Origin of the sequence: Corallococcus interemptor (assembly GCF_003668875.1) — a bacterium.
GTDB lineage: Bacteria > Myxococcota > Myxococcia > Myxococcales > Myxococcaceae > Corallococcus > Corallococcus interemptor.
Map to the genome: position 1 here is coordinate 1 of NZ_RAWM01000069.1, position 44,965 is coordinate 44,965.

General features: G+C 71.4%; 41 protein-coding genes and 1 pseudogene. 15 read left to right on the forward strand and 27 right to left on the reverse strand.

The genetic code is table 11. The annotated features are described in order from the left end of the window. Positions 1-294 (reverse strand): annotated as a pseudogene (locus tag D7X96_RS41070) (EamA family transporter); the annotation flags it as partial. A gap of 208 nt (positions 295-502) precedes the next feature. On the opposite strand from D7X96_RS41070, the gene hrcA reads away from it, so the two are divergent. Next, positions 503-1,534, forward strand: coding sequence for a heat-inducible transcriptional repressor HrcA (hrcA, locus tag D7X96_RS23255; protein WP_120551652.1), 1,032 nt, complete (start codon positions 503-505; stop codon positions 1,532-1,534). A gap of 10 nt (positions 1,535-1,544) precedes the next feature. Here hrcA and D7X96_RS23260 read toward each other — a convergent pair whose 3' ends face one another. Beyond that, positions 1,545-2,600, reverse strand: coding sequence for a lipid kinase (locus D7X96_RS23260; protein ID WP_306449836.1), 1,056 nt, complete (start codon positions 2,598-2,600; stop codon positions 1,545-1,547). A 158-nt stretch (positions 2,601-2,758) separates the two neighbouring features. Between D7X96_RS23260 and D7X96_RS23265 the strand changes: the two genes are divergently transcribed. Then, positions 2,759-3,214: a transcriptional regulator gene (locus D7X96_RS23265; protein WP_233610202.1), complete on the forward strand. Its 456-nt coding sequence runs from the start codon at positions 2,759-2,761 to the stop codon at positions 3,212-3,214. A gap of 54 nt (positions 3,215-3,268) precedes the next feature. Here the strand turns inward: D7X96_RS23265 and D7X96_RS23270 are convergent, their stop codons facing one another. The 3 genes from D7X96_RS23270 to D7X96_RS23280 all read right to left on the reverse strand — a co-directional run bounded on the left by D7X96_RS23270 (position 3,269) and on the right by D7X96_RS23280 (position 5,286). After that, a complete protein-coding gene (locus D7X96_RS23270; RefSeq protein WP_120551651.1) occupies positions 3,269-3,982 on the reverse strand; it encodes an HAD family hydrolase in 714 nt (237 codons plus the stop codon). A 47-nt stretch (positions 3,983-4,029) separates the two neighbouring features. Further along, on the reverse strand, positions 4,030-4,851 hold the full coding sequence (locus tag D7X96_RS23275; protein WP_121770740.1) for a hypothetical protein: 822 nt from the start codon (positions 4,849-4,851) through the stop codon (positions 4,030-4,032). Positions 4,852-4,938: 87 nt separating this feature from the next. After that, positions 4,939-5,286 carry a hypothetical protein gene (locus D7X96_RS23280; protein WP_120551649.1) on the reverse strand — a complete coding sequence of 116 codons (348 nt, stop codon included), beginning with the start codon at positions 5,284-5,286 and terminating at the stop codon, positions 4,939-4,941. Between the two features lie 215 nt (positions 5,287-5,501). Between D7X96_RS23280 and D7X96_RS23285 the strand changes: the two genes are divergently transcribed. The 3 genes from D7X96_RS23285 (at position 5,502) to yoaA (ending at position 9,358) form a co-directional block, all read left to right on the forward strand. Next, positions 5,502-6,503: a site-2 protease family protein gene (locus D7X96_RS23285; protein WP_121770741.1), complete on the forward strand. Its 1,002-nt coding sequence runs from the start codon at positions 5,502-5,504 to the stop codon at positions 6,501-6,503. Further along, entirely contained in the window at positions 6,500-7,210 is a 711-nt protein-coding gene (locus D7X96_RS23290; RefSeq protein ID WP_121770742.1) for a hypothetical protein, read from the forward strand. Before D7X96_RS23285 ends, D7X96_RS23290 begins: the two co-directional genes overlap by 4 nt. A gap of 150 nt (positions 7,211-7,360) precedes the next feature. Next, on the forward strand, positions 7,361-9,358 hold the full coding sequence (gene yoaA / locus D7X96_RS23295) for a DNA repair helicase YoaA (RefSeq protein ID WP_121770743.1): 1,998 nt from the start codon (positions 7,361-7,363) through the stop codon (positions 9,356-9,358). Here yoaA and D7X96_RS23300 read toward each other — a convergent pair. The 15 genes from D7X96_RS23300 to D7X96_RS23370 form a co-directional block, all read right to left on the reverse strand. Next, on the reverse strand, positions 9,312-11,465 hold the full coding sequence (locus D7X96_RS23300; protein ID WP_121770744.1) for a TonB-dependent receptor: 2,154 nt from the start codon (positions 11,463-11,465) through the stop codon (positions 9,312-9,314). The genes yoaA and D7X96_RS23300 overlap by 47 nt on opposite strands. A 61-nt stretch (positions 11,466-11,526) precedes the next feature. Beyond that, on the reverse strand, positions 11,527-11,901 hold the full coding sequence (locus D7X96_RS23305; RefSeq protein ID WP_199747224.1) for a c-type cytochrome: 375 nt from the start codon (positions 11,899-11,901) through the stop codon (positions 11,527-11,529). Next, a complete protein-coding gene (locus D7X96_RS23310) occupies positions 11,898-12,794 on the reverse strand; it encodes a cytochrome c oxidase assembly protein (protein WP_208647356.1) in 897 nt (298 codons plus the stop codon). Before D7X96_RS23310 ends, D7X96_RS23305 begins: the two co-directional genes overlap by 4 nt. A gap of 43 nt (positions 12,795-12,837) precedes the next feature. Beyond that, complete coding sequence (locus D7X96_RS23315; protein ID WP_120551644.1) at positions 12,838-13,212, reverse strand: hypothetical protein; 375 nt, start codon at positions 13,210-13,212, stop codon at positions 12,838-12,840. Positions 13,213-13,214: 2 nt separating this feature from the next. Beyond that, entirely contained in the window at positions 13,215-13,829 is a 615-nt protein-coding gene (locus D7X96_RS23320) for a cytochrome c oxidase subunit 3 (RefSeq protein WP_120551643.1), read from the reverse strand. Beyond that, the gene (gene ctaD / locus D7X96_RS23325) at positions 13,826-15,760 is read right to left on the reverse strand and encodes a cytochrome c oxidase subunit I (protein WP_120551642.1); all 1,935 of its coding nucleotides are present in this window, start codon (positions 15,758-15,760) and stop codon (positions 13,826-13,828) included. The genes D7X96_RS23320 and ctaD overlap by 4 nt, the downstream gene beginning before the upstream one ends. Beyond that, positions 15,757-16,800 carry a cytochrome c oxidase subunit II gene (gene coxB / locus D7X96_RS23330; protein ID WP_120551641.1) on the reverse strand — a complete coding sequence of 348 codons (1,044 nt, stop codon included), beginning with the start codon at positions 16,798-16,800 and terminating at the stop codon, positions 15,757-15,759. The genes ctaD and coxB overlap by 4 nt, the downstream gene beginning before the upstream one ends. Further along, positions 16,797-17,345, reverse strand: a complete 549-nt coding sequence (locus D7X96_RS23335) for a c-type cytochrome (RefSeq protein WP_120551640.1) — start codon at positions 17,343-17,345, stop codon at positions 16,797-16,799. Before D7X96_RS23335 ends, coxB begins: the two co-directional genes overlap by 4 nt. Then, entirely contained in the window at positions 17,342-18,151 is an 810-nt protein-coding gene (locus D7X96_RS23340; RefSeq protein WP_120551639.1) for a substrate-binding domain-containing protein, read from the reverse strand. The genes D7X96_RS23335 and D7X96_RS23340 overlap by 4 nt, the downstream gene beginning before the upstream one ends. A gap of 7 nt (positions 18,152-18,158) precedes the next feature. Further along, positions 18,159-19,988: a methanol/ethanol family PQQ-dependent dehydrogenase gene (locus D7X96_RS23345; protein ID WP_208647357.1), complete on the reverse strand. Its 1,830-nt coding sequence runs from the start codon at positions 19,986-19,988 to the stop codon at positions 18,159-18,161. A gap of 152 nt (positions 19,989-20,140) precedes the next feature. Then, entirely contained in the window at positions 20,141-21,181 is a 1,041-nt protein-coding gene (locus D7X96_RS23350) for a beta-propeller fold lactonase family protein (RefSeq protein WP_121770746.1), read from the reverse strand. 105 nt (positions 21,182-21,286) lie between these two features. Further along, positions 21,287-21,724, reverse strand: coding sequence for a DUF5684 domain-containing protein (locus D7X96_RS23355; protein WP_208647358.1), 438 nt, complete (start codon positions 21,722-21,724; stop codon positions 21,287-21,289). A 119-nt stretch (positions 21,725-21,843) separates the two neighbouring features. After that, positions 21,844-22,950: a type IV pilus twitching motility protein PilT gene (locus D7X96_RS23360; protein ID WP_120551636.1), complete on the reverse strand. Its 1,107-nt coding sequence runs from the start codon at positions 22,948-22,950 to the stop codon at positions 21,844-21,846. A 1-nt stretch (position 22,951) separates the two neighbouring features. Next, a complete protein-coding gene (locus D7X96_RS23365) occupies positions 22,952-24,667 on the reverse strand; it encodes a type IV pilus twitching motility protein PilT (RefSeq protein WP_121770747.1) in 1,716 nt (571 codons plus the stop codon). Positions 24,668-24,847: 180 nt separating this feature from the next. Further along, positions 24,848-25,387 (reverse strand): GNAT family N-acetyltransferase, encoded by a 540-nt coding sequence (locus D7X96_RS23370; RefSeq protein ID WP_121770748.1) that lies wholly within the window; start codon positions 25,385-25,387, stop codon positions 24,848-24,850. Positions 25,388-25,657: 270 nt separating this feature from the next. Between D7X96_RS23370 and D7X96_RS23375 the strand changes: the two genes are divergently transcribed. Then, the gene (locus D7X96_RS23375) at positions 25,658-26,383 is read left to right on the forward strand and encodes a GTP-binding protein (protein WP_120551723.1); all 726 of its coding nucleotides are present in this window, start codon (positions 25,658-25,660) and stop codon (positions 26,381-26,383) included. After that, on the forward strand, positions 26,380-27,876 hold the full coding sequence (locus D7X96_RS23380; RefSeq protein ID WP_120551722.1) for an ATP-binding protein: 1,497 nt from the start codon (positions 26,380-26,382) through the stop codon (positions 27,874-27,876). The genes D7X96_RS23375 and D7X96_RS23380 overlap by 4 nt, the downstream gene beginning before the upstream one ends. Positions 27,877-27,879: 3 nt before the next feature. Here the strand turns inward: D7X96_RS23380 and D7X96_RS23385 are convergent, their stop codons facing one another. Further along, on the reverse strand, positions 27,880-29,205 hold the full coding sequence (locus tag D7X96_RS23385; protein WP_121724575.1) for an MgtC/SapB family protein: 1,326 nt from the start codon (positions 29,203-29,205) through the stop codon (positions 27,880-27,882). Between the two features lie 69 nt (positions 29,206-29,274). Further along, positions 29,275-30,408 carry an aquaporin gene (locus tag D7X96_RS23390; RefSeq protein WP_306437751.1) on the reverse strand — a complete coding sequence of 378 codons (1,134 nt, stop codon included), beginning with the start codon at positions 30,406-30,408 and terminating at the stop codon, positions 29,275-29,277. 115 nt (positions 30,409-30,523) lie between these two features. Between D7X96_RS23390 and thiL the strand changes: the two genes are divergently transcribed. The 8 genes from thiL (at position 30,524) to larC (ending at position 38,836) form a co-directional block, all read left to right on the forward strand. Then, entirely contained in the window at positions 30,524-31,486 is a 963-nt protein-coding gene (gene thiL, locus D7X96_RS23395; protein ID WP_121724577.1) for a thiamine-phosphate kinase, read from the forward strand. Positions 31,487-31,551: 65 nt separating this feature from the next. Further along, the gene (locus D7X96_RS23400; RefSeq protein ID WP_120551718.1) at positions 31,552-32,925 is read left to right on the forward strand and encodes a methyl-accepting chemotaxis protein; all 1,374 of its coding nucleotides are present in this window, start codon (positions 31,552-31,554) and stop codon (positions 32,923-32,925) included. Between the two features lie 33 nt (positions 32,926-32,958). After that, entirely contained in the window at positions 32,959-33,381 is a 423-nt protein-coding gene (locus D7X96_RS23405; protein ID WP_014400068.1) for a chemotaxis protein CheW, read from the forward strand. Between the two features lie 71 nt (positions 33,382-33,452). Next, positions 33,453-33,821: a response regulator gene (locus D7X96_RS23410; protein ID WP_014400067.1), complete on the forward strand. Its 369-nt coding sequence runs from the start codon at positions 33,453-33,455 to the stop codon at positions 33,819-33,821. 71 nt (positions 33,822-33,892) lie between these two features. Further along, positions 33,893-36,253 carry a chemotaxis protein CheA gene (locus D7X96_RS23415; RefSeq protein ID WP_120551717.1) on the forward strand — a complete coding sequence of 787 codons (2,361 nt, stop codon included), beginning with the start codon at positions 33,893-33,895 and terminating at the stop codon, positions 36,251-36,253. Then, positions 36,250-36,840 carry a chemotaxis protein CheC gene (locus D7X96_RS23420; protein ID WP_120551716.1) on the forward strand — a complete coding sequence of 197 codons (591 nt, stop codon included), beginning with the start codon at positions 36,250-36,252 and terminating at the stop codon, positions 36,838-36,840. The genes D7X96_RS23415 and D7X96_RS23420 overlap by 4 nt, the downstream gene beginning before the upstream one ends. A 56-nt stretch (positions 36,841-36,896) precedes the next feature. Further along, positions 36,897-37,649, forward strand: coding sequence for a nickel pincer cofactor biosynthesis protein LarB (larB, locus tag D7X96_RS23425; protein ID WP_120551715.1), 753 nt, complete (start codon positions 36,897-36,899; stop codon positions 37,647-37,649). An 8-nt stretch (positions 37,650-37,657) separates the two neighbouring features. Next, the gene (gene larC / locus D7X96_RS23430) at positions 37,658-38,836 is read left to right on the forward strand and encodes a nickel pincer cofactor biosynthesis protein LarC (protein WP_120551714.1); all 1,179 of its coding nucleotides are present in this window, start codon (positions 37,658-37,660) and stop codon (positions 38,834-38,836) included. Here larC and D7X96_RS23435 read toward each other — a convergent pair. The 5 genes from D7X96_RS23435 to D7X96_RS23455 form a co-directional block, all read right to left on the reverse strand. Beyond that, entirely contained in the window at positions 38,814-39,581 is a 768-nt protein-coding gene (locus D7X96_RS23435; RefSeq protein WP_158626618.1) for a VOC family protein, read from the reverse strand. The two genes, larC and D7X96_RS23435, sit on opposite strands and share 23 nt — an antisense overlap. A 113-nt stretch (positions 39,582-39,694) precedes the next feature. Next, positions 39,695-41,395 (reverse strand): DUF6311 domain-containing protein, encoded by a 1,701-nt coding sequence (locus D7X96_RS23440; protein ID WP_244219696.1) that lies wholly within the window; start codon positions 41,393-41,395, stop codon positions 39,695-39,697. Between the two features lie 49 nt (positions 41,396-41,444). After that, entirely contained in the window at positions 41,445-42,704 is a 1,260-nt protein-coding gene (locus D7X96_RS23445) for a hypothetical protein (protein ID WP_121724697.1), read from the reverse strand. 4 nt (positions 42,705-42,708) lie between these two features. Then, on the reverse strand, positions 42,709-44,442 hold the full coding sequence (locus D7X96_RS23450; RefSeq protein ID WP_121724696.1) for a caspase family protein: 1,734 nt from the start codon (positions 44,440-44,442) through the stop codon (positions 42,709-42,711). Further along, positions 44,439-44,965 (reverse strand): hypothetical protein (locus D7X96_RS23455; RefSeq protein ID WP_121770751.1); only part of this gene is annotated, 527 nt, incomplete at its 5' end. The genes D7X96_RS23450 and D7X96_RS23455, both read right to left, overlap by 4 nt.

A 44,965-nucleotide genomic window follows, 5' to 3' on the forward strand; every position in this document is an offset into this window, starting at 1 on the left:
GACGTGCTGGGCGCCGAACTGGGCGTTCGGGACGACGTGGTACGCCTGAAGCGCGGGAGTGGGCGAGGTCCCCCGGCCCGCGCCCGTCCAGCAGTCACGCGCACCCGACAGGGCCCGTGCCGCCAGGAGGAAGCGCATCCCCGCCATCCGGAACGGCGGAAAGCCCGCCAGCGCGAAGCGCATCGCCAGGTAGGTGGACCCCCAGATGACGTAGAGCGCGAAGAGGCTGAACAGCAGGCGGCCCCGGTGGGGCGCGGACTCGGCTATGTCGGAGGTCGCGGTCGCGGTCGTCACGGCGGCGGCTTCTAACCCCCACCACCCTCCAGGGCGATGTGCGCTTTGCCGTACCCGCCGCCCCACGCAGGCCGGAGAACCAGCGCCCCGCCTGCCTGCCCTCCTGCACACCCCTCCCAATTGAATGCCCGGGGCGTCCCTTTTAGAATTCTACAGGAGGCATGGAGACCCGGAGGGCGGGCCGACGGCTTCCGGAGCGTGAGCGGGAATGCCCGACGAATTGGGTGAGCGCGAAAAGGAAGTCCTCCGAGCCGTGGTGCAGGAGTACATCACCACCGGCGGCCCGGTCGGCAGTCAGCAGCTGACGCGTCGCGGAGAGTTCGACGTGTCCTCCGCGACCATGCGCAACGTGCTCGCCGACCTGGAGGCCCTGGGCTTCCTGGAGAAGCCCCACACCTCCGCCGGCCGCGTGCCCACCGACCGCGGCTACCGCTTCTACGTGGACACCCTGGTCAAGCTGCGCGACCCCGCCCCCCGCGACCGCGAGCTCATCCACGCCGGCCTCGTCCACGAGTCCAACCTGGACGACATCCTGTCGGAGGCCAGCCGCGTGCTGCACTCGCTCACGCGCCATGCGGGCGTCGTCCTCACGCCCCGCGCCGACGCCGCCGTGTTCCAGCGCATCGAGTTCCTGCGCCTGCGCGAGAACCGCGTGCTCGCCGTGCTCGTGGGCCAGAACGGCCAGGTGCACAACAAGGCCCTCACCGTGGACTTCCCGGTGACGTCCGACGAGCTCATGAAGGCCAGCAACTACCTCTCCGAGCTCCTGCACCAGGTGCCCCTGGAAGAGGCCCGCGAGCGCATCCGCGCGGAGATGGACCAGGAGCAGGCCCTCTACAACGCGCTCACCGCCAAGGCCCTCAAGCTGGGCGCCGCCGCCACCGACCTGCAGACGCCCGAGCGCGTGCTGATTGAAGGCACCGGCTCCTTCCTGGAGCAGCCGGAGTTCGCGGACGTGGAGCGCATCCGCGCGCTCTTCCGCGCCCTGGATGAGAAGCACAAGCTGCTGCACCTGCTGGACCGCGTGCAGCGCACGAAGGAGATGCACGTCTTCATCGGCGCGGAGAGCGAGTTCTCCGCCGCCGGTGACGTCACCGTCATCGCCAGCCCCTACGGCACGGCGGAGGCGGTGCTGGGCACCGTGGGCGTCATCGGGCCCACGCGCATGGACTACCGGCGCGTGATTCCCCTGGTGAACTTCACCGCCCAGGTGCTCTCCAGCGTGCTGGAGAAGGTCTGACGAACGCCCCCTACTGCGGCGCGGGCGCGTAGACGCGCAGCGCCGCGGGGGCCACCTCGAAGCGCATGGGCGTCGTGCCCACGTTCTCCCCGTCCGCGTTCACCTCCATGGGCGGATCCGTCTCCACGACGAGCCGCGACGTGTGCAGGTGCACGACGGACTCGTGCTCCAGGTGCGCGCCGCTCCTCATGCCCAGCGCCACGCGCGCCAGCGTGGCCACGTCCTGCAGGTGGCCCAGCCCCGTGCGCTCGCCGCCCTCCTCCATGGAGGGCGCGGTGATGGCGTAGACGTGGAAGCGGCGGTCGTCCAGCGTCGCGTCCGGCGCCACCATGTTCCCCGCGCCGTGGTAGCGGCCGTTGCCCACCACCAGCTGGAGCGCGTCCACCTCCAGCGTCTGGCCGTCCGCCTGGAGCCGGACGTGGAAGGGCTGCAGCGTGCGCATCTCCGCGGCGGCGGCCATGGGGTAGGCCAGCTTGCCGGCGCGCTGCTTCAATTCCTGCGTCAGCCGCTTCGCGATGGCGGTGGTGAGCCCCAGGCTGGCGGCGTTGAGGAAGGGCCGCCCGTTGACGAGCCCCACGTCCACGCGCGCCGTGTAGCCGCCGGCGATGACGTCACACGCGGCTTCCAGCGTGTCCGGGATGCCCATCGAGCGCGCGAAGTCGTTGCCGGTGCCCAGCGGCACCACGCCCAGCGTCACGTCGCGGCCCATCAGCGCCTGCGCCGCGCAGCTGATGGTGCCGTCGCCTCCTCCCACGAGGACGCGGCGGGCGCCCTGGGCGATGGCGTCCTCCACCACCTTTCGCAGCCGCTTGGGCCGCGTCAGTGCGTGCGCGGCCATGAGCGGGATGCCGTGGGCGGCCAGCAGCTCGCGGGCGTCTTCGAAGGCGTCGCGCCCCGAGCGGGAGCGCGTGTTCACCACCAGGACCGCGGGCCCTTCATCCAGGTGACGAAGGCGCGGAGGCGCGTTGAGTGCGGGTTCCAGAGGAAACCTCGGCTTTCTGTACGGCGTCTCCAAGCTGCGCACGACGGGGCGCGCGCACCAGCGGCACCCGAGCGGAAAGGGCAGGGCCTCTGTCCATTCCCCAGCGTCGTCCCACCGCATGCTTCCGCGAATGGACAGGGGTAGGGGGCCAACGGGTTCCCTCCCTGGGGAGGCGTGTTCACCTTCCAGGCGACGCGGACTCCATGCCAGGACCCGCGCCGGGACCGTTCTCCAGGAGGGTGATGATGGCGCGTGGAAGCAAGGACAAGTACTCGGCGAAGCAGAAGCGCATGGCCGAGCACATCGAGAAGGGTTACGAGAAGAAGGGCACCAGTGAGAAGACCGCGGAGGCCCGCGCGTGGGCCACGGTGAACAAGCTCACCGGTGGCGGTACGAAGGGTGGCTCCGGCAGCAAGGCGAAGGCGGCCCGCCGGCGCCCCGCGGCCCGCAAGAACGCGCGCAAGGCCGGAAGCGTGGGGGGCAAGCGCCGCGCCGCCACCGCGAAGAAGACGACCTCCAGCCGCAAGAGGGCCGCGCCCGCCCGGGCGAAGCGCACCACCACCGGCCGCAAGGCCACCTCGCGCACCGGCACCGCCGGCAAGCGCTCCACGGCCCGCAAGAGCACCGCGCGCCGTAACACGACGCGCAAGTCCACCGCGTCCCGTTCCCGCGCGAAGCGCGGCGGTTCGCGCAAGTAGCGTTTCAGCAGGGCTCCACCGGTGGCCACGAGGTCGTGGCCACCTTGGGGGCCTTCAGCGCGACTCCTCGTCCTTGGAGGTGTCGCGCGACGCCGCGTCCCAGGGCCAGGCCTCCGGGTCCTCCTCCAGCCGGCGCAGGAGCTCCGCGGGGTCCTTCACCAGCGTGCGGCAGCCGGCGGTGCGCAGGTCCTCCGCGCGGAAGCCCCCGCACAGCACGCCCACGGACGCCAGGTGCAGCTTGCCCGCGGCGAGCGCGTCGTAGGGCGTGTCGCCCACCACCACCACCGTGGCGGGGTCCGGCTTGCCCAGCTTCGTCATCGCCGCCTCGAAGATGTCCGGGTGCGGCTTGCTCTTGTCGACCTCGTCCTTGTTCGTCTTCGTCTCGAACAGGCCGTCGATGCCGCACAGCTCCACGTAGCGCTTGAGCTCGTCGTCCTTGGCGCTGGACGCAAGGGCAATCTTGCGGCCGCGCTTGCGCAGCTGCTGGAACAGCTCCTTCACGCGCGGGAAGGCGCGCACCTTGGGCAGGAACTCGCGCTTGAAGAGCGCGGAGCGGTACTCGTCCAGGTCCTTGCCGAAGCGCTCCAGCTCCTCGTCGTTGAAGAAGACGGGCAGGAGCTGGTCCGAGCCCTTGCCAATCTGGCTTCGCACGTGGGCGAACGGGATGTCCCGCCCGAACTCGATGAACGACCGGCGCCAGGCCTCGGCGTGCTCGTCCACCGAGTCGATCAGCGTTCCATCCACGTCGAAGATGACGTTTTCGACCATGCGCGGCAAACCTCCGCCGCCCAAGGTGGGGCTGGGGGGCGGGCCGGTCAACCGTCCGTGGGCGACTTCGGTCCACTCTCCTGCGCTTCGCTGTCCACGAGTGTCCGGGTCTGCACGCTGTATCCGTCCGGAGCCGTGGGGGTGAAGGCGTCGTTGGGCAGGGACGTCTTGAGGTCCACCTTGGACAGCACCGTCTCCCCCTGCTTCTCATTCCCCAGCCAGCGCGTGAGCTTCTTCGGCACGCACAGCCCCAGGGACGCGTCGCAGTGCTCCTCCTCCATCCGCACCTCGCCCTGGGTGCCGTCCGGCGCGCGCGTCCGCTTGGCCAGGAAGTCCAGCGAGGGCCAGCGCAGCACGTACGTCACCTCCAGCCCGCCGGCCGCGTCGCCCTCCAGCGCCATGGACAGCTCCACGGCCTCCTTCGCCTGGGGCAGGCCGGTAACGCGCTTCGCCTTCGCGCTGCGCAACAGCAGCGGCGCGCGGAAGCCCTCCGGGACGAAGGGGGTGAAGATTTCGGTGAGGAACGCGGACAGCTTCTCCGCGGAGACCTGGGACGTGAAGGTGGTGAACTGCTTCGCCGCCTCCACCTGCTCGTACAGGTGCTTGCCGTCCCACCACACCTGCCGGGCCTGGGGCGCGGACACGGTGCCGCGCATCTTCTGGGGCGCGCGGTACGCGAAGCTGAAGCCCGCGGACACGGAAGCCCCTTCCGTCTGGGTGCCCTCCAGCTGGTAGGCCAGGAGCTTCGCGTCGCGCGCGGCCAGCTTCTCGCGCACCTGGGCCATCAGCTCCGCGTCGTTCGCGCCTCCGGACGAGGACGAACGGCAGGCGAGGACGCACACGAGGGGCACGAGGAGGAGGGCGCGCATGGGGGGAAATCCAGGGGCTGGAAATGGAAAAGGCCCCGCTGTTCCCAGGGGGCCTTCGGACTGCCTCGGTGAGGAGGCAGCTTGGGACTACTTCACCGCCACGCCGGTCGCGGAGGAGCTGGTGATGCCGATGATGGTGCCGAACAGGGCGAAGATGCCGTGACGGGGCGTGGTGGAGGCCGACTTCAGGTCGACCTTGGAGGCGCCCATGGCCTTCGCCTCGGTGATGAGGAGCTTGTTCACCACGGTGTCCAGGTCGCTCTGGACGATGTCGATGATGTGGAAGATCGCGGTCAGGCCCAGCGAGCTGCCCTGGATGACGGCCACGGCCTCGCCGTTGGCGGCGATCTCGGAGCCGGAGACGACGGCGGACTCGACGCTGGTGCAGCCCACGAGGGAGGCGGCGGCGACGGCGGACAGGATGAACTTCTTCATGTTTATCTCCCCAACTGGCGGTGGCTTGGACGGTGGCGGGACGGCCCGGACGGGCGCCCTGCCGTTCGGTAAAACCTCAAGCGGCGCGGTTCGTAGCAGAAGGCTTTTTCAAGTCAAGGACCCGGGGCGGAGTAATCCGAGTTGTGTTTGACACTTCATCCGCCGGGCGGCGCGGAACCGGTCGCCCCGCTCGCGGACGTGAGGCATCTTCGCGCATGCATCCGGCTTCCCTCCCACGTCCCGCCCCGGCCCGCGTCTGGCTGCACCTGCTGTTGTTCGTGGTGACGCTGGGGACGACGTTCCTCGCCTACCTGCTGCTCTTCGGGCGCTCATTTCCCTTCAGCGGGGCGGGCCTCTTGGCGGAGGACCGGACGCAGGCGCTGTTCTTCAGCGGGTCGCTGCTGGCCATCCTGGGCTCGCACGAGATGGGCCACTACGTGCTGGCGCGGTGGCACCGGGTGGACACGTCCCTGCCGTACTTCATCCCGCTGCCGGTGCCGGGGAGCCTGGGCACGCTGGGCGCGGTCATCCGGCTGCGCGGGCGCATCCCCACGCGCAACGCGCTGGTGGACATTGGCGCCGCGGGGCCGCTGGCGGGCCTGGTGGTGGCGCTGCCGCTGCTCTACTGGGGGCTCTTGCACTCCACGGTGGTGGACTCGCCGCCGGTGCCGTCCGCGTTCCCCGGTGAGTCGTCGCTGTGGGTGCTGGGGCAGGAGCTCCTGCACTGGGTGATGGAGAAGGTGACGCAGGCGCCGCCAGCCATGGCGCCCGTGTACACGAGCCACCAGACGCTCTTCGGGGACAACCTCATCATGAAGGCGCTGACGTGGCTGGCGCTGGGGCCCCTGCCGGAGGGCAAGGACGTGGTGGTGCACCCGGTGGTGATGGCCGCGTGGTTCGGCCTGCTGGTGACGCTGCTCAACCTGCTGCCGGTGGGACAGCTGGACGGCGGGCACCTGACGTTCGCGGTGCTGGGGCCCAGGGCCCGCTGGGTGGGGCAGGGCGTGGCGGTGGTGCTGCTCTTCCTCACCGTGTTCGTCACCGCGTCGTGGGGCCTGTGGCTGGTGGTGGCGAGCAAGGTGGTGGGCTTCGGCCACCCGGAGGTCCTGCGGCCGGAGGAGCCCCTGAGCCGCTCGCGCAAGGTCATCTGCGCGCTGTGCCTGCTGGCGCTGGTAGGGTGCGCGATGCCCATCCCCCTGCGCGAGGTGTGGTCATGAAGTACCAGTGCGAGAGCTGCGACCGGCTGGTCAAGGTGGAGACCTACTCCCTCGAGGGCGGAGTGCTGGCCGTGGTGTGCCCGGCCTGCGCGGCGGTGACGCGGGCGGCGCCTTCGGTCTCCGCGGCGGTGGCGGTGCCATCGATGGAGCCGGTCTCGGTGCCCGTGCCGCCCGCGCGGCCCAGCCTCACCGCGCTGCGCGTGATTCGCACGGACGCGCCCGTCGTGGCCCCGTCCGCGCTGGACGGTGACCCCTTCCAGTCGCCGCCGGGCCACTGTCCCAAGTGCGTGGCGCCCATGCGCGAGGACGCCACGTCCTGCGCGGGGTGCGGGCTGGTCTTCGCCAACTTCATCCCGGACGAGCACCAGCCCTCCGGCATCCTGGCCCGGGAGTGGCACGCGCTCCTGGAGACGTGGCACGACTGGGACGCGCACGACCGGCTGCTGTCCCAGGCGATGGGGCGGGGAGAGCTGGCCATGGTGGGCCGGCTGTACCGCATGCGGCTGGCCCGGGCGCCGGACGACGCCCAGGCGCTGCGCGGCCGGGACGAGGTGGTCCGCCGGGTGACGACCGCGGTGCCGCTCACCTCGGACGGACCGTCACCGGCGCTGGGGCGCAAGGTGAAGAGCATGGTGATGGGCGCCGTGCTGGTGGTGTGCCTGGCGCTGATGCTGGTGCTCTTCCAGGTGATGCGCGGGGCGTTCTAGGCGGGAAGGGCACCGGGGGCGCTGGCCGGCCCGCTTGCCCGGCGGGCGGGAGACAGGGCCTCGGGGCCGCATCAGGGAACGCGCGGGGGGCGTCGCGCGCTGTTATCCTGCGGGGCCGCCTTTCCCGTCCTCCTGCCCCCGAACCGCCGCATGTCCGCGCCCGCGCCCCGTCCCCCTTCTGTCGACAGCCTGCTGGGTCCTGGTGGCGCGCTGGAAGAGGCGCTGCCCGCGTACGAGCACCGCCCGGAGCAGCTCCAGATGGCGCGCGCCGTGGAGCGGGCCTTCTCCGAGGGCAGCTACCTCCTGGCGGAGGCCGGCACGGGCACGGGCAAGACGCTGGCGTACCTGGTGCCCGCGCTGCTGTCGGGGCGCAAGGTGGTGGTGTCCACGGCCACGAAGACGCTGCAGGACCAGGTGTTCTTCAAGGACCTGCCCTTGCTCAGCGAGAAGCTGGGGATGCGCTTCGAGGCGGCGTACCTCAAGGGGCGCGGCAACTACCTGTGCCTGCACCGCTACGACGCCTTCGAGAAGGACCCGCAGTTCGTCTCCAAGGAAGAGGCGAAGCAGTGGCCGCTGCTCAAGAAGTGGGTGACGCAGACGGAGACGGGGGACCGGGCGGAGTTGGACCTGCCGGAGTCCTTCGCCGCGTGGTCGCGGCTGTCCACCACGTCGGAGACGTGCCTGGGCTCGCGCTGCTCGCAGTATGAGACGTGCTTCGTCACGCGGATGCGCAAGCGCGCGGAGACCGCGGACCTGCTGGTGGTGAACCACCACCTGTTCTTCGCGGACCTGGCGCTGCGCAGCTCCGGCAAGCGCACGGAGGGCGTGCTGCCCTTCTACGACGCGGTCATCTTCGACGAGGCGCACGCGCTGGAGGACGCGGCCAGCAGCCACTTCGGCTGCAGCGTGTCCAACTACCGGCTGGAGGAGCTGTCGCGCGACGCGGTGGCGGCCCTGCCCGCGAAGGACGAGCGGCACGCGACGCTCTCCGCGCTGGCCCAGCGGGTGCGCTCGCACGCGGACGCGCTGTTCCTCCAGGCGCCGCGCGCGCTGGGGCTGTCCAGCCAGGAGTCCGCCGTGGCGCTGCGCCCGGAGACCATGGGCAAGCTGTCCGGCGCGCTGGAGCAGGTGCGCGAGGGCCTGGCCGCGCTCGCGTCCTTCGCGGGCAGCGAGCGCGAGCCGGAGCTGGCCGCCATCCACCGCCGCGCGGAGGAGATGGCGGAGCAGCTGACGTTCCTGGAGAAGTCCGAGTCCGCGGACCACGTGTACTGGGCGGAGGCGCGAGGCAAGGGGCTGTTCCTGCGCGCGAACCCCATCGACGTGGCGAAGGAGCTGCGCGACCGGCTCTACGGCGCGCTGGACACGGTGGTGTTCACCTCCGCGACGCTGGCGGCGGACAGCCGCTTCGACTTCTTCGCCAAGCGCATGGGCATGTACGACGACGAGGGCCAGCCCGTGACGCGCGTGCGCACGCTGGCGGTGCCCAGCCCGTTCGACTTCCCGCGCCAGTCCGCGCTGTACCTGCCCACGCACCTGCCGGACCCCAGCGCCCCGGGCTTCATCGAGGCGGCGGCGGAGGAAATCATCCAGCTGTGTGAAGTGACGGGAGGGCGCGCGTTCGTGCTCTTCACGTCGCTGCGCAACATGGTGCGCGCATACGAGCTGACGGCCACGCGGCTGCCCTATCAAGCCCTGCTCCAGGGAGAGCGGCCCAAGCAGCAGCTGCTGGACGCCTTCCGCCAGACGCCCAGCGTGCTCTTCGCCGCGCACAGCTTCTGGGAGGGCGTGGACGTGCCCGGGGACGCGCTGAGCCTGGTCATCATCGACCGGCTCCCGTTCGCCTCTCCGGGCGACCCACTGGTGGCCGCGCGCATCCGTCAGATTCAGGCGCGCGGCGAGGAGCCGTTCGACCAGTACCAGCTGCCGCAGGCGGCGCTGGCGCTGCGTCAGGGCTTCGGGCGGCTCATCCGCACGCAGGCGGACCGGGGCATCGTGGCGATGCTGGACCGCCGCATCGTGACCAAGGGCTACGGCCGCGTGTTCCTGTCCAGCCTGCCGCCCGCGAAGCGGATGGACGACACGACGGAGCTGAGCCGCTGGTTCAACGGGCCGGTGCGACCGGTGCCGCCCGTGCGCTCGATTCGCTGAACACGTCTCGCAGGCGCAGGCCCACGCGGGCCTGGAAGGGCGGGGCCAGCGTGTCCACGCCCGCGCGGCCGGCGAGGTATTGCCGGTCGAAGAGGTTCTCCACCGCGCCGAAGGCGTCCACCTTCCAGAACAGGTGACGGCTCACGAACAGGTCCACCACCGCCGCGCCGCCCATGCCGCGCGTGTTGAGGTCGTCCTCGTACTGCGGACCGAACACGCGCAGCTGCGCGGTGACGGAGACGATGGACGGGTCGTCGAACGTGACTGCCAGCGAGCCGCGATGCCTGGGGTCCTGCGGAAGCTGACGCCCCACGAGGCCAGATTGGCCGGGCGCTCGCGTGACGACGGGGTCCACGAACGTGTACGCCGCAAGCGCGGTCCACCGGCGCGACACGCGCCAGTCCGCGCCCAGCTCGACACCCCGGACGCGGGCCCGGCCCAGGTTCTGGCGCTGGCGGGTGGAGCCGTCCGGCAGCGGCGTGGCGAGGGTGACGTTGGTGATGGGCGCGTCCAGCACGTTCCAGAAGCCGGTGACGCGGCCGGTGAGCCCGTGCGGGCCGGTGGCCTCCACGCCGGCCTCGGTGCCCCAGAGCCGTTCGGCGCCCAGGTCCGGGTTCGCGGCGGTGAGGATGGTGCCCACCTGGAAGGGGCGGTAGAGCTCGTTGAGGGTGGGGGCGCGGAAGGCTCGGTACGCGGAGGCGCGCAGGGTGAGCCAGTCGAGCGGGCGCACGCGCGCGGCCAGGCGCGGGCTGAGCTGGCTGGCGGTGCGGGGCTCGAACTCGGTGGCGGTGGTGAAGCCGCTCGCGACGCTGACCAGCTGTCTGCCGTTGAAGTTGCGCCACGTGTCCCAGCGCAGCGTGCCGGCGAACTCCAGCGCGGGGGACACGGTGTAGAGGTCCTGCACGAAGACGCCGCCGGACAGCTGCGTGCCTCGCGTGGTGCGCGCGTAGACCGTCGTGGGCGTGTACGTGAGGGGGAAGAGCACTTCGTCCGCGTGTCCGGCGGAGCGGCGCACGTCCACGCCCGCGGCGAGCACGTGGGCTCCGCCCATCTTCAGCTCCGGACCGGTCCAGACGAGTGAGCCACCCTGGTCGTTCGCGGGCACGTCCTGGTAGGCGGAGAAGGCCTCGAAGTTCCGGTCCGAGCTGACGCGCGCACGGTCCTGGGAGAAGTCCTGGGTGCGGCCGTAGAGGCCCAGCTCGAAGGCGCCGGCGCCGTCCGTGCGGAGGCGCGCGTTCGCGGCGAACCACGCCAGGTCCACGCTGGCGACGGTGTACTTCGTGCCGCCGTTCTGCACCTCGCGGAACACACCCGCGCGAGCGGAGAGGGCGAGGTGGTCGGTGGGCTCGGCTTCGACGCGCGCCTGGGCGCTGAAGTGATTGGACGGGGTGTCGGCGTCCACGCGGCCGCGCTGATTCTCGGGGACGATGCGGTAGCCGTTGCTGGTGAGGCCTTCAACTTCCAGCGACGCGCCCACGCGGCCCCAGCGGTCCGCGATGCGAGCGGCGGCGAAGCCGGTGCCCAGGTTGCCCGCGGACACGTCGGCGTCGAGCACCGGGCCGGTGATGGGCCGGGAGAACAGCTGCACCACGCCGCCCAGCGCGGCGCTGCCATAGAGCGCGGAGCCGCCGGTGGGGACGACCTCGATGCGGTCCAGGCCCAGGCGGGGCAGGGCGCGCCAGAAGACCCAGCCGCCATAGGGGTCGTTGAAGGGGAGCCCGTCCAGAAGCACGAGCCCACGAGCCACACCCGAGGGCGCGAGCCCGCGCAGGTTGAGCCCCTGCGCGGTGGGGTCCGCGACCAGCGACGGCGTGCGGCGGAACGTGGCCGCGGAAGGAAGCGTGCGGATGAGCGCGTCCTGCGTGAGCGTGGGGCTGTGTTCCATCTCCGCGCGAGGAATCACCACCGTGGTGGCGGGCACGTCGCGCAGCGGACGCGGCAAACGCGTGGCCGTGACGACCGTCCGCGTCTCGCTGGGAACCTGTTCCTCCTCGGGCTCCTTCTCAGCGGGCGGCTCCGATTGCGCGCTGGCCACTCCGGGCAGCAGCAATGCCAGTCCAAGCCAGCAGGAGAACGACAGTCGGGAAGAGGCGCGCGGTCCAGGCATCGCGCTCCGCTCTACTGGATGTCGGGCCTCCGGGCGAGCACGGCGAACGGTGACGTCGCCTTCATCGCAACGTGTACAGATACGCCGCGATGTCGCGCGCGTCCCCGTCCTTCACGCCCAGCTCCGGCATCGCGTTGCCCGGCTCGATGGACTGCGGATGCTGCACCCACCGCACCATGTTCTCCGGTGCGTTCTGGAGCCGGCCCGCCAGATACGTGCGCAGCGCGATGCCCTCCAGCGACGGGCCCACCTGTCCCGTCGCGCCCGGCACGCCCGGAATCACGTGACAGCCGCCGCAGCCGTAGTGCCGCAGCGCCTCCTTGCCGCGCTCCACGTCGCCACCCGTGATGGCCATGGCCGTCTGCTTCGCGTCCTGGTTCGCCGCCTGCTTGCAGCCGCCCAGCAGCAACACCCCCACCACGAACACAGCCCTCACGGCACCGTCTCCCTCGGCGCTGACGCCTCGCCCTCGGCGATGTCCGCGCGCCGCTCCGACTCCCCCAGCCACGCCGCGAACAACGCCAGCCCCATCGCGAGGAACAGCGCCCCCGACGGCACCCACATGATGAGCCCCGCGAGCTGCTGGTCCTCCAGCGCGCCCAGCCCCCACTCCACGGCCCTGCGCGCGTACAGCGGATACCAGACCGACCGCGCGAACGTGAGCAGCGCGCCCAGGATGCTCGTGTGCGCCGCCGTGGCGAACACGAACAACACCCCCACCCCGTACCCCGCCTTCCCATAACGCCCACGCAAGAGCGCCCACCAGAACAGCGCCGCCGTGCCGAAGAAGCACAGGTGCTGCACCGCGTGCACCGCCTCGTTCTCCAGCGCCGCCTCGAACAGCGCGGGCACGTGCCACACCCAGCGCGCCACCGCGTGCAGCACCAGCACCACGAACGGCCCCGTCACCCCGCGCCAGACCGACCGCGCCTTCGGCCCCTGGAACGCCCGCGCCACCGGAGCACGCCACGCCTCCGGCAGCGCCCACAGCGCCGTCAGGTGCGGCCGGCCCAGCACCAGCAATGGCGCCGCCACCAGCATCAACAGTTCATGCTGCGTCATGTGCGCGGAGAACAGGATGTCGCTCAGCCGGTCCAGCGGCGACAGCAGCGCCACGCCCAGCGTCAGCCACCCCAGCACGAACATCCCCGCCTCCCACCCACGCACGCCCTTGCCCGGCGCCGAGTGCCGCCATAGCGCCCGCAGGCCCCACGCGTACAGCACGCCGGAGACCGCGAGCATCCCCAGCACCAGCGGATCCACGGTCCACCAGCGCAGCACGTCGTGCGTGTTCAGGTGGTGCGTCTCGCCGCCGTGGGCCCATGCCACGCAGGGCACGCCCAGAAAGAGGCAGAAGAGCCGTCGGATGCGCTCAGTCACAGGGCCTCAGCAGGAAGGTGGGAATCGCGGTGGCCACGAGCAGCAGGGTGAACAGCGCGCTCGATAGGAGTCCGAACGCGGCCATGAAGCGGGCCCGGCCCACGCCGCTGTCCTCGAGCGTGCCCGGCCTTCCGCGCAGCGCCCGCCACGAGCGCCACGCGGAGAACGCCCCCAGTCCCAGCAGCACGACCGCGCCCACGAGCACGCCGTGCAGCAGCGCGGGCCGGGCCTTCTGGCAGTTCGACGTCACCAGGCTGTAGGTCACCTGGAGCGCCAGCAGCCACGCGAACGGCGGCAGCAGCACGCCCGCCCACAGGGCCGCGTTGCGCCCGGTGCCCACGCCGTCATCCGGAGTCGCGTGTGACATGTTCAGCTCGCGAGGACCGCGGGGTCCAGGTAGAGGATGACGTAGATGGGCAGCCAGCTGGCGACGACGAAGAACCAGTAGCGGCCGTTGGTGTGCACGTCGACCAGGTGCTTCTCCTCCACCGGTCCCTTGAACAGCACCCCCAACAGCAGCAGGTCCTCCAGCGAGCCGGAGAGGGTGTGCACCGTGTGCATGCCCACGATGAACCAGAAGATGGACCCGTAGGCGTGCGTGTCCCAGCGGAAGCCAATCCACAGGAACTCCACGATGCGCAGCGCCACCACGACGAAGCCCAGCAGGCTCCCCAGCGCCAGCCCCCAGCGCATCCCGCGCAGCCTGCCCTTCAGCGCCGCGCGGTTGGCGTAGTGGATGGGCACCGCGCTCAAGAGCATCACGCCCGTAATCACCGCGGCCACGACCTTCACGTAGAAGGGCAGCGCGGTGGGCGGGAAGTGGGCGTAGTTGCCCCGGATGTAGAAGTAGCTCGCGAGCATCAGCACGAAGGCCGTGGACTCGATGGCCATCAGCCCGGTGACGCCCCACCACAGCGGATCGCGGTGGCCAAAGGCGAAGGTGGGCAGGTGCGACACGTCCAGCGTGCGGCGCGGAGGGCTCATGACGGTTGCTCCGGGGCCAGCTCTTCCTTGTAGGGCGGCCGGGGCCAGAACCAGCCCGTGAGCGTGATGAACAGCAGCACGCCGCCCACGACGATGCCCCAGGGCGTGAAGATGACCATGATGAACATCACCCCCGTGGCCAGCGCCACCCACAGCGGCCACAGCGTGGGCCCGGGCAGCTCCGCGCGGTGGTCCGGCGCCGCGTCCAGCAGCCGCGTGACGAGCACCTCCTTGCGGTCGCTGCGCACGCCGGTGACGACGGGCTGGTCCTCCGCCGCCGTCCACCGCGCATAGCGCCCGCGCACCGTGGGCAGGTGCAGGAAGTTGTACGAGGGCGGCGGCGACGTGGTGCCCCACTCCAGCGTGTCCGCGCCCCACGGGTCGTTCCCCGCCACTTCGCCGCGCTTCAGGCTCCAGAAGATGTTCACCAGCAGGAGCGTGATGCTCACCGCCATGATGACCGCGCCCACCGTGGCCAGCAGGTTGAGCGGCTGCCAGCCCCGCTCCACGCCGTACGTGTACACGCGGCGCGGCATCCCCATCATCCCCAGGAAGTGCAGCGGGAAGAACGTCAGGTTGAACCCGAGGAAGAAGGTCCAGAAGTTCCACTTCCCCAGCCGCTCGCCCAGCATCCGCCCGGTGATTTTGGGGAACCAGTAGTAGAGCCCGCCGAAGAGCGGGAACACCGCGCCGCCAATCAGCACGTAGTGGAAGTGCGCCACCACGAAGTGCGTGTCATGCACCTGCTGATCCACCGAGTACGTGCCCAGCATCACGCCCGTCAGGCCGCCGGTGACGAACACCGCGAAGAAGGCCAGCACCCAGTACAGGGGCAGCTTCAGCCACAGCCGTCCGCCCCACAGCGTGGCCAGCCAGCAGAAGATTTGAACGCCGCTGGGCAGCGCCACCATGAGGCTGGCGGCGGTGAAGAAGCTCTGCCCCAGCTGCGGCAGGCCGGTGGCGAACATGTGGTGCACCCACAGGCCAAAGCCGATGAACCCGATGGACACCATGGACAGCACCACCGGCAGGTAGCCGAAGACCTGCCGGCGCGTGAAGACGGCCAGGATGGAGGACAGCATCCCCAGCGCGGGGATGAAGATGATGTAGACCTCCGGGTGACCGAAGAACCAGAACAGGTGCTGCCAGAGGAGCGCGTCGCCGCCCTCGGCCGCGTTGAAGAAGTGCGTGCCGATGAGCCGGTCCATGGCCAGGGAGGTGCTGGCCACCATCACCGCCGGCATGGCGAAGACGACCATGAACGACTTCACCAGCATGGCCCACACGAACAGCGGCATGCGGTTGAGCGACATGCCCGGCGCGCGGTGCTTGAACACCGTCACGATGAGGTTCACCGCGCCCGCCAGGCCCGCCAGCTCCGTGAAGGTGATCATCTGCGCCCAGATGTCCACGCGCTTGCCCGGCGAATACTGCGGCCCGGCCAGCGGCACGTAGCTGAACCACCCGGCATCCGGCCCCACGTTGAGCAGGAAGCCGCCGTAGAGCAGCAGGCCGCCAATGAGGTAGGTCCAGTACCCGAAGGCGTTGAGGCGCGGGAACGCCGCGTTGCGCGTGCCAATCATCAGCGGCACCAGGTACAGCCCCACGCCCTCCATCATCGGCACGGCGAAGAGGAACATCATGGTGCTGCCGTGCATGGTGAAGACCTGGTTGTACAGGTCCGGTCCCATCACCTGCTTCTCCGGGCCGGAGAGCTGCCAGCGCATCAGCAGCGCCTCGATGCCTCCCAGGAGGAAGAAGACGAACGCGGTGATGATGTAGCGCTTGCCGATCTCCGTGTGGTGCACCTCGCTCAGCCAGCCGATGAGCCCCTTCTTCGGGGCCCAGGTGCGCTCCAGGTACAGCCGTTCCCAGGCCTCGTCGTCGCGGACGGGAGGGGGCTCCGGCGGAGTGGGGAGGGGGGCGCTCACTTCAGCGACTCCAGGTAGACGAGCAGCGCCTGGAGGTCATCCGGCGGCAGGGTGAGGGCGGGCATGTTGTTGCCGGGCTTGAGGCTCTGGGAGTTGAGGATCCATCCGGCCAGGTGCCCCCGGTCGAAGGGCAGCGCGCCGGCGGCCAGCGTGGAGCGGCTGGCGACGTGGGTGAGGTTGGGTCCGGTGGACGCCGCGGCGCCGGTGCCGCTGATGGCGTGGCACAGCGCGCACGGCCCCTGGAGGAACACCTGCTGGCCCCGCTGTGCCATGGGGGCCGTGGGCTGGGGCGCGGGCTGGAGCTGGTGGTTGCGCCAGGCCTCGAACTGCTCGGGGCTCTCCGCCACCACGACGAAGCCCATCTTCGCGTGCTGGATGCCGCAGAACTCGTAGCACTGGCCAAAGAAGGTGCCGGGCCGGTCCGCCTGGAGCTCCAGCGTGTTCTGCTGGCCGGGGATGAGGTCGCGCTTGTTGGTGAGCTCCGGCACCCAGAAGCTGTGGATGACGTCACGCGAGTTGAGCTTGAGGATGACGGGGCGGCCCACCGGCACGTGCAGCTCGTTGGCGGTGACGAGGATGCGCGAGGGGTCCGGGTCCTGCACCCGGAACTCCCACCACCACTGGTGCCCCACCACCTGAATCTCCAGCGCCTCCGGGCTGCGCAGCCGCGCGAGCGCCGCGCCCGTGCTCGCGTTGGCCACGGTGATGACGAAGAGCACCGCCACCGTGAGGCCAGCGCAGAGGCCCACCACGCGGCCCATCCTGCGCTCACGGGCCGGGTCCACCGGCCGGGCCCCCGCGCCGTCCGGCGGCACGGAGTGGGCCTCCACCTCCGGGACCTGCGCCTTCGAACCGCCACGCCGGCGCAGGAGCGCGCCCAGCATGGCCAGCACCACGGCCGTCAGCACGACGGCGGAGATGAGGAACAGCAGGTCCCAGAGCGAGCGCAGGCGCTCGACGTGCGGCCCCCGCGCATCGAGCATGCGCAGCCCGCCGCCGCACCCGGTGCAGAGCCACAGGACTATCGGCAGGCGCTTCATCGCGGCTGCTCCACCTCTTCGGGGCGAGGCGTCTCCCGCGCCTTGCTGGACTCCGAGGGCCGGGTGTTGAGCGTGTCGCTCCGGCCGGGCGCCACGTCCTTCTTCAAGAGCCCGCTCATGGAGCGCACGTAGGCGACCAGCTGCCACACCTGCGTGTCCGGAATCTTTCCCCGGAAGGACGGCATGCCGTTGGGCCGTCCCTCGACGATGGTGGCGTAGATGTTCTCCGGCTCGCTGCCGTATCTCCACTTCGCGTCCATCAGCGGCGGACCCATGCCGCCGCCTCCGCCCGCCGCGTGGCACCCGGAGCAGTTGAACCAGACGAACAGCCGCTTGCCCTGGCTGACGTCGTAGGCGTTGTCCTCGGACGCGGCGCGCGTGGGCGGCGTGGGGGGCGCAGGCGCGACGGGCCCCGCCTGGAGCTCCGACTGCTGGACGTCGCGCGCGGCGGGACGCGCGGCCGCGGGCAGCTCCTGGAAGCGGCGCTGCTCGCGCTCGCAGGAGGTGAGGAACAGCAGGGCACCCATCAGCACCCAGCGGCTCATGGTGACGGCACTCCGTAGCTCGCGAGCAGGGCCCGCACCTCGCGCTTGCGCCGCGTCAGCGCCGCGTCCAGCTCATCGCGCAGGGCCTTGTCTCCCCGGCGCACGCCCACGGCGATGTCGAAGGCGAACACCAGCCCCGGTGGATCCACCTGGGGCGTCACGGGCGTCAGCGTGAGCGGCACGCCCGGGCGGCGCGCGTAGTAACCGGCGAGCGGCCCCCACACCACGGCCACGTCCACGTCGCCCTTGCGCACGGCCTCCACCAGCGCGGACGGTGGGCTGTCCTCCGTGTAGTCGCCATAGAGCGTGTAGCCGGCGACGTTCTGGATGATGCCGCGCCGGGTGAGCGCGTGCGCGGGCGGCGTGTTGGAGAAGTCATCCCCCACCAGGTGCACGCCCACCTTCACGTCGTGCAGGACGGGGTCGTCGAAGGAGCGGACCTTCGGCCCGCCGTCCTTCTTCGACACGAACACGTAGGTGGAGCGGTAGTACGGCCGCGTGGGCAGCACCATCTCCAGCTCCGAGGGCACGCCCATCACCACGTCGCACAGGTTCGCCTTGAGCGTGCTGCGGATGAAGCCCCGGCGCTGCGCCCACCACGTGTACTCGACGCGCGCCTTCAGCTCGCGGCCCAGCAGCTCCGCCAGCCGGTTCTCGAAGCCCTCGCCGCGCGCGTTGGAGAAGGGCAGGTTGTTGGGGTCCGCGCACACGCGCAGCACGCGCTCGGGCTTCGGTTCAGACGGAGTGGGCCCGGCGCCACTGGCGAACAGGAGCAGGCCCACGGTCCATGGAAGAAGGACACTCATTGGAGGCTCAGGGCAGGGCGAAGGTGTAGAGCGTGCCGCCGCGCGTGGTGTGCTGCGGCAGGTCCTTCATGGCGGCACCGAAGCCCAGCGCGATGTTGTCGTCGCGAGGGTCCAGCTCACCGGCGACGATGGCGCCCGCCCAGCCGCCCACGCCGGAGAGCACGGACACGTACTGCTTGCCGTCCGGGCCCCGGAAGGTGATGGGCTGGCCGATGATTCCGCTGCCCACCTTGAACTTCCACAGCTCCTGGCCCGTGCGCGCGTGCACGGCCTTGAACCAGCCATCCATCGTTCCGTAGAAGGCCACGTCGCCGGCCGTCACCACGACGCCGCTCCACACGGGGAACTTCTCCGGGATGCCGAAGACCTTCTTGCCGGCGGCCACGTCCCAGCCGATGAACTCGCCCCGGTTGCCGCCCGGCCCCGCGTACATCTTCACGTTCATGCCGACGTATGGCGTGCCCGCGATGTAGTTGGCCTCGTAGCCCTGCGCGTCCTGGCACAGGTTGTTGCCCGGGATGTAGAGCATCCCCGTCTCCGGGTTGAACGCGGAGGGCGACCAGTCCTTGGACCCGGGGGACGCCGGGCAGATGCCGCGAATCGTCTTGTCGAAGCCCGTCTCCATGCCCGGCACCGGCTGGAGGCGGCCCGTCTTCAGGTCCACGCCCGTGCTGGTGGTGATGTGCCCGAAGGGCGTGGCGGACAGCACCTGGCCCGTCGCGCGGTCCAGCACGTAGACGTAGCCCGTGCGCCCCGGATGGATGAGCACCTGGCGCGGCTTCCCGTTCACGGTGAGGTCCGCGACGATGGACTCGTTGATGCCGTCGTGGTCGTACAGGTCGTGAGGGCTCCACTGGTAGAACCAGACGGCCTCGCCCGTGGAGGGGCGACGCGCGAAGATGCCGCACGTCCACTTGTTGTCCCCGGGCCGCTGCTCCGGGTTCCACGGGCCGGGGTTGCCGGTGCCGTAGAACACCAGGTCCAGCGCCGCGTCGTACGACACCCAGCCCCACACGGTGCCGCCGCCGATCTTCCACTGGTCCGGCGGCCACGTGCGCACGCCCAGGTCCTTGCCCTGGTCGGACGCGTAGAAGGGTTTGAAGTTGGGCCCGATGAGCACGTCCACGTCCGGGCCCGTGCTGTACGCGCGCCACGCGATGGCGCCCGTCTTCGTGTCCAGGCCGGCGGCCCAGCCGCGCACGCCCAGCTCTCCGCCAGCGTTGCCCACGATGACCCGGTCGCGCACCACCAGGGGCGCCATGGTCATGGTCTCGCCCTTGTTGATGTCCCCCAGCTTCGTCTTCCAGAGCTCCTTGCCCGTCTGCGCGTCCACCGCGACCGTGTGCGCGTCCAGCGTGTTGAAGAAGAGGCGCCCGTCCGCGTACGACGCGCCCCGGTTGACGACATCGCAGCACGCCACGCCCTGGGCCGAGGGCGACGGCGCCGGTTCGTACGTCCACTTCACCGGCGCGCCTTCCTTCGTCAGGTCCAGCGCCACCAGCCGGTTGGGGAAGGGCGTGACGACGTACATCGTCGAGCCCACCACCAGCGGCGCCGCCTCATGCCCGCGCACCAGCCCCGTGGACCACGACCAGGCGAGCTTCAGGTCCTTCACGTTGCCCGCGTGGATGTCCTTGAGCCGGCTGTAGCGCGTGTTGGCCGCGTCCTTGGACGCCGTGAGCCACTGCCCGTCGTCCTCCGCCAGCTTCGACGCGTCCGGCTTCGTCGCTCCGGCCGGAAGGTTGCTGGAGCCCTGCGCGGAGGAAGGGTGCGCGCCTCCCTCCTTCTTGCAACCCGGAGTCAGGAGGAAGAGGCCGGCCAGGACCCACGACGACACGCAGCTTCGATACGGCATATGCGCGACACCCTAGGGAACCCGCTGGGTTTGTCGCGCCAATCAGGCTCATGCCCCGTTGGACATCCGATGGAGGGACGACGCTCTGTCCACCGCCAGACGCAGGCATGGGACCCGAGTCCCAACGCCCCTGCTCAGCGGGAGACCGCGATGCCCCAGGGCAGCGTGCCCACGGGGATGCGCTTGAGCACCTGGCCCGTCGCGGGGTCGATGACGGAGACGTCGTTGGAGGGGCCGTTGGCGGTGAAGAGCCGCTGGCCGTCCGGCGTGATGCCCACGCCCCAGGGACGCTCGCCCACGTCCTCCACGGTGCGCAGCAGCTTCCAGGCCGCCACGTCGATGCTGGCCACGGCCTTGCCGCGCCCGGTGGTGACGTACAGCGTGCGGCCGTCCGGGGACACCACCGCGCCCATGGGCTTCGCGCCTGCTTCCGGGAAGCTCAGCGTGCCCTTCGCCTGGTGTGTCTTCGCGTCCACGCGGGTGACGGTGCGGCCCTGCTCCGCGGTGACGAAGGCCCACGCGCCATCCGGCGTGAAGGCCACCGCGCGCGGACGGCCTCCCGCCGGGATGCGCGCCACCACCGCCTGCGTGCCGGTGTCGATGACGTAGACGTGGTGGTCCTCCTCGCTGGTGACGTAGGCGAAGCGGCCGTCCGGGCGCAGCGTGACGCCCTCGGGCTCGCCGCCCACGGGCACCGCGTGCGTCACCTTGCCCGTGGCCACGTCCACCACGGAGGCCTTCGCGGCGTCCTCGTTGGAGACGTAGAGGCGCTGGCCGTCCGGGGACACGTCGAAGGACTCGGGGTCGTCCCCGCTCTCCAGCACGCGCAGGACCTGGTGCGTCTTCGTGTCCACCAGCGCGATGCCGTCCGCGGTGCGGTCCGGCGGGGGCAGGGTGTCCTCGTCCGTGCCGGGTGGCGCCCGCATGGAGCCGCTGACCGCCACGTAGAGCCGCTGGCCGTCCGCGGACAGGCGCAGGCCCCGGGGCCGCTTGCCCACGGGGATGGTGGCGATGACACGGTTCGCTTCCGCGTCGATGACGGAGAGGTCGTCGGAGCCCTCGTTGCTCACGTACACGAGCGGCCCGGTCTTCCGCGCGCAGCCTCGGGAATCACAGGCCGTGGCGGCGAGCAGCGCCAGCGCGAGGACACGAAAGGGGCGGAGAGCGGAGGCCATGTCCCGGCTCTATCCGAACCGGCGGGCCCCAGAAACACGAACGGCGGTGAAGCGACCGGAAGGCCACTCCACCGCCGCCGTTCACGGCCCGAAAGCCGTGCGGGACTACGCCGCGGCCATGCCACCGCCGGAGGCGGCCGCCGGGCCCTGGTACTGCGCGTCGCCGAAGGCCAGCATCGGACCAAAGATGATGCCGAGGAAGAAGAGCCCGATGCCGAAGCCCGTGTCCTTGCCGAAGGACTTGGCCAGGTCGATGCTCAGGATGATGGACGCGATGAAGGCTGCGGGCGGACACAGCAGCAGCATCGCCATCCACCAGATGGGCCGGCCTACGATGTTGAGCAGGATGTAGAGGTTGTAGAAGGGCACGATGGCCGCCCAGCCAGGCTGGCCCGCCTTGACGAAGATCTTCCACAACGAGGCGATGCCGACGACGAGGACGGCGAGATAGATCACCGACATCAGCGCGAGAAACGCCCCGGAGGGCTGCGCCGCCTGCTGCTCCTGCATCTGCCGCATCATCTCCAGCTGCTGCTCGTCCATGACTTCCCCCTCGGAAGTATTGGGACCCCTCCTGGGAGGACGGGTCCACGTTCACTCCCGAACAAAGGCGAAGTCGGGGGCGAAAAGCAAATTCCTTCCCCACTGTCGCGGCTGGCCGCTCAGGCCTTCAGCGTCTCCGGCACCTGCCAGTCCGGCTTCAGCCGCTGGATGACCTTCACGAAATTCTCTTTGTCCTGGGCTTTCTCCAGGGCGGCCTCGGGGAGGATGACGTCGTCCTTCACCAGCCGCTCCAGGTGCATGTCCAGGGTCTGCATGCCCTGGCCCTGGCCCGCCTGCATCTTGGAGGCAATCTGGAACACCTTGCCCTCGCGGATCATGGCGGCGATGGCGGCGCTGCCCACCAGGATTTCGAGCGCGGCGACGCGGCCCTTGCCGTCCGCGGTCTTGATCAGCTGCTGGGCGACGATGCCGGCCAGCGACTCCGCGAGCATGCCGCGCACCTGGCCCTGCTCGTCCGCGGGGAAGGAGTTGATGATGCGGTCGATGGTGGCGGGGGCGCTGTTGGTGTGCACCGTGGCGAAGACGAGCACGCCGAAGCTGGCCAGCTGGAGCGCCAGCTTCATGGTCTCGTTGGTGCGAAGCTCGCCAATGAGGATGACGTTGGGGTCCTCGCGGCCGGCGGAGCGGATGGCGGTGGCGAAGCTGGACGCGTGCGGGCCCACTTCCCGGTGGGTGACCTGGGCCTTGAGCGATTCGTGCACGAACTCCACCGGGTCCTCGACGGTGAGCACGTGCGCGGCGCGCGTCTTGTTGATGTGGTTGATCATCCCCGCGAGCGTCGTGGACTTGCCGGAGCCCGTGGGGCCCGTCACCAGCACCAGGCCGCTGCGGCGGTCCGCCATCTTGCGCACCACCTCCGGCGTCTTCAGGTCCTCCAGCGACAGCACCTTGCTGGGGATGGTGCGGAACACGGCGCCAATGCCGGTCATCTTGTAGAAGTAGTTCGCGCGGAAGCGGGCCTTGGTGCCGTAGCCGTAGGCGAAGTCCAGGTCCAGCTCCTCGACAATCTGCCGCTTCTGCTCCGGCGAGCAGATTTCGAAGAGCAGCGACTCCAGCTCGTTGGAGGAGAGGGGCTCGTCGCGCAGGGGCACCAGCTCGCCGCGGATGCGGCCCAGGGGCGGGTAGCCCACGCTCAGGTGCAGGTCGCTGCCCTTCCTGTCGAGCAGGACGTCGAACCAGGCGGCGATGCGGGGAGTGTCGGTCATGTCAGGCGCCCTTCTTGCCGAGCAGTGAGCCCACCTTGGACAGCATCCGCGCGCCCTCCTGGGCGGAGGCGGGCGGGGGCACGGTGGGGGCGGCTCCAGGCCGGCGGCCCGTCACCATGGCCTCGATTTCGTCCGGGTTCTCCGCGAAGCCCTTCACGGTCTCCAGCGTGGCCTTGCCGGAGCGCGCCAGGTCCGCGAGCGAGTCCTCGAAGCGGATGATGCCCAGCGACTTGCCGCGCTGCTGGAGCGAGGGGATCTGGAAGGTCTTGTTGTCGCGGATGAGGTTGCCCAGGGCCACGGAGCCGGTGAGCACCTCCGCCGCGGCGACCATGGACTTGCCGTCCGCGGCGGGCATCAGCCGCTGGCTGACGATGAGGCGCAAGCCGCTGGAGAGCGACAGCCGCACCTGCTGCTGATCTCCCGGCGGGAAGAGGTCGATGAGCCGGTCGATGGTCTTCGCCGCGCTGGGCGTGTTCATGGTGCTGATGAGCAGGTGGCCCGTCTCGCTGGCGGCGAGCGCCATGCGCACCGTTTCCGTATCGCGCAGTTCGCCCACGACGATGACGTCCGGGTCCTCGCGGAGGCTGCCCTTGAGGGCGCTGGCGAAGGTGCGGGTGCTGGTGCCCACCTCGCGCTGGCTGATGAGGGCGCGCTTGCGCGGGTGCACGTACTCCACCGGATCCTCCACGGTGAGCACGTGGTGCGTGGTTTCGCGGTTGATGATGTCCACCAGCGCCGCGAGCGTGCTCGTCTTGCCGTGGCCGGAGGGGCCGGTGAGCACGATGAGGCCCTGGTGGTGGTGCGTGGCCTTGGCGATGTCCGCGGGCAGGCCCAGCGACTCCAGGGTGGGGATTTCGCGGGCGATGACGCGGAAGACGCCCTTGAGGCCCGTGCGCTGGCGGCCCACGTTGACGCGGAAGCGGCCGGTGTCCTCGGAGTCCAGCGCGAAGTCCACGCTGCCGTCCCGCTCCAGCACGGGCCGCAGCCGCTCCGGGATGATGGGCAGCAGCAGCCGCTCCACGGTCTCCGGGGACAGCGGCGTGTCCTGCGGGAGCAGCTCACCGGCGAGGCGCATCAGCGGAGGCCGTCCCGCCACCAGGTGCAGGTCGCTGGCGTTCATGCTGCGCGCCTGCTCCAGCAGCACGGCCAGGTCCCGGCCCGGCGCGGAGGCCGCGCGCGAGATGGGGATGACCCGCGCGGGGGCACTCGCGTGGGCGGAGGCGGGGCTCGCCGCGACCGGCTGGGGCGCCGGGGCCGTGACGGCGGGAACACTTCGCGCGGCGGCGGCGGGCTGCGCGGCCGGCGCGGACACGGCGGGCATCCCCGCGTAGGGCGTGCGCGTGGGCGCGGCCGCTGGAGCCGGAGCCGGTGCTGGAGCCGCCGCGGCCGCCGGAGCCGCCGCCTGCGCGGCCCCTTCCGCGGCGCGCGTGAGGCGCACGTTCATCAGCTCACCCCGGCGCACCGCCGCGATGGTGATGGCGCCCAGGCCGGTGGCGTTCACCGTCCATTGCACCGGCGTCTCCGACACGGTGGACGCGCGCGCCGCGCCCACCATCGCCTGGAGGGCCTTCGCGAGCTCTTCGGTGGAGAGGGCGCCGGGATCAATGGGCTCGTAGCCGCTGGCGCCGCGCACCATCGGAGGACGGCCGCTGGCCAGGGCCAGCTCGGTGATTCCAGGACGCGACAGATGACGCAGCAGTTCCGCGAGCGGTTTCATTCAGGGGGGAGGCCCCACCGCTGCCGCGCGTCAGGCCCGGCGGGGTGGAAACTCCCGCGAGGATAGTCGACCGCCGCGCTCCAGGTCACCTTGGGGGCATGTGCCCAAACGCACGACGGGAGCGGCCGTGTGAGGGCCCCTCCCGTTGGATCCAACCCTGGGTGTGTGGGGTGCGGCGGATTACAGCTCGCGCGACATCAGGAGCCGCAGCTTGCCGGACTTCTTGGACACCACCGTGGCGACCGTGGTGAAGCCCGCCTTGCGGTAGAAGCCCACCGCCGGCGCGTTCGCCGGGTCCACGCGCAGCGCGATGGTCTTGCGGTACATGTCACGAGCCACGTCCAGCGCCTTGTCCAGCAGCATGGCGCCCACGCCGTGGCGCCGCAGCTCCGGCTTCACCACGATGTTGCGCAGGTAGGCCGCGCCGGGCACCGGGCCGTCGCGCTCCACCGTCACGTAACCCACCACCTGGTTCTGCAGCCGCGCCACGTGGAGGAACGGCTTGAGCTGGGTGAGGGCCTTGAGGCTCTCCTCCTGCGTCTCACCCCGGCCCTTCCAGGGCTCGGAGTTGGCGCGCAGGCCTGACACCGTCGTGAGGTCCTCGTCGGTGGGCGGACCGAACTTGACCCCGGTTACCACATCGTTGGGGAGCGTCGCTCCTTCCAGCACCGGCGTGGGGGCCACCACCTCGACGCCAGGGTCCACCTGCTTCATCGTCATCGCCTTGCTCCTCCGTCGCGTCCGCGATCCTAACCGGTCCCCCCGTACCCATGCACGCGATCATTCCGCGCGCATTGTCCTGTTTTCCGTGTGGGGAGACGTCCTCCTCCCGGGCGGGGAGCGGGAACTTCTTGAAACGGCACCCGCGGGAGCGTCATTCCGGGAAGACGCGTTCCGCTTCGCCGGCAGGACTGCGAGCGGCCTTCCGCGCGGCGCGTGGGGCCATTATAAAACCCCTGTCCGGGTCCCCCTCGGTCCGAGTTCTTCCCCTTGCAACTCAACCACGCCCAGCGCGAGCTGACGCTCAAGATCGTCTATTACGGCCCCGGGCTCAGCGGGAAGACGACGAACTTGCGCAAGCTGCACGCGCGAGCGCGGCCGGACGTGCGAGGGCGCCTCCTGTCGGTGGATACGCACGACGACCGGACGCTCTTCTTCGACCTGTTGCCCGTCTTCTTCTCCACCTCCACGGGCTTCAAGGTGAAGGTGAAGCTCTTCACGGTGCCCGGTCAGGTCATCCACAACGCCACGCGGCGGGTGGTGCTGCAGGGCGCGGACGCGGTGGTCTTCATCGCGGACAGCCGGCGTGGGGCGGCGCAGGAGAACAACGCCTACTGGCGCAACCTGCAGGAGAACCTGCGGGAGATGGAGCTGGACCCCACGCAGGTGCCGGTGGTCATCCAGTTCAACAAGCGCGACCTGCCCGACAGCCTGACGGACGAGGAGCTGGCGGAGGTGCAGCGCCGGGGCAGCCAGCCGGTGGTGGGCTCCGTGGCCGTGCGGGGCGAGGGCGTGGTGGAGACCTTCCACGCCGTGGTGCAGACGGCCTGGCGCGCGCTGGAGGGCCGGGCCCAGCTGTCGCGCAACGTGGGGCTGAGCGAAGAGGAATTCCTGGGGCAGATCTTCCGTCACATCGACCTGAGCGGCACGGCGCTGGAGGGACGGTACGGTCCCGGCGCGGTGCCCGGCGGCAGGGAGAGCGGGAGGGCGCCATGACCGGCGCGTCAGGCGGAGGACCCCGGAACACCGCGAGCGTGCCCCGGCGCGAGTCCGCGCTCCAGCGGCGGCTGACGCTCGGGGACCTGTTGGACCTGCCGTCCTTCACGGAGGTGGTGAAGGGCTTCAGCGACCTGTACCGCGTGGGCATCAAGGTCCTGGACACGCGCGGCAACAAGCTGGCGGACGTGAAGGTGGGCCACGGCGACTTCTGCGCCTATGTCTTCTCCTTCCCGGATGGCCGCCACGCGTGCACCGCCATGGTGGGCCGGGTGAAGGACGGCCCCGTGCTGCCGGAGGCCGGCGGGCGCGTGGCGGACGGAGACGTGTCCGAAGCGGCGGGCCTCATCGCGCTCACCTGCTTCACCGGCCTGCGCTACGTGGTGATGCCGGTGCGCTGGGACGGCGACCTCTTGGGCCGGGTCATCCTGGGGCCCTTCACGCCGGAGGAGCTGACGGACTTCCCGGAGACGCTCACCAGCATCCACGGGCTGGACCTGGAGCGCGCGCAGGAGCTGTTGGGCCGCGTGCGCCGCGTGCCGGAGCGCACCGCCGCGCAGGTGCTGGGCCACTTCGGCCAGGTGCTGGGCGCGCTCGTGGCCAGCGGGCAGAAGGCGTACCTGGCCACGCACCTGCACCTGGAGTCCACGCTGGAGGTGCACCGCGAGCTGGAGGCGCAGAACGCGCGGCTGCTCCAGGCGAACGCGCGGCTCAAGGAGCTGGACCGGCTGAAGTCCACCTTCCTGGGCACGGTGAGCCACGAGCTGCGCACGCCGCTCGCGTCCATCCTGGGCTACTCGGAGATGATGGCGGAGGGGCTGGCCGGGCCGCTCAACCCGGAGCAGCTGCAGTACGTGCGCACCATCGTGGAGAAGGGCGAGACGCTCCTCTCGATGATCTCCTCGCTGCTGGACCTGAGCCAGATTGAAGCCGGCCGCCTGCGCCTGTCCATGGCGCCGGTGGACCCGGGCTACGTCATCCAGACGGCGGTCTCCAGCGTGCTGCCGCAGGCGCAGAGAAAGGGCCTGGAGCTGGAGGTGCGGCTGCCGCACACGCCGCAGCCCCGGCTGGCGGGGGACCTGGACAAGCTTCGCCAGGTGGTGGTGAACCTGCTGGCCAACGCGGTGAAGTTCACGCCCGCGGGCGGCCGGGTGAAGGTGACGCTGTCCGACGCGGCGATGCAGCAGGAGCTGGGCGTGCCCGGCTACCGCATCAGCGTGGAGGACACCGGCGTGGGCATCCGCGCCGAGGAGTTCGAGCGCATCTTCCAGAGCTTCTACCAGGTGGACGGCAGCTCCACGCGCGAGTTTGGCGGCGCGGGGCTGGGCCTGGCCATCGTGAAGAGCCTGGTGGAGGGCCACGGCGGCCGCGTGCGCGTGGAGAGCGAGTTCGGCCACGGCTCGCGCTTCATCGTCCAGCTGCCGCTGCACCCGCCCATGCAGGAGCGCGGGCTGACGGCCGCCCCGCCGATGCCGGAGCCGGACCGCTTCTGACGCTCAGGGCTGGTGGGGCTCGATGAGCCCCGGGCTGCCCGGATTGTTCGGAAGGAACTCCGGCAGCCGCGTCTGCACGAGCGCGCCCACCAGGCCCAGCAGCATCACCACGCCCAGCGCGCGGCCCAGCCGGAGCGTGAGCGAGCGCTGCTCGGACACGCGCGCCACCAGGATGAAGTTGATGGCGGCGCTGGCGAGCGACGCGATGATGGCGCCCACCCCCGCCGTCGTGGGGGAGATGGTGCCGTTGGCGCACAGCGACGCGGCGGACGCCACCGCGGACGCGCTGGACACCAGGCCGCCCACGGCGCTCACCGCGTAGAAGCCCCAGCGGCCCAGCAGCGTCTGGCCCACCGTGCCCACCACCTGGAGCGCCAGGAAGATGAGGCCGAACTTCAGCGCGGACGGCAGGGAGAAGGGCGACTTGAGGGGCAGGGCGGGAGGCTCGGCGCCGGGCATGGCCTCCGTGCGTGAGCGCATCAGCGCCAGGCCCGTGCTGGACAGGAGGATGAGGACCAGCGGGATGGCCGAGTCCACCAGCGCGCGGAAGGACAGGAGCCCCAGCAGCACGGCATTTCGCAGCGCCATGGCGGCGGTGGCCAGCATCACGCCCCGGTAGGCCACGTCGAGCAGGCGCCCGGATGTCTCGCGAACGCGGTTGGCAAGCTCCGCCACGGTGACGGTGCTGTTGACGAGCCCGCCCAGGAAGCCCGTCACCTCCACGCCGTTCGTGCCGAACATCTTCCACAGCAGGTAGTTCACGAAGCCGATGGCCGCGATGAGGATGACCGTCACCCACGCGGCGCGCGGCTCGATGAGGCCCCACGGGTCCACCGGCTGCGCGGGCAGCACCGGGTAGATGGCGAAGGCGAGGATGGCCAGCAGGATGGCGCTGCGCAGCTCCTCGGCGGTGATTTTGTGGCTGAAGGTGGCCATCCGCTCCTTCCACGCGAGCAGGCCCGCCGTCGTCACGCCCACCGCCGCGGGCGTCACCGTGTGGCCCAGGCCGCACAGCACGCCGGCGAAGCCCGTGACGAGCAGCGCGGCGGACGTGGTCAGCTCCGCGCCGCCGTTGGCGCGCAGGGACTGCCAGTTGAGGAAGCACAGCAGCACGCCCAGCAGCGCGAGGCTGAGCAGCGCGAAGTTCGGGCCCAGCAGGCCGCCCATGCCGCCCAGCAGCGCCGCGAAGCCGAACGTGCGCAGGCCGGCCTCCTTGCCACGCCACTCGCGCTCCAGGCCGACGAACAGCCCCACCGCGAGCGCGAGCGTCAGCCGCATCAGCGTCTGCAGCGGGGGCCAGGAGACGACGGGGGGCAGTCCTTCCATCATGTGAAATCCCTCTCCCATCTCTCTCTGCTCGCCTGTGGGGCGGACGTCAACGCCGCACCCCGTCACGCGTCAGGTGAGGGCGCGGGGACCTTCAGGCGCGGGGCCGCCGCTGATGACGTGCAGCCGCTCCCAGCCCTGCTTCGCGAGCAGCTGGTGCAGCCGGGGCCGCAGCGCGGCCTGCAACGCCTTCGCTCCGGCCTCGTCCTTCAGCGACAGCGTGGACAGCGACCAGCGCTCGCGAACGCGCGCGTCCATGCCCGGGGCGTGGCCGGTGACGTCGATGAGGACGTAGTGGGCGGCGGGGACGGTCCGGTCGCGCAGGGGCGCGGGGCGCAGGTTCGCCTCCCGCATCAGCGCGTCCACGGCCGGTGGCGGTCCGTCATCCAGCCCGGCGCCCGGCGGCGGCGACACCACCGCTCGCGCCCGGTCCGGATGCGCCAGCGTGTTGAAGAGGGCGGCGGCCAGGTGCGCGGGGCCTGCTTCGGCGCACTCGAAGACGAGGGTCTCCACTTCCGTGACGGCGGCCTTCCGCGGGCTGCCCAGGAGCCACCGGAAGAGGAACACCGCCAGTGCCGCGCCCAGGAGCTGCGCCGCGATGAAGGACTCCACCTCCCACGGGCTCATCACGCCCACGTGCGCGCTGGCCGCGCGTGCCAGCACCAGCGCCGGGTTCGCCAGCGAGCGCGAGTCCGTGAACCACACCGTCGCGGCCACGTACCCCGCGATGGCCAGCGGCGTCGCCGACGGGCGCGTGCGCACGCAGCCGCGCACCACCACCAGCAGCCCGAACGTGGCCACCATCTCCGTGAGGAACCGGGCCCCGTCCGCCGCGGGCATCTTCGCCGTGAGCAGCAGCGGTTCGTTGCACATGCGGTGCGCGACCAGCCGCCCCACCAGGCTGCCGGACAGCTGCGCCAGCGCGTACAGCGGCACCTCGCGCCACGGGGTGCGGTCCCCCAGCGCGTCCGCGAAGGTGAGCGCCGGGTTCAGGTGCGCGCCCGACAGCGGACGCAGCACCCACAGGAGGCACGCCAGCACCGCGCCGCACGACAGGGACATGAAGAGGCGTCCCTCGGTGGCGCTCGCGCCCAGGTGCTCCGCGACGTGGTGAGAGCCCTCCAGCGCCACCACCAGCAGCGCGCACCCCAGCGCTTCCGTCACCAGCCGGCGGCGCAGGTCCATGGGTGTGGCGGAGGAAGACACTCTTTGTCCTATGCCTGGGCCCCCTGACACCGTCAACGCAATGGGGCCTGCCGGCGCCCGCCCGTTCGCGGGTCGTCATTGCGTCCCCCGGCGCGGGCGTGGTCTTCAGTGCGCCATGCCCGGCGAGTTCGACCTCATCCAACGCTTCCTCGCCTGCTTCCCGCGCGCGCGGGTGCCGGTGGGGCCCGGGGACGACTGCGCCGTGCTCGCTCCGTCCAGGGGCGCGCTGTGCGTCACCACCGACGCCGTGGTGGAGGACGTGCACTTCACCCGCGCGACGTTCTCCGCCGCGGACATCGGCCACAAGGCGCTCGCGGTGAACCTGTCGGACCTGGCGGCCATGGGCGCCACGCCGCGCTGGTTCGTCTGCGCGCTCGCGCTGCCCCGGGACTTCCCCGCCCGCGAGGTCTCCGCGCTGGGCCGGGGCATGGCCGCGCTCGCGAAGGCCCACCGCATCATGCTCGTGGGCGGCAACTTCACCTCCGCGCGCGAGGTGTCCGTCACCCTCACCGTCACCGGAGAGCTGTCCCACGCGCCCATCACCCGCTCGGGCGCCCGGCCCGGGGACCTCCTCTACGTCTCCGGAACGCTCGGCGACGCGCGCCTGGGCCTCCAGCAGCTCCAGGCCGGGGTCCGCCGGGGCCTGGCCGTGAAGCGCCAGCGCCGCCCCGAGCCCCGCATCGCCCTGGGGAAGCTGGCCGCGCGCTTCGCCTCCGCCGGCATGGACGTGTCGGATGGGCTGGCGCAGGACCTGGGCCACCTGTGCGCCGCGTCCCGCGTGGGCGCGGAGCTGGCGCTGGACCGGCTGCCCCTGTCGCCCGCCGTGCGCGCGGCGCTGGGGCCGGAGGGTGCCCTGCGGGGAGGGGAGGACTACGAGCTGCTGCTCGCCGTCCCACCTTCACGCAGGCAGGCGTTCGAGCGGGCGTGCGCCCGCTCCGGGCAGGAGGTGACGCGCATGGGCGTGCTCACCCGGGAGCGGACGTTGCGAATCCGGGACGTGGGGGGGCACGTTCTGACCCCGCCAGGGGGATTCGACCACTTCGCCCGGTCAGGCAGGCAGATCCGGCCGGATGATTGACCCGTACCGGACAGCAAGGCTAAACCCCTGGGCTGTTTTCCGCCCCTCCCAGCTGAAAGCACTCCGTGCGCCGCCCCCTTCGCGACGACCCCTCCTCTGGCCTCACCCCCCGACGCGAGCCGGTGCAGCGACTGCTGCGCGCCGTCGAGGGCCCCAAGGTGGTCCGCGAGCAGTCCCTGCACCGGAAGATCACCACCGGCTACATCCTGCTGGGCCTGCTGCTGGGCACGTGGCTGCTCTGCACGGAGAGCATCTTCGACGCGTCCTGGGGCCGCTGGGCCTTCATCATCCGCGTGGGCGTGGGCGTGCTCATCACCTTCGGCGGCGCCACGTTCCTGCCGTCGCTGCTGGCGCGCGTCACCCGCGTGAAGGTGCTCAGCCGCTCCGCCTTCGAAATCTCGCAGGGGGATTTGTCCAAGCCCGTGGCCGCGGAGGTGCACAGCACCCGCGACGAAATCGACGAGCTGACGGGCGCCATCTCCCGCATGCAGGAGAACCTGCGCGAGCTGGTGGGCAAGATTCAGGACACCGCCAAGAGCGTGGCGGACACCGCCATCGACCTGCAGCGCAGCGCGGAGAACGTCAACGGGTCCACGGAGGAAGTGGGCTCGTCCATGGAGAAGATCGCCAGCGGCGCGGAGACCCAGTCCCAGCTCGTGTCGCAGGCCTCCAAGGTCATCACGGAGATGGCCGGCAGCATCCAGCGCACGGCGGCCAGCGCCCTGGACGCGGCCCGCACGTCCGCTGAGACGAGCAGCAGCGCGGAGGACGGCTCCAAGGCGGCGCGGCTCGCGGGCGACAAGGTGAAGAAGGTCTTCAACCGCATCGAGTCCGCCAGCCAGCAGGTGTTCGCCTTCGGCGAGAAGACGCAGGAGATCTCCAAGATCGTCGACGCCATCACCCAGGTGGCGCAGCAGACGAACCTCCTGGCCCTCAACGCCACCATCGAGGCGGCGCGCGCGGGCGAGTACGGCCGCGGCTTCGCGGTGGTGGCGGATGAGGTGCGCAAGCTGGCGGAGAGCGCGGGCCGCTCCGCGGAGCAGATTTCGCGCCTGGCGCGCGACATCTCCGGTCAGTCCACCTCCGTCGTGAGCGCCATGAAGGAAGGCATCGCGGAGCTGGCGGAGGGCCGTGAGGACCTCACCGACATCATGCGCTCCATGGGGGCCATCACCGACACCGCCCGCAAGGGCGCGGAGAAGGTGACGCTCATCTCCGACAGCACCCGCGACCAGATGAAGGGCAGCGAGGAGATGGTGAAGGCCATCGAGGAGATCAAGCTCGTGGCGAAGAACAACGCCAGCTCCACGGAGGCCATCCAGGCCGTCATCCAGGAGCAGACGGCCGCCGTGTCGCGGATGACGTCCCTGGCGAGCGAGCTGACCAACCTCTCCGTGGAGCTGCAGAGCGTGGTGCGCAGCTTCCGCCTGGGGCCCTGACGCCCCCGTCCTTCCGGCACGAGGGCCCTCACCGTGCGGCACGTCATCTTCCGGGTCGAGAAGGAACGCTACGGGTTGCCCTTGTCGGCCGTCCGGGAGGTCGTCGTGCCCCCGGAGCGCTATACCCGGGTGCCCCGCGCCCCCGCCGCCATCACCGGGGTGATGAACCTGCGCGGCCGGGTGGTGACGGTGGTGGAGCTGCGCCAGTTGCTACACCTGCCAGAAGGTCCCACGCCTTTGTGCCGGGTCGTGCTACTGGACCGGGGTCGCAGGGACTTGGGTCTCCTGGTGACGGACGTGGACGGCATCGAGGCGGTGGAGCGCGTCAGCGCCGCGCCGGGCAAGGTCATGCCCGCGGTTCGCGGCGTTGCCCGCCTGGGCGGTCTGGGAGTGACCGTGCTGGATCCGGAAGGACTTGATGCGGCGGTCGTTGCCTTGTTCACTCCCTCCAAGTGAGTAGCCCCCCGGAAACGGCCGGTGATAGGGTGCGCTCCCTCTAGGCCTGAAACGGAGGCGGAGTTCTTCACATGGCTAAGCGGGTGCTGGTCGTCGACGACGCCATCTTCATGCGCAACATGATCAAGGACATCTTTGCGTCTGGAGGGTTCGAGGTCGTCGGTGAGGCGGCCAACGGCCTGGAGGCCGTGGAGAAGTTCAAGGAGTTGAAGCCGGACCTCACGACGATGGACATCGTGATGCCCTTCAAGAGCGGCATTGAAGCCACGCGGGAAATCATCAAGGCCGACAGCAGCGCGGTCGTCATCATGTGCTCGGCGCTCGGGCAGGAGAGCCTGGTGATGGAGGCCATCGAGGCGGGTGCCTCGGACTTCATCGTCAAGCCGTTCCGGGCGGAGGACGTGCTGGCGGTCGTCAAGAAGGTGTTGGGCGAGGCCTGAACCGGGGCGAAGGGGGCCGCTCCCGCCCGGGTCGCGGCCTTGCCTTCCGCCTGTGAAGGAGGTGCCGGGTCATGACGATGGACATGTCCCGGTACCTGGGCCTCTTCATCTCGGAGGCCACCGAGCACCTGGAGGCGCTCGGGCGCGACCTCGTGGCGCTGGAGCGCGAGGCCACCGCCAGCACCGTGGACTCGATGTTCCGGCACGCCCACTCGGTGAAGGGCATGGCGTCGTCCATGGGCTTCGAGCCCATCGCGATGCTGGCGCACCGGGTGGAGGACCTGGTGGACGCGGTGCGGCAGGACCGCAAGCTCCTGGACCGGGACCTGGTGGACCTGCTGCTCAACGCCGCGGACACGCTCACCGCCCAGGTGCGCGCCGTCGCGTCCAGCCGCGAGCCGGAGCAGGCCGCGGGGCTGCTCCAGCAGCTGGGCGCCCGCGTGGAGGCGCTCACCGGCCACGCCCCCGCCGCGACCCGCGTGGCCCAGGTCACCGCGCTCAAGCCCGCGACCCCGTCCGGAGACGACGGCGAGGGCTCGGGAGGCGGAGAGGGCCCGTCAGGCGCCTCGGGTTCGGGGAGTCCGGGCGGCGCGGCCGGTCCGGCCTCGGGCTCGGGCTCGGCCTCGGGCTCGGGAAGTCCGGGCGGTGCGGCCAGTGCCTCGGGAGCCGGTGCGTCGGGTTCGGCGGCCCCGGCCTCGGGCGCGGGTCCGTCCGGCGGTGACACGGGCGTGGGAGCTTCCGGTGCGACGGTGCCCTCCGCCCTGGCGGTGATGCCTCCGGCCACGCTGATGCCGCCTCGCGACCTGAGCGGCCCGGATGCCCTCTATGGCGCCCCCTCCGCGCGCACCCTGGCGGTGATGCCGGAGAGCGACCCTTCCTCGCCCGTGGCGGCGCTGACCTCCGGGCTCAAGGCCGTCACCAGCGTGGCGGATGGCAAGTCCGGCGCGCCCCGCTGGTCCGTGCGCCTGCGCATCTCTCCCACCTGTCAGGTGCCGGGTGTGCGCGCGTTCCTCGTGCACAAGCGGCTGTCCACCCTGGGCACGCTGGTGGACCTGCGCCCGCCGCTGGAGGAACTCAAGGCCGGCCGCATCCCGGACGGCTACATCCAGGTGGACGTGGAGACCGGCGTCGGCGACACCGGCATCCAGGCCGCCCTGCGCAACGTGGCGGAGGTGGAGGTCGTCTCCGTCTCCCCCTCCGTCCCGGAGCCGCCCGCCCTCCCCGTCGTGGCGCCCACGTCGGACGCGGCGCGCGCCACCGCGGACACGGGCTCGCGCACGGTGCGCGTGCGCACGGAGCTGCTCGACTACTTCCTCGACACGGTGGGGGAGCTGATGCTCGCCACCGCGCGCCTGCGCGAAGTGGGCAAGGTGCTGCCGGAGAACACGCGCCCCGCGCTGGAGGAGGGCGTCTACCGGCTGCACACGCTGGTGAAGGACCTGCACGACAAGGTCATGAGCGCGCGCATGACGCCGCTGTCGCTCATCACCGACCGGCTGCCCCGCGCCGCGCGCGACCTGGCCCGCCGCAAGGAGCGCGAGGTGGAGCTGGTCATCACCGGCGCCGAAATCGAGCTCGACCGCGCCATCCTCGACGAGCTGGCGGACCCGCTGCTGCACCTCTTGCGCAACTGCATCGACCACGGCCTGGAGTCCCCGGACGAGCGGATGGCCGCGAAGAAGTCCCCGCGCGGCCGCGTCACCGTCACCGTGCGCCGCGCGCGCGACCGCGTCATCATCGACATCGAGGACGACGGCCGGGGCATGGACCCCGCGAAGCTCAAGGCCTCCGCGCTCAAGCGCGGGCTCATCACGGAGGACGCCGCCCAGCGCATGGCGGACCGCGACGCGTTCCTCCTGTCGTGCCTGCCGGGCGTCTCCACCGCCAAGGACATCACCGACATCTCCGGCCGGGGCGTGGGCATGGACGCGGTGAAGCGCGTGGTGGAGAGCGTGGGCGGCACGCTCGAAATCGACAGCGTGCGGGGCCAGGGCACGACCTTCACCCTGCGCCTGCCGCTCACCGTCGCCGTGGTGCACCTGCTCCTCGTGGAGGTCGGCGAGGAGGTCTTCGGCCTGCCCATCGCGAAGGTGGTGGGCGCCACGGAGGCGGATCCGCAGGCCCTGAGCAAGAGCCGGGAGACGGCGCTCTTGCCGCACGGCAACGGCCTGCTGCCGGTGCACGCGCTGGAGTCGCTCTTGGGCGTGCCCGCCGCGCCCAAGCCCGGCTACCGGCCCTTCGTGGTGATGGAGGGCGACGCCGGCACCGGCAAGGTGGCGCTGGCGGTGGATCGCCTCCTGGGGCAGGAGGAAGTCGTGCTCAAACCCTTGTCCCGTCCCCTGGACTTGCTGCCGGGACTGTCCGGCGTGACCATCCTGGGCAGCGGTCGTCCCGTGTTCATCCTGGACGTCCCGAGGTTACTGACCGCGTGAGCCCCCCCCTGCCCAGTGACGCGCAGCTCGACGCCCTGCGCGAGGTGGCCAACATCGGCTGCGGACACGGCGCCAACGCGCTGGCCCGGCTCGTGGGTGGCCGCGTGGACCTGTCCGTCCCGGACGTGCGCGTCACGGACGCCATCCAGGGCCCCGCGCTCTTCGCGGACGAAGCCCCCGCCGTCGCCGTGCGCCTGGGCATGACGGGCGAGCTGCGCGGCGCGCTGGTGCTGGCGATGCCTTCCGGAGACGCGGAGGCGCTGGAGTCCGCGCTGCTGCGAGGCCACCCCGCGTCCCCCCAGGAGCGCGAGAGCGCCCTGGCGGAGGCCGCGAACATCCTCGCCAGCGCGTGCCTGTCCGCCATCGGGCGGCTGACGGGCTGGCGGCTGTTGCCCTCCGTGCCCCAGCTCCAGCGCGGCTCCGTGCGGCCGGTGCTGGCGGGCGTGCTGGGGGACGTGGAGCCGGGGCCGGGCGTGGTGCTGGCCGCGCGCTTCGAGACCTCCGGGCCCACGGCCCTGGGCGGCCAGATGCTGCTGGTGCTGGAGCGCGCGAGCGCCCAGGCGCTGCTGTCCCGGCTGGGCCTCTAGTCCTCCGCCGCTGTTCGCCTGGAGCACCGGGGGCGGCTGGGGTAGACCGCTCCGCCATGGACGAGAAGGCGCTCAGGGCCCTGCTGGGCCAGGTGAAGACGGGCAAGGTCAGCCTGGACGACGCGGTGGGCAAGCTGAAGGACCTGCCGTACGCGGAGCTGGGCTACGCGACGGTGGACACGCACCGCAACCTGCGGTTCGGCTTCCCCGAGGTCGTCCTGGGCGAGCCCAAGACGGTGGAGCAGATTCTGGGCATCGTCAGCGTGCTCGTGGAGCGCAAGCAGACGGTGCTGGTGACGCGCCTTCAGCCGGACAAGGCGGAGGCCCTGGTGGCGCGCTTCCCCAAGGGCCAGTACCACCCGGTGGCGCGCATCTTCCATCTGCCCCAGCGCAAGGTGAAGGCGGGCCGCGTCGCGGTGGTGACGGGCGGCACCAGCGACCTGCCCGTGGCGGAGGAGGCCGCGCTCACCGCGGAGGCCATGGGCGCGGAGGTGCGGCGCGTCTACGACGTGGGCGTGGCGGGCATCCACCGGCTCCTGCGCCGGCGTGACGAGATTCAAGAGTGCCACGTCGCCGTGGCGGTGGCGGGCATGGAGGGCGCGCTCGCGTCCGCGCTGGGCGGCCTGGTGGGCATCCCGGTGGTGGCGGTGCCCACGTCGGTGGGCTACGGCGCGAACCTGGGGGGCATCTCCGCGCTGCTCTCCATGGTGAACTCGTGCGCGTCCAACGTGGCCACGATGAACATCGACAACGGGTTTGGCGGCGGCTTCTACGCGGCGCTCATCTCCCGCACCAAGGGCCGGAGCTGAGAGCCGCCATGCGACGCATCCTCTACCTGGAGCCCGTGGGCGGCATCGCCGGGGACATGTTCCTGGCGGCGGGCATCGACCTGGGCGTGTCCCCGGATGCGATTGCCCAGGCGCTGTCCGGCCTCAACGTGCCGGGCTGGAGGCTGGCGGTGTCGCGCGCGGTGCGCCACGCCATCAGCGGCACGCACCTGGACGTGGTGCTGGACGCGAAGGAGGCGCACCCGCACCGCGCCTACGCGGACATCCGCCAGCTGATTGAGGCCGCGCCCACGCTGCCGGAGCGCGCGAAGGCCCGCGCCCTGGCGGTGTTCCGCGCCATCGGCGAGGCCGAGGCGAAGGTGCACGGCGTGTCCATCGACGCCATCCACTTCCATGAGGTGGGCGCGGTGGACTCCATCGTGGACATCTGCGGCGCCGCCGTGGTGCTGGAGCTGCTGGGGGACCCGGAGGTGCACGCCGCGCCGCCGCCCCTGGGCAGCGGCACCATCCGCGTGGCGCACGGCCAGATGCCCATCCCCGTGCCCGCGACGCTGGAGCTGCTGCGCGACGTGCCCGTGCGCTTCGAGGGCGTGGGCGAGCTGACGACGCCCACGGGCGCGGCGCTGCTCAAGGTGCTGACGAAGATTGGCCACCCTCCGGACTTCATCGTGGAGAAGGTGGGCTACGGCGTGGGGACGAAGGACTTCCGCGACCGGCCCAACGTGCTGCGCGCGTCGCTGGGCCGCGTGGAGACGCAGGCCACGGAAGGCCTGTGGGTGGTGGAGGCCAACCTGGATGACGCCACGCCGCAGCTGCTGGCGCACCTGGTGGAGCGGCTGCTGGAGGTGGGCGCGAAGGACGCGTGGGTGTCCCCGGTGGTGATGAAGAAGGGCCGGCCCGCGCACCTGTTGGGCGCGCTGGTGGAGGGCGGCCTGCGCGAGGCGGTGGTGGACGCGCTGCTGACGGAGTCCACGTCGCTGGGCGTGCGCTACCACCGGGTGGAGCGCCACGCGCTGGAGCGCGACTTCGTGGAGGTGCAGACGCCGTGGGGCAGGGTCCGCGTGAAGCGCGGCCTGCGTGACGGCCGGGTGCTCAACGCGCACCCGGAGTTCGACGACTGCGTCCGGCTGGCCCGTGCCGCGGGCGTGCCGGTGAAGCAGGTGATGGCCGCCGCGATGGCGGCCCTTACGCCGGCCGGGCCAGGGTGATGATGCCGAAGGCCGCGCCGCCCGGGTCCGCGACGATGGCGATGCGGCCGTAGGGTGAATCGAACGGCTGCATGATGACCTTGCCGCCCTTGGCGCTGACGGTGGTGGCGGCCTCGTCGGTGTTGGCCACGGAGAAGGTGATCATCCAGTGGGCCGGCACGTTGGCGGACGTCTTGTCGTCCAGCTGCATCACGCCGGCCGCCTCACTGCCATCCTTCTTCAGGACCCAGTACTGCATCCGGTCATCCGGCATCTTGTCCGCCGTCATGCCGAAGAGGTCCTTGTAGAAGGCGACGGCCTTGGCGCCGTCGTGCGTCTTGCCCTCGAACCAGGCCATGGCGCCGGGCTCGTTCACCAGCCCCGAGCCGTGGAACTGGTTCGGCTGCCAGAAGCCGAAGGGCGCGCCGGTGTTGTCCGTACAGAAGGCCATGCGCCCCGCGTCCATGACGTCCATGGGCTCCATCATCACCTTGCCGCCCAGCTCCTTCAGGCGGGCGACGGAGCGGTCCACGCTCTCCACGGCGAAGTAGGTGTTCCAGATGGGAGGGAAGGGCGCGTCGCTGGGGCGCGGCATCAGCGCCGCCACCGGGTGGGCCCCCTTGAAGGCCATGGTGTAGTGGCCGTTCTCCTTCGAGCCCTCCTGGAACGTCCAGCCGAACAGCGCCCCGTAGAAGTCCTGGGCCTTCGGCAGGTCCCAGGCCATCAGGTCCACCCAGGACACCGTCCCCGCAGCGTGCTTCGTCATCGCAGGCATCGTCGCTCCCCTCGCAAGTCGCGGCCCCGGCGGCAGACCGGGGCTACCTGCAAGGTAACAGCGGACCTGGAGCGGGCTGAAAGGGTTTTCAGTGCTGCCTTGTGTCAACGAATGGGCTGAAGCGCGAACCCCTGCGCGAACGCATCCGTGTTGCCGCCCGCCACGCACACCGGCAGCCCCTCCACGACACCGCAGCGCGCGCCCGCGTCGAGGAAGGGGCGCACCTGCTGCGGCAGCACCACGTACGCGGTGCTCGCGTCCAGGCCGCCCGTGGGCAGCCGCGCGTGGCACTCCGCCGCCAGCGCCTCCGGCGTGCGTGACGCGTAGCCGCTGTTGAACGTGAGCTTCAGCCGGTACGCCTGGAACGCCAGCGCGTTCACCAGCGGTTCGTCATAGCGGCACACCCACTGCACCTGCGGCGGGAAGAGGGCCAGGTGCTGATAGGGGCCCTTCAGCGCGTCCCAGTCCGCGGACGTCAGGCGCTGGAAGTGCACGGGCTTGAGGAGGGCGCTCTTCTCCTCGCGCACGTCGTACGCCTGCACCGCCAGCGCCACCGTCAACGCGGCCACGGCCACCGCGGGCACGCCGCGCCACAGGCGCACCACCAGCAGCACCGCGCCCACGACGAGCAGGTAGTTCAACGGCCAGACGAAGCGGCCGGACGCGCGGAACGCGTTCGTCGCCTTCGTCAGCGGCGCGTACAGCCCGCCCAGGTCCGCCACCGGCTGGCCCAGCCACGTCACGCGCGACGACAGCGCGTAGACGGCCATCAGCAGCACCACCACGGCCGCGGGCAGCACCCGGCGCCAGTCCAGCGTGCGCGCCTCGCGCCGGTGCACGAGCAGGCTCACGCAGGCGGCCACGCCGAGCAGCAGCGCCCCCGCGCCCAGGTAGCCGAAGCCCTCGCCCTGCCGGGGCGCGGCGGGCAGGTCCGGCAACAGGCGCCCCCAACCCATGGGGTTCACCAGCGTGGCCAGGTCCGCGGAGAAGTCTCCAAAGCCCTCCGCGCCCAGCCCGCTGCCGCCGAAGTAGCCGAAGAGGGCGAACAGCCCCACGTCCAGCACGGCGATGCCCGCGCACAGCGCCGCGACGCGCGCGGGGCCGAGTTTCCGGCTCCAGACGAGCCGCACCCCGAGCGTCAGCGTCAGCGGCATCAGCATGGCCACCCAGTACGGATGGGTGCCGGACGCGATGGCGTTGAAGAGCGCCGCGAGCCCCAGGCTCCGCGCCGCGGCGCGCGCGTCCGGGATGTCGCGCAGGTTGAGCCACAGCAGGGCCAGGAGCAGCCAGTGCGCGCACAGCGTGGGGTGGCTGAAGCGCGCCGCCATCACCGGCGACAGCGCCAGCAGCGTGCCGCCCAGCACCATGGGCACCGGACGCGGGGACACCAGTTCCACCAGCCGCGCGCCGAAGTAGCCCATCAGCGCGTAGCACAGGGCCAGCCACGGCCCGGTGTACTGGAAGTCCACGGGCAAGAGCGGCGAGAGGGGCTTGAAGAGCACCGCCAGCCACGGGTTGCCGTCCGTGAGCGCCACCGACGAGCCGTACGGATAGAAGTGGTTGGGCGCCGAGCCCAGCGGCAGCGTCCAGTCCGCGTTGCGGAAGAAGAGCCAGCCGAAGATGTGCGCGGCCCAGTCCTCGCGCATCATCCAGTCGATGCGCGTGGGCGGCAGCACCGGCCCGCCGCCCAGCCACAGGAACCAGGCCAGCCCGCCGAGCACCGCCAGCGCTCGCGCCACGACGAGGGCCCGGTGGGACGTGGAGACGGCGGGCGGAGGACTCAGGGAGGGGGCGGACTCGCTCAAGGCGCGGCGACTGTAGGCGTCCGCTTCCGTGCCCCGCAACCGCCGGCTCTCACGGGCAATAGCGCGCGTAGCGCAGGCCGCGCGTCGTCGTCAGCGGCAGGCCGCCGTCCGGTGGGTAGTCGTAGTGCACGTAGGAGAAGGCCAGCTGGAGCACGTCCTGTTCGTCCACGTGGATGGAGGACAGGCCGGGAAACGCATTCCCACCGTCCAGCGTCTCCAGGACGAGGGGCGGCGTCGAGCCGGCGACGTCCGTGCCGTCCAGCGTCTTCACGCTCAGCTGGCTGGTGCCCCCGTTCGCGTTCGCGTCCGCTTCCGCGTCGTCCAGCAGGGCGTGGCGGATGTCCGGGGAGGAGGGGTCTCGCGACAGCGCGGGCCCCCGGCTCCGGAAGGCGCCCATGCCGTATGACTTCCAGCCGCTGTCCTCCCTCACCCACAGCCATGCGCCCCGGTCATCGGAGCCCAGCAGGGAGGGCCGCCCCGTTGAATCCACCTCCAGGGCGATGCGCAGGCGCGGCGAGCTGATGGGAATCTCCCAGTCCAGCGGCTCGACGACCCACGTCCCCGACGCATTGCTCGCGTACAGGACCTGGCTCGAGGAGCGCCCGCGCGCGAACGCGATGTGCAGGTGGCCGTTGGCGTCCACGACCATCCGCTCGCGGTCGCCTGCCGCTCCCAGTTCCTCCAGCGGCGGCATGAGCCAGGCGCCGTTGGAGGCCTTGAAGGCATGCAGGTAGCCCACCTGCGGCGCGGGCCGGGCGATGAGCAGGTGGACCTGGCCCTGGGCATCGAGCGCGATGGCCCTCGCCCAGCCGCGTCCCATGTTGTTGAAGTCCCAGGTGCCTCGGGCGTCCGTCGCGTAGCCGGCGTATTCGCTCTGCTGGTACAGCACGTGGTGCGTGCCGTCCGGGGCCACCGCCATGTGCACGTCGATGGCGGCCCACGCCTCTCCCAGCCGCGACGGGGTGTCGCCCGGCCGCGTGGTGCCCACGTAGAGGTCCAGGCCCTTCGCATAGGCGAAGTGGCCCACGCCCTGCGCGTCGAAGAGGAACGTGGAGGTGAGGGAGTTGATGCCCTCGTCCAGGACGTGCGTCCTCCAGCCCCGCCCGGCGCCACACACCCCACCATCCTCCGTGCCCGCGTCGGGGCGGCTCACCACCAGCTGCACGCAGGTGCCGGAGGCGCTCCGGGTCACCTGTCCCTGGCCGGGCTTGGAGACCCCGTTCGTGCAGATGGGGTCGCAGCCGGTCAGCAGGACCGAGGCCACGGCGGCGCTCGACAGCGCGGTGTGAACGAGGAGGGAGCGGGGCACGGGGCTAGCGCCTCAGGGAGATTTCCAGGCCGTACTGCAGGTCCATGCCGGTCTGGCCGTTGGCGGTGACGCGGTCCGCGCCCACCTGGGCGGACAGGCGCAGGGGCATGCCCGCCAGCCGCCCCATCACGCCCGCGGCCACGTGGCCGGTGAGCAGCGCGGGGTCCGCCTGGCGGAAGCCCGGCGCGGTGAGGCCCAGCAGGCCCCAGCCCAGCCCCACCTCCGTGAACAGCGGCGTGGTCGCGGGGCGCTCCAGCCCCACCAGCCCCTCCACCGTGAAGCGGTGCAGCCGGATGCCGTCCGGGGTCGCGAGCGGCGTCACGCCGTACGCCCCGCGCACGCCGTAATAGAGCAGGTCCACCGAGGACGGCGTGCGCCACGACAGGCTGGGCCCGGTGGCGAACTTCGCCAGCCCCAGCGGCGAGCGCCCCGCGCCCAGGCCCAGCTCCAGCCGGGACGTCCAGTCGGACGGCGCCGCCACGGCCAGCGGGGAGCGCGCCCCGCCGATGACGGGCGGCTGGAAGGGATTGCTGAAGTCCACCGGCACCAGCCCCACGGCGGCGACGTAGTCGTCGTAGAACGACCGGTCCAGCGGCACGGCGAACAGGCCCCGGCGCAGCGCCTCCTCCGCGGGACCGCGCTCCTGAAGCTCGCGCGGGTGCAACTGGGGCGTGCCCGAGGACAGCTGCGCCAGCGTGACGCGCGCCTCCGCGTCCGGCGTGCGCACCCAGTACACGTCGCGCAGCGGCAGCAAAATCTGCGTCCACTGGTCCTGCTCGCGCCGCACGTCCACCAGCCGCTGTCCGTCCGCGTCCTCCACGGAGAGGCGCGAGTACTCGAAGCCGGCGGGGAAGGTGACGCGAGGCCCTTCGGGCGCGGGGCCCACCAGCGGGCGGCGGGGCTCGGCCGTGGGCGCGAAGGCGTTGACGGACAGCCGCGCGGGCATGCCCTTCACGCCGTGCAGCGACGCGGCCACGAACGCGGCCAGCTCGCTGTACTCCACCTGCCCGTCGCCGTTGATGTCCGCGCCGCCCAGCAGGCCGGAGCGGGCCACGTGGCTGAAGACGCCCGCGCGGATGCGGGACCACTCGTGCGTCTCGCCGTCCTCGCTCTCCGCGAAGAGGGCGCCCACGTGCGGGCGCGACGCCAGCTGCTCGCGCGCCAGCACCCCGCGCAATTCCGCCAGCACCGCCGCGTCCGGCGTGCCGCCGCGGCTGCCCACCACGCCGGAGGCGCGGCACGCGTCCGCGATGACGTGCACGTAGTCCGCGCCCAGCGGATCCACGACCTCCGAATAGAGGCTGCTCCTGTCCAGGCGCGCGTCGGCGAGCGTGAAGTAGGCGCGGCCCGCGTCGTCCGTGTTGCCGTGGCCCACGTAGACGATGAGCACGTCCGTCTGGCGTCCCGCCGCGTGGTCCCCGAGCGTCGCCGCCTGCAGCCGCTTCACGGCCTGCTCCACCGCCGCGCGCGTGGGTGCCCGCGCGGACTTCAGCACCAGACTGCCGCTCTTGCGCGTGGGCTCGTCCGGATCCACCAGCAGCGTGGTCTCCACGCCCAGCCGCTTGAGCGTCTCCGCCCACAGCACGCCGTCGTCGTCCGCGTAGCGCAGCGGCGCCAACGCCGGATCGTCACTGCCGTTGTGGGCAATGACGAGCGCGCGCCGCACGGTGTTGTCCGCCAATGCCTCCGGCGCCGCCATCAGCAGCGCCGCCCCCAGGAGGACTTCCAGCCTCTTCATGGAGAATCCTTTACCCGGACCTCCTGCCTGAGCACCACCACCCCCTCTGTCGTCCCTCCGCGCAGGGCCGTCAGGGTGGCATCCGGGTGCTCGGAGAACGTGGCCGTGACTTCCGCCATATCGGAGCCCTCGGGCAGCGCGACCGTCAGCTCCAGGGGGCGCTCCTCGCCGGCCTTGCCGCTGAGCGGGAAGGGGCCGTTGACCTCTTCATGGCCGCCGGCGCGCACGCGCACCGCGACGTGGGTGTAGGGCGGACGGGCACCCGCCGCGAAGGCCAGCGTGGCGCCCGGGGTGCACTCCTTGCCGGTGCGCATCTCGCGCAGGGACTGGCCGGGCGCCGCGCAGAAGACGCGCAGGACGGGCTGCGCCAGCGGCGTGGTGGGCGGGGCCGGGTCATGCACGGCCCCCCGCACGCTCCACTCGGGTTCGGCCGGAGCGGTGGGGGCGGTGGGTCCCACCGAAGTGGGCGTGACGACCACCACGAGGAAGAGGGCGGCGAGCGTGGCGCCCAGCACCGCCAGGG

What these genes read in the sequence shown, in the direction of transcription:
- D7X96_RS23290 (WP_121770742.1), top strand. Translation starts at nt 6,500, where the DNA reads ATGAAGTACCAGTGCGAGAGCTGCGACCGGCTGGTCAAGGTGGAGACC.
- D7X96_RS23265 (WP_233610202.1), top strand. Translation starts at nt 2,759, where the DNA reads ATGATGGCGCGTGGAAGCAAGGACAAGTACTCGGCGAAGCAGAAGCGC.
- D7X96_RS23320 (WP_120551643.1), bottom strand. Translation starts at nt 13,829, where the DNA reads ATGAGCCCTCCGCGCCGCACGCTGGACGTGTCGCACCTGCCCACCTTC.
- D7X96_RS23350 (WP_121770746.1), bottom strand. Translation starts at nt 21,181, where the DNA reads ATGGCCTCCGCTCTCCGCCCCTTTCGTGTCCTCGCGCTGGCGCTGCTC.
- D7X96_RS23285 (WP_121770741.1), top strand. Translation starts at nt 5,502, where the DNA reads ATGCATCCGGCTTCCCTCCCACGTCCCGCCCCGGCCCGCGTCTGGCTG.
- yoaA (WP_121770743.1), top strand. Translation starts at nt 7,361, where the DNA reads ATGTCCGCGCCCGCGCCCCGTCCCCCTTCTGTCGACAGCCTGCTGGGT.
- D7X96_RS23435 (WP_158626618.1), bottom strand. Translation starts at nt 39,581, where the DNA reads ATGACGAAGCACGCTGCGGGGACGGTGTCCTGGGTGGACCTGATGGCC.
- D7X96_RS23360 (WP_120551636.1), bottom strand. Translation starts at nt 22,950, where the DNA reads ATGACCGACACTCCCCGCATCGCCGCCTGGTTCGACGTCCTGCTCGAC.
- D7X96_RS23410 (WP_014400067.1), top strand. Translation starts at nt 33,453, where the DNA reads ATGGCTAAGCGGGTGCTGGTCGTCGACGACGCCATCTTCATGCGCAAC.
- D7X96_RS23340 (WP_120551639.1), bottom strand. Translation starts at nt 18,151, where the DNA reads ATGAGTGTCCTTCTTCCATGGACCGTGGGCCTGCTCCTGTTCGCCAGT.
- D7X96_RS23380 (WP_120551722.1), top strand. Translation starts at nt 26,380, where the DNA reads ATGACCGGCGCGTCAGGCGGAGGACCCCGGAACACCGCGAGCGTGCCC.
- D7X96_RS23275 (WP_121770740.1), bottom strand. Translation starts at nt 4,851, where the DNA reads ATGCGCGCCCTCCTCCTCGTGCCCCTCGTGTGCGTCCTCGCCTGCCGT.
- D7X96_RS23415 (WP_120551717.1), top strand. Translation starts at nt 33,893, where the DNA reads ATGACGATGGACATGTCCCGGTACCTGGGCCTCTTCATCTCGGAGGCC.
- D7X96_RS23355 (WP_208647358.1), bottom strand. Translation starts at nt 21,724, where the DNA reads ATGGACGAGCAGCAGCTGGAGATGATGCGGCAGATGCAGGAGCAGCAG.
- D7X96_RS23280 (WP_120551649.1), bottom strand. Translation starts at nt 5,286, where the DNA reads ATGAAGAAGTTCATCCTGTCCGCCGTCGCCGCCGCCTCCCTCGTGGGC.
- larB (WP_120551715.1), top strand. Translation starts at nt 36,897, where the DNA reads ATGGACGAGAAGGCGCTCAGGGCCCTGCTGGGCCAGGTGAAGACGGGC.
- D7X96_RS23450 (WP_121724696.1), bottom strand. Translation starts at nt 44,442, where the DNA reads ATGAAGAGGCTGGAAGTCCTCCTGGGGGCGGCGCTGCTGATGGCGGCG.
- D7X96_RS23270 (WP_120551651.1), bottom strand. Translation starts at nt 3,982, where the DNA reads ATGGTCGAAAACGTCATCTTCGACGTGGATGGAACGCTGATCGACTCG.
- D7X96_RS23315 (WP_120551644.1), bottom strand. Translation starts at nt 13,212, where the DNA reads ATGTCACACGCGACTCCGGATGACGGCGTGGGCACCGGGCGCAACGCG.
- D7X96_RS23365 (WP_121770747.1), bottom strand. Translation starts at nt 24,667, where the DNA reads ATGAAACCGCTCGCGGAACTGCTGCGTCATCTGTCGCGTCCTGGAATC.
- hrcA (WP_120551652.1), top strand. Translation starts at nt 503, where the DNA reads ATGCCCGACGAATTGGGTGAGCGCGAAAAGGAAGTCCTCCGAGCCGTG.
- D7X96_RS23385 (WP_121724575.1), bottom strand. Translation starts at nt 29,205, where the DNA reads ATGATGGAAGGACTGCCCCCCGTCGTCTCCTGGCCCCCGCTGCAGACG.
- thiL (WP_121724577.1), top strand. Translation starts at nt 30,524, where the DNA reads ATGCCCGGCGAGTTCGACCTCATCCAACGCTTCCTCGCCTGCTTCCCG.
- D7X96_RS23335 (WP_120551640.1), bottom strand. Translation starts at nt 17,345, where the DNA reads ATGAGCCGCTGGGTGCTGATGGGTGCCCTGCTGTTCCTCACCTCCTGC.
- larC (WP_120551714.1), top strand. Translation starts at nt 37,658, where the DNA reads ATGCGACGCATCCTCTACCTGGAGCCCGTGGGCGGCATCGCCGGGGAC.
- coxB (WP_120551641.1), bottom strand. Translation starts at nt 16,800, where the DNA reads ATGAAGCGCCTGCCGATAGTCCTGTGGCTCTGCACCGGGTGCGGCGGC.
- D7X96_RS23370 (WP_121770748.1), bottom strand. Translation starts at nt 25,387, where the DNA reads ATGACGATGAAGCAGGTGGACCCTGGCGTCGAGGTGGTGGCCCCCACG.
- D7X96_RS23300 (WP_121770744.1), bottom strand. Translation starts at nt 11,465, where the DNA reads ATGCCTGGACCGCGCGCCTCTTCCCGACTGTCGTTCTCCTGCTGGCTT.